The 42,954-nt window shown below is 63.1% G+C and carries 34 protein-coding genes; 22 read left to right on the top strand and 12 right to left on the bottom strand.

The annotated features are described in order from the left end of the window. Nucleotides 1-345: 345 nt before the first annotated feature. Nucleotides 346-2,055, top strand: a complete 1,710-nt coding sequence (gene menD, locus KSW38_RS22565; protein ID WP_216927430.1) for a 2-succinyl-5-enolpyruvyl-6-hydroxy-3-cyclohexene-1-carboxylic-acid synthase — start codon at nucleotides 346-348, stop codon at nucleotides 2,053-2,055. Between the two features lie 293 nt (nucleotides 2,056-2,348). Here the strand turns inward: menD and KSW38_RS22560 are convergent, their stop codons facing one another. The 4 genes from KSW38_RS22560 to KSW38_RS22545 all read right to left on the bottom strand — a co-directional run bounded on the left by KSW38_RS22560 (nucleotide 2,349) and on the right by KSW38_RS22545 (nucleotide 6,372). Continuing rightward, the gene (locus tag KSW38_RS22560; protein WP_216927427.1) at nucleotides 2,349-3,143 is read right to left on the bottom strand and encodes an amino acid ABC transporter ATP-binding protein; all 795 of its coding nucleotides are present in this window, start codon (nucleotides 3,141-3,143) and stop codon (nucleotides 2,349-2,351) included. Between the two features lie 11 nt (nucleotides 3,144-3,154). Beyond that, on the bottom strand, nucleotides 3,155-3,946 hold the full coding sequence (locus KSW38_RS22555; protein WP_216927425.1) for an amino acid ABC transporter permease: 792 nt from the start codon (nucleotides 3,944-3,946) through the stop codon (nucleotides 3,155-3,157). A 102-nt stretch (nucleotides 3,947-4,048) separates the two neighbouring features. Then, the gene (locus tag KSW38_RS22550) at nucleotides 4,049-4,849 is read right to left on the bottom strand and encodes an ABC transporter substrate-binding protein (RefSeq protein ID WP_216927423.1); all 801 of its coding nucleotides are present in this window, start codon (nucleotides 4,847-4,849) and stop codon (nucleotides 4,049-4,051) included. 158 nt (nucleotides 4,850-5,007) lie between these two features. After that, nucleotides 5,008-6,372 (bottom strand): isochorismate synthase, encoded by a 1,365-nt coding sequence (locus KSW38_RS22545; protein ID WP_216927421.1) that lies wholly within the window; start codon nucleotides 6,370-6,372, stop codon nucleotides 5,008-5,010. 91 nt (nucleotides 6,373-6,463) lie between these two features. On the opposite strand from KSW38_RS22545, the gene KSW38_RS22540 reads away from it, so the two are divergent. From KSW38_RS22540 to KSW38_RS22530, 3 genes are read left to right on the top strand one after another with little or no spacing between them, the layout of a single operon-like run. After that, complete coding sequence (locus KSW38_RS22540; protein ID WP_216927419.1) at nucleotides 6,464-7,234, top strand: demethylmenaquinone methyltransferase; 771 nt, start codon at nucleotides 6,464-6,466, stop codon at nucleotides 7,232-7,234. Between the two features lie 22 nt (nucleotides 7,235-7,256). Next, nucleotides 7,257-8,600, top strand: coding sequence for a geranylgeranyl reductase family protein (locus KSW38_RS22535; RefSeq protein ID WP_216927417.1), 1,344 nt, complete (start codon nucleotides 7,257-7,259; stop codon nucleotides 8,598-8,600). 9 nt (nucleotides 8,601-8,609) lie between these two features. After that, the gene (locus KSW38_RS22530; RefSeq protein WP_216927415.1) at nucleotides 8,610-9,713 is read left to right on the top strand and encodes a polyprenyl synthetase family protein; all 1,104 of its coding nucleotides are present in this window, start codon (nucleotides 8,610-8,612) and stop codon (nucleotides 9,711-9,713) included. Between the two features lie 290 nt (nucleotides 9,714-10,003). Here the strand turns inward: KSW38_RS22530 and KSW38_RS22525 are convergent, their stop codons facing one another. The 3 genes from KSW38_RS22525 to KSW38_RS22515 form a co-directional block, all read right to left on the bottom strand. Continuing rightward, nucleotides 10,004-10,858 carry a type IV toxin-antitoxin system AbiEi family antitoxin domain-containing protein gene (locus KSW38_RS22525; RefSeq protein ID WP_216927413.1) on the bottom strand — a complete coding sequence of 285 codons (855 nt, stop codon included), beginning with the start codon at nucleotides 10,856-10,858 and terminating at the stop codon, nucleotides 10,004-10,006. Nucleotides 10,859-11,687: 829 nt separating this feature from the next. Continuing rightward, on the bottom strand, nucleotides 11,688-12,110 hold the full coding sequence (locus KSW38_RS22520) for a hypothetical protein (RefSeq protein WP_216927411.1): 423 nt from the start codon (nucleotides 12,108-12,110) through the stop codon (nucleotides 11,688-11,690). 13 nt (nucleotides 12,111-12,123) lie between these two features. Further along, complete coding sequence (locus KSW38_RS22515; RefSeq protein ID WP_216927402.1) at nucleotides 12,124-12,795, bottom strand: trimeric intracellular cation channel family protein; 672 nt, start codon at nucleotides 12,793-12,795, stop codon at nucleotides 12,124-12,126. On the opposite strand from KSW38_RS22515, the gene KSW38_RS22510 reads away from it, so the two are divergent. The 11 genes from KSW38_RS22510 to KSW38_RS22460 all read left to right on the top strand — a co-directional run bounded on the left by KSW38_RS22510 (nucleotide 12,796) and on the right by KSW38_RS22460 (nucleotide 24,511). Further along, nucleotides 12,796-13,563, top strand: coding sequence for a sirohydrochlorin chelatase (locus KSW38_RS22510; RefSeq protein WP_216927400.1), 768 nt, complete (start codon nucleotides 12,796-12,798; stop codon nucleotides 13,561-13,563). Between the two features lie 152 nt (nucleotides 13,564-13,715). Next, complete coding sequence (locus KSW38_RS22505; protein WP_216927398.1) at nucleotides 13,716-15,458, top strand: nitrite/sulfite reductase; 1,743 nt, start codon at nucleotides 13,716-13,718, stop codon at nucleotides 15,456-15,458. Beyond that, a complete protein-coding gene (locus KSW38_RS22500) occupies nucleotides 15,455-16,168 on the top strand; it encodes a phosphoadenylyl-sulfate reductase (protein WP_216927396.1) in 714 nt (237 codons plus the stop codon). Before KSW38_RS22505 ends, KSW38_RS22500 begins: the two co-directional genes overlap by 4 nt. After that, on the top strand, nucleotides 16,165-17,124 hold the full coding sequence (gene cysD, locus KSW38_RS22495) for a sulfate adenylyltransferase subunit CysD (RefSeq protein WP_216927394.1): 960 nt from the start codon (nucleotides 16,165-16,167) through the stop codon (nucleotides 17,122-17,124). The genes KSW38_RS22500 and cysD overlap by 4 nt, the downstream gene beginning before the upstream one ends. Then, nucleotides 17,125-18,537: a sulfate adenylyltransferase subunit 1 gene (locus KSW38_RS22490; RefSeq protein ID WP_216927392.1), complete on the top strand. Its 1,413-nt coding sequence runs from the start codon at nucleotides 17,125-17,127 to the stop codon at nucleotides 18,535-18,537. 112 nt (nucleotides 18,538-18,649) lie between these two features. Then, nucleotides 18,650-19,603 carry a homocysteine S-methyltransferase gene (mmuM, locus tag KSW38_RS22485; protein WP_216927378.1) on the top strand — a complete coding sequence of 318 codons (954 nt, stop codon included), beginning with the start codon at nucleotides 18,650-18,652 and terminating at the stop codon, nucleotides 19,601-19,603. A gap of 225 nt (nucleotides 19,604-19,828) precedes the next feature. Beyond that, nucleotides 19,829-20,977, top strand: a complete 1,149-nt coding sequence (locus tag KSW38_RS22480) for an ABC transporter substrate-binding protein (RefSeq protein ID WP_216927377.1) — start codon at nucleotides 19,829-19,831, stop codon at nucleotides 20,975-20,977. A gap of 101 nt (nucleotides 20,978-21,078) precedes the next feature. Next, nucleotides 21,079-21,810, top strand: coding sequence for an ABC transporter ATP-binding protein (locus tag KSW38_RS22475; RefSeq protein ID WP_216927376.1), 732 nt, complete (start codon nucleotides 21,079-21,081; stop codon nucleotides 21,808-21,810). Beyond that, nucleotides 21,800-22,744 carry an ABC transporter permease gene (locus KSW38_RS22470; protein ID WP_216927374.1) on the top strand — a complete coding sequence of 315 codons (945 nt, stop codon included), beginning with the start codon at nucleotides 21,800-21,802 and terminating at the stop codon, nucleotides 22,742-22,744. The genes KSW38_RS22475 and KSW38_RS22470 overlap by 11 nt, the downstream gene beginning before the upstream one ends. Before the next feature lie 103 nt (nucleotides 22,745-22,847). Further along, nucleotides 22,848-23,405: a dihydrofolate reductase family protein gene (locus KSW38_RS22465; RefSeq protein WP_216927372.1), complete on the top strand. Its 558-nt coding sequence runs from the start codon at nucleotides 22,848-22,850 to the stop codon at nucleotides 23,403-23,405. Nucleotides 23,406-23,452: 47 nt separating this feature from the next. Beyond that, nucleotides 23,453-24,511 (top strand): LLM class flavin-dependent oxidoreductase, encoded by a 1,059-nt coding sequence (locus tag KSW38_RS22460; RefSeq protein ID WP_216927370.1) that lies wholly within the window; start codon nucleotides 23,453-23,455, stop codon nucleotides 24,509-24,511. Between the two features lie 27 nt (nucleotides 24,512-24,538). Here the strand turns inward: KSW38_RS22460 and KSW38_RS22455 are convergent, their stop codons facing one another. Together KSW38_RS22455 and KSW38_RS22450 are read right to left on the bottom strand one after the other, a co-directional pair. After that, on the bottom strand, nucleotides 24,539-27,346 hold the full coding sequence (locus KSW38_RS22455; protein WP_216927368.1) for an aminotransferase class I/II-fold pyridoxal phosphate-dependent enzyme: 2,808 nt from the start codon (nucleotides 27,344-27,346) through the stop codon (nucleotides 24,539-24,541). A gap of 17 nt (nucleotides 27,347-27,363) precedes the next feature. Then, a complete protein-coding gene (locus KSW38_RS22450) occupies nucleotides 27,364-28,815 on the bottom strand; it encodes an amino acid permease (protein ID WP_254186826.1) in 1,452 nt (483 codons plus the stop codon). Nucleotides 28,816-29,203: 388 nt separating this feature from the next. Here KSW38_RS22450 and KSW38_RS22445 point away from each other — a divergent pair, with 388 nt between their 5' ends. The 5 genes from KSW38_RS22445 (at nucleotide 29,204) to KSW38_RS22425 (ending at nucleotide 36,187) form a co-directional block, all read left to right on the top strand. After that, nucleotides 29,204-30,820 carry a PucR family transcriptional regulator gene (locus tag KSW38_RS22445; protein ID WP_216927366.1) on the top strand — a complete coding sequence of 539 codons (1,617 nt, stop codon included), beginning with the start codon at nucleotides 29,204-29,206 and terminating at the stop codon, nucleotides 30,818-30,820. A 4-nt stretch (nucleotides 30,821-30,824) separates the two neighbouring features. Beyond that, nucleotides 30,825-31,736, top strand: a complete 912-nt coding sequence (locus KSW38_RS22440; RefSeq protein WP_216927365.1) for a glutaminase — start codon at nucleotides 30,825-30,827, stop codon at nucleotides 31,734-31,736. Nucleotides 31,737-31,880: 144 nt separating this feature from the next. Further along, nucleotides 31,881-33,158 (top strand): uroporphyrinogen-III C-methyltransferase, encoded by a 1,278-nt coding sequence (gene cobA / locus KSW38_RS22435; RefSeq protein WP_216927363.1) that lies wholly within the window; start codon nucleotides 31,881-31,883, stop codon nucleotides 33,156-33,158. 103 nt (nucleotides 33,159-33,261) lie between these two features. Then, entirely contained in the window at nucleotides 33,262-34,728 is a 1,467-nt protein-coding gene (locus KSW38_RS22430; RefSeq protein WP_216927361.1) for an FAD-dependent oxidoreductase, read from the top strand. A 79-nt stretch (nucleotides 34,729-34,807) separates the two neighbouring features. Next, the gene (locus tag KSW38_RS22425; protein ID WP_216927356.1) at nucleotides 34,808-36,187 is read left to right on the top strand and encodes an MBL fold metallo-hydrolase; all 1,380 of its coding nucleotides are present in this window, start codon (nucleotides 34,808-34,810) and stop codon (nucleotides 36,185-36,187) included. A 72-nt stretch (nucleotides 36,188-36,259) separates the two neighbouring features. Here KSW38_RS22425 and KSW38_RS22420 read toward each other — a convergent pair whose 3' ends face one another. The 3 genes from KSW38_RS22420 to KSW38_RS22410 all read right to left on the bottom strand — a co-directional run bounded on the left by KSW38_RS22420 (nucleotide 36,260) and on the right by KSW38_RS22410 (nucleotide 39,740). Then, nucleotides 36,260-36,940, bottom strand: a complete 681-nt coding sequence (locus tag KSW38_RS22420; protein ID WP_216927355.1) for a FadR/GntR family transcriptional regulator — start codon at nucleotides 36,938-36,940, stop codon at nucleotides 36,260-36,262. Beyond that, the gene (locus KSW38_RS22415) at nucleotides 36,937-38,220 is read right to left on the bottom strand and encodes an MFS transporter (protein WP_216927353.1); all 1,284 of its coding nucleotides are present in this window, start codon (nucleotides 38,218-38,220) and stop codon (nucleotides 36,937-36,939) included. Before KSW38_RS22415 ends, KSW38_RS22420 begins: the two co-directional genes overlap by 4 nt. Nucleotides 38,221-38,297: 77 nt before the next feature. After that, nucleotides 38,298-39,740 (bottom strand): PucR family transcriptional regulator, encoded by a 1,443-nt coding sequence (locus KSW38_RS22410; protein WP_216927352.1) that lies wholly within the window; start codon nucleotides 39,738-39,740, stop codon nucleotides 38,298-38,300. 146 nt (nucleotides 39,741-39,886) lie between these two features. Between KSW38_RS22410 and KSW38_RS22405 the strand changes: the two genes are divergently transcribed. Together KSW38_RS22405 and gabT are read left to right on the top strand one after the other, a co-directional pair. After that, nucleotides 39,887-41,317 carry a gamma-aminobutyraldehyde dehydrogenase gene (locus tag KSW38_RS22405; protein ID WP_216927350.1) on the top strand — a complete coding sequence of 477 codons (1,431 nt, stop codon included), beginning with the start codon at nucleotides 39,887-39,889 and terminating at the stop codon, nucleotides 41,315-41,317. A gap of 54 nt (nucleotides 41,318-41,371) precedes the next feature. Next, entirely contained in the window at nucleotides 41,372-42,727 is a 1,356-nt protein-coding gene (gene gabT / locus KSW38_RS22400; protein ID WP_216927348.1) for a 4-aminobutyrate--2-oxoglutarate transaminase, read from the top strand. The last annotated feature ends 227 nt before the right edge of the window (nucleotides 42,728-42,954 follow it).

Genomic DNA, 42,954 nt, shown 5'->3' with positions numbered 1-42,954 from the left:
ACATAGTACTGATGCACCATGTCCCGGATCTCATCACGGCTAATACCTCTCGGGCCAACAGTCATGGCTACTCCTGCTCTCGTCACACACCACCTGACTCACAACCAGCCTGACGCAGAGGGAGTTTTGCGTGTTTCTCTCTCACTTCCCGTCGGGTTTTGCGTGTTTCTCTCTCACTTACCGATCGGTGGGAACGGGCAGGATGTGATTGAGCATCGGGTGGGAACGGGCACGATGTGATTGAGCATCGGGTGGGAACGGGTCGGGATGTGATTGAGCATCGGGTGGGAACCTGCACGATGTGAGAGAGCGATTGGGTCCCGCCCGCGCCAATAGACTGGAACCGTGACTTCACAGGACTCTCTGACATCCATCGCTGCCGCCAGAATCGCCGTGACTGCACTGCTCGACGGCGGTGTGCGGCACGTGGTGGTGGCGCCGGGTTCGCGTTCTGCACCCATGGCCTACGCCCTTGCTGAGGCAGAAGCGGCGGGCAAGGTTCTCCTCCATGTCAGGATCGACGAACGTGATGCCGGATTCACAGCGCTTGGCCTCGCCCTTGCAACCGAAGCGCCTGTCGCAGTCCTGACCACCTCGGGCACCGCAGTAGGAAATCTGATGCCGGCCGTCATGGAGGCCAATCATGCGGCCGTACCGCTCATCGTCGTCTCCGCGGACAGGCCGGAGGAGCTTCACGGGACCGGGGCGAACCAGACCACAATCCAACTGGACCTGTTCGGCGATCACGTCCGCTTCGCCGTTGACGTCGCCGCGGGAGCAAGCCCGCAGCGCGCGATTGCCACCGCGCTCTACGCAGCCACGGGTGCGCTGGAGGACACCCCACCGGGACCCGTCCAAGTGAACCTCGCGTTCCGCGACCCACTGGTTCCGGCGGTTGGGGATGCACTTCCCGCCGTCGCCGGACACAGCGTGTTCCATTACGATGCCGGCCCCCAGGCGCTGGATCTTCCGGCGGCTTCCCAGAAACTCCCCGAACGACGCACTGTGGTCCTCGCAGGTCACGACGCCGGTCCCGTAGCTGAGGCTTTCGCCCGCGCGCACGGCCTTCCTTTGCTTGCGGAACCTTCATCCAACGCCCGGTTCGGCCCCAACGCCGTAGGCCCATACCGGGTGTTGCTTGAACACTTCGGCCCGAACTCGGCAACACCGATCGAGCGCGTGGTCCTGTTCGGTCGGGCTACCCTTTCCCGGCCCGTGGCATCGCTGTTGGCCCACCCCACCATCGAAACCGCAATCTACCAGCCGGTTCCTGTGGCCTGGTACGAAGCTGGCCGTCGCCGCGAGACACCCCTGGAAACCATCCCTGAGTTAGCCGCATTTGCTGGCCGGGGCTCTGCCGAGTGGCTGGATTCCTGGCTCCTGGCCGGGGCTGCCGCCCAACATGCTTTGGACGGAATATTGGCTGGGGAGTCGGCTGCCAACGGTCCTTCCGTCGGTGCCACCGTCTGGGAGCACTCGCGCGGGAAATTGGTTCTCGGCTCCTCCAACGGCATCCGTGACGTCGACCTCGCCGGCCAACCGCATCCTGACCCGATCGCCACGGTCTACGCCAACCGCGGCCTGGCGGGCATCGATGGCACCATCGCCACCGCTACCGGAATAGCACTCGGCAGCGGACGCGAAACCACGCTTCTCCTCGGCGACGTCACGTTCCTCCATGATGCCGGTGGACTACTTCTGGGCCATGGGGAACCCGTGCCTGATCTCCGCATCGTGGTCCTTAACGACTCCGGTGGCGCAATCTTTAGCCTCCTCGAGCACGGGGCAGTGGAAGACTCGGGGGCCTACGGCACCGCCGTCGAACGCCTCTTCAGCACCCCACACTCAGTGGACATCGCGGCACTCGCGGCGGCGTACGGCGTCGGACATCAGGCGGTAAGTACGACGGCGGAACTTGCCGAGGCCCTCAAGTCACCGCTGAAGGGACGCACCATTGTGGAAGTCCGCGTGGACCGGGCAGGCCTTCGGAAACTGCACGCCCGCATCAAGGACGCGGTCTCCGGCGCCGTGAGCAAGGTCCTGACCGCAGGCTAGCCAGCCGTGCTGCTATGGCCCTGCTCTTCTTGTGGCCCTGCTGGGGATACGAAAGAACGGTGAGAACGCCATTCGCGCTACGGGCCATGGCGTTGTCCGGTTGGTGTGGAGTGATCTCCGATCGCCCGCTCGGCTGGAAGCCGAGCTCGAGGCAGCAGGGGTTCCCCGTCGTCGTCGTGCTTCTGCGGGCCGCGCAAATTCGTAGAGGACACAGAAACGGGAGGGCGACACCCACATATAGGTGTCGCCCTCCCGTTTGCGTGGCGCCAGCGAATCTGCGCGACGGTGAAGCGTCAGTCCTCCACGACGTCGATGTGCGTCGGGTCCAGGACGCGGCGCAGGAATTCCTTGGTTCGCGGCTGGGACGGGGCGCTAATGACGTGCTCCGCCGGGCCTTCCTCCACAACCACGCCGGCATCCATGAAGACCACGCGGTCAGCCACTTCGCGGGCGAAGCCCATTTCGTGCGTGACCACCAGCATGGTCATGCCCTCCTGGGCGAGCTTGCGCATAACGGCCAGGACATCGCCTACCGTCTCCGGGTCAAGGGCGGACGTTGGCTCGTCGAACAGCATCAGCTGCGGGTCCATGGACAGGGCGCGGGCGATTGCGACGCGCTGCTGCTGGCCACCGGAAAGCTGGTCCGGAAAACGGTCGGACAGGTGGCCGAGGCCGACGCGTTCAAGGTTCCGGCGTGCCACCTCGGCGGCCTCGGACTTGGAACGCTTGAGGACCTTCATCTGCGAGATGGTGCAGTTGTCCAGCACGCTGAGGTGCGGGAACAGGTTGAAGTGCTGGAACACCATCCCCACGCTTTGGCGCATCCGGTTAAGGTCTACGTCGGGGTCGGTGGCCTCGAACTTGCCTACGTTGATGGTGCCCGCGTTCGGGTGTTCAAGCAGGTTCACGCAGCGCAGGAGGGTGGACTTTCCGGAGCCTGACGGCCCGATCAGGCACACAACCTGACCCGGTTCAACGGTCAGCGAGATGCCCTTGAGGACCTCATTGTTGCCGTAGGACTTGCGGAGATCCTTGATGTCCACGCCTGCGGCGCGAACAGCTGCGGTGCTCCCAGTGGAGTTATTCATGACTGTCCTGCCTATCGCTTCGTCCGCGCGGAGCGGCTTTCGAACTTCCGTGCCAGGAGGCTCAAGGGGATGGTGATGACCAGATAGAAGGCACCGGCCACAAGCAGCGGAGTCAGGCCGGCTCCGAGGCTGGAGATGCCATCGCGGCCGAACTTGGTCAGCTCATACTGGGACGCGGTGAGGCCCAGCACGTAGATCAGCGAGGAGTCCTTGGTAAGCAGGATGATCTCGTTGGTCAACGGCGGCAGGACGATTTTGAAAGCCTGCGGAATGACAATGGAAACCATCGCGCGCCAGTGCGGCATGCCCAGTGACCGAGCGGCTTCCATCTGCCCCCTGGGAACGGCCTGGAGACCGGCGCGCAGGGTTTCGGCGATATACGCGGAAGCCACCATACCGAGGGAAACCATGACCACGATGTTGACGTCCCACTGCACACCGAAGGCCAGGGGTACGCCGTAACCGAAGGCGATGAACACCAGCAGGGCGGGGACGCCGCGGAAGAATTCGATGTATCCAGTAGCGATCCAGCGGTACAGCGGGAAAGAGGAGAGCTTCATCAGGGCGAGCAGCAGACCACCGGAGAGGCCCACAACGAAGGCAAGCGCCGTGTAGATGAGGGTGTTCTTGAGGCCGATGAGGAAGATGTCGGGGAACATCGGGCCGATTTTGGCGAAGTTGAAGACGCTGTTTCCAACGGTCTTCCAATCCACGGCGAGGATCACTGCGGCCACGGCCACAACGAAGATCCCGGCCTGGACATACAGACTGACTTTGGCTCGTTGACGTGCAGTCATTGCCATGGTGTTCTCACATTCGTGTTGCGCAGGAGGGGCCCCGAACGGACTGCCTAAACAGATCGTTGCGGGGCCCGCCTGCGTGATTCTTGGGAGCCGGAGCTCGGACTACTTCTTGGTGGCTTCGCCGAACCAGGTTGTCTCGAACTTCTTCAGGGTGCCGTCATCGGTGATGCGCTTCAGGGTGGCGTTGACGGCATCAGCCATGGCTGTGTTGCCCTTCTTGATGGAGATGCCCAGCTTCTCGCCCGTTGCGTAGTCTTCAACGCGCTTGAGTTTGGAATCGTCCATGATGGCGTAACCCAGAACCGACTGGTTGCCGACCGCGGCGTCGATGGTGCCCGCCTTGAGGGCCTGGACCAGGAGACCGGAGTCCTCGAACTGCTGGGCGTCGATTCCCTTGTCCTTGGCGTACTGGGCGCCGGTGGTGGCCTGCTGGACGCCAACCTTCTTGCCCTTGGCGCCGTCCAGGTTGCTGATGCCCGAGGACGAGGTAGCCACGAGAGTCAGGTCGTCGTCCATGTAGGGGTTGGAGAAGTCCATGACGTTCTTGCGGACGTCGGTGATGGAGATTGAGGAGATGGAGACGTCGCAACCAGTCAGTGCCGTGCCGGTCTCGATGGCTTCGAAGGAGCTGTCAACCACGTTGAGTTCGGCCTTGAGGTCCTTGGCAAGTTCGTTGGCGATGTCCATGTCGAAGCCGACGATCTTGCCATCCTTCTGGAACTCGAAGGGCTCGTAGGGGACGTCGGAGCACACCGTGAGTTTGCCGGCATTGATGAGCTGGGGACCTGAGCCACTCGAGGCGGCCGGGGTGGAGGAGCCGCCGCAGGCGGTCAGGGCCAAGGCGCCTGCTGCGAGCACGGCGGCCATCTTGGTGCCGGACAGAACCGAACGGGAGATCTGCATGTTTTTTACCTTTTGTTGCAGGGGATGCTGAACTGAGTCGGTTTTAGTGTAGCGCCGAACCTGAGATGTGCATCACAGGAAACTTAGTTTCACTATCAGATAACTAGTTTAGCGAATATGCAAGCGGCTCCCGCGGGTCCCTGTCTGAGATCCCAGATTCAGCGCTGGATTCCCAAGGCCTCAAGCATTGGCCGGAATTTAGCCCACGTCTCGGCGAGCTCGGCCTCCGGCTGTGAACCTTCCACGATCCCGCAACCCGCGTAAAGCCGGACCGTGTTGGCGTCCTCGATGACCGCGCCGCGCAAGGCGATGCCCCACTCGCCATTGCCGGCAGCATCGAGCCAACCCACCGGTCCGGCGTAGGGACCACGGTCCAGGTGCTCCAGTTTTCGGATCAGCGCACCGGCCACCAGAGTAGGTGTTCCGCACACTGCCGCAGTGGGATGGAGCGCGTTGATCAGGGCCAAACAAGTGGGCACATGACCTTCGATATCGGCAAGCTCAGCCTTGACGTCCGAGGCCAGATGCCAGACGTTGGGCAGTTCAAGAATGAAGGGCTCGCTGTGGGAGTTCATCGCTTCGGAAAACGGCGCCAGCTGGCGGGTCAGCGAATCAATTGCGATCTCATGCTCGTGGCGCTGCTTTTCAGATCCGGCCAATACCCGCTCGGCGTAGGCCATGGGGGAGCCGTCCACACCTTCGGCGTCGCGGCGATCCAGGGTTCCGGCCAGCACGCGAGCCTGAGCCGTGCGACCCTCCACTTGGATCAGCATTTCCGGTGTCGCACCCACAAGGCCGTCAACACCATACGTCCAGCATTCCCGATACCTCGCCGCCAGTTGGCGAAGCACCTCCGCAGCGTTCACGCCGGCAGGAAGGTTGGCCACGACGTCGCGCGCCAGGACGAGTTTCTCCAGCTTGCCGGTGCGGATTTCCGCCACGCCATTGGACACGGCGTGCATCCAATCCGTTTCGCTTAACGACCCCCGGCTGAGGTAACCAGCCGCACCGTTGGGCGAAAAAGCGTCAGGTGACAGCCCGACGTCGGACCCTCCTGCCGCAACAGCCTCACCTTCGTCTTCGCAAGGCTCGGTGCTCGTCAGCCAGCGGTCCAGCGCGGCGAGGACGCCCGCCTCGGTGAGCTCGGCGTCGTCGAACGTTAATTGGGTGGCCCAGGCGCGGCCATCGCGGATGCCAACCACCATCTCCGGAACGATCAGCCGGGAAACGTGCGGGGACATCTTGGAAAAAGCGAACGAGCCAAACGCAACCGGGCCAGTGCCCGGAACCTCCACGTGATCGGTGATCTCGGCCTCAAGTATGAGATGCCGCCACCAGATATCGGCCTCAAGAAAGCGCTCCGGACCGGAGGCATTGAACCGGGTCAGCTCGCCATAGCCAACAAGGCCCGCTTCGCGGCGTGACCAGCAGAGGACGTCGTCACGGACCAGAAACGACGGCAGCCCCCCGGAGGATGATTCGACATCGAGGGGGACTGTCAAGGTACGGAGCGTGCTCGTCATGATGGAACAACAGTACTCCCGCGTGCCGCCAGAACCTGAGCCGAGTTCTACAGCGCAGCAAACTCGGCTGAATGTCTGAGACAATTACAAGGTGAACCGAGCATCCTTGGAAAAGCGTCCGGACGAAGTTGCGACGATGTTTGACGATGTCGCCCCCAAATACGACGTCGTGAATGACGTCCTCTCCATGGGGCAGACGCGTCGGTGGCGCCGGATCGTGGTCGACGCCATGGATGTGAAGGTGGGCCAGAAGGTCCTGGACCTCGCCGCTGGAACGGGCACCTCAAGCGAACCGTATGCCGATGCTGGCATGAATGTTGTGGCCTGCGACTTCTCCCTGGGCATGCTCAAGGTAGGCAAGCGCCGCCGCCCGGACATCGACTTCATCGCCGGAGATGCCACCAACCTGCCGTTCGCGGACAACAGTTTCGACGCTTCCACCATTTCCTTCGGCCTGCGGAACGTTGTGGAACCGCGCAAGGCCCTCGAGGAAATGCTGCGCGTCACCAAGCCCGGCGGCCGGCTGGTCATCGCTGAGTTCTCGCACCCCGTGGTGCCGCTGTGGCGCAACCTTTACACCGAATACCTGATGCGCGCTCTGCCGGCCATTGCCACCAAGGTCTCCTCCAACCCGGATGCCTATGTTTACCTCGCGGAATCCATTCGCGCCTGGCCGGACCAGGACCACCTGGCCCAGTGGCTCAGCGACGCCGGCTGGACGGACATCACCTACCGCAACCTCAGCGGCGGCATCGTGGCAGTTCACCGCGCGCAGAAGCCAGCCGAGCACCGCGAAAGCGTTCCCGTTGCCAAGCTTCGCCGCCAGATCAAGCCGCGCCGGTCCGGCAGCCAGCCCAGCTGACGTGCCACTTATTTAGGACGACGTGAAAGTACTGATTGTTGGCGCGGGACCCGCCGGGTCCACCGCCGCGTATTACCTCGCCCAGGCCGGCATTGATGTCACAGTGCTGGAAAAGACTTCCTTTCCGCGCGAAAAAGTTTGCGGGGATGGCCTCACCCCGCGCGCGGTCCGTGAGATCCAGAAGCTCGGATTGCCGCATGCTGAGTCCGAGGGCTGGCGCCGAAACAAGGGGCTTCGACTCATCGCCGGCGGCCGTACCATTGAGCTGCCTTGGCCCGAGGTTTCAGACTTTCCCACGTACGGACTGATTCGGACACGTCTGGGCTTCGACGAAGAGTTGGCCCGTCACGCGCAGGCCGCGGGCGCCGTCGTGCTTGAACGCCACAGCGTCACCTCGGCATTGCAGTCCGACGACGGCCGCGTCATCGGCGCACGTGCATCCATCCTTGACGAGTCCGGACGCAAGACGGGCGAGACGCGCGACTTCCATGCCGACGTCGTACTCGCCGCGGACGGCAACTCCACGCGAACCGCCGTATCGCTGGGTATGCACAAGCGTGACGATCGCCCGCTGGGCGTTGCAGTGCGCACCTACTTCACATCTCCCAGGCATGAAGACGACTGGATGGAAGGCTGGCTGGAACTTCCCGGCAAGTCCGGCAAGCCTCTGCCCGGTTACGGCTGGGTGTTTGGCGTCGGCGACGGAACGTCCAACGTGGGCCTCGGGATACTGAACTCTTCCAAAGAATTCGGCAAGCTGGACTACAAGCAGGTCCTGCGCGAATGGACCGCCGGAATGCCCGCAGACTGGGGCTTTACACCCGAGAACCAGGTAGGCGAGATCCGCGGCGCTGCGCTGCCCATGGGCTTCAACCGCACGCCGCACTACTCGCCCGGGCTGCTCCTGCTGGGCGACGCCGGTGGCATGGTGTCCCCGTTCAACGGCGAGGGCATCTCCTACGCCATGGAGTCGGCCCGCTTCGCCGCCGAGTTCCTGATCGACTCTGCTTCGCGTTCGACCTCCGCCGGTTGGACCGCCGACGACGCCGACGCCCACCTATCGCGCTACGCGGACTATGTGCGGGACCAGTGGGGATCTCACTTCACTTTGGGTCGAATGTTTGCGTCCTTGATCGGGAAGCCGGCCGTGATGAAGCTTGCCCTACGCACGGGTATGCCGATTCCGATGCTGATGCGATTTGTAGTGCGTATGCTCGCCAACCTCACGGATCCGTCCGCGAAGGGCTTCGAAGACCGCGTGATCCGCGTCCTTGAGATGCTCGTCCCGGCCACGTCCAACACTTCCTCTGTCCGTCCTTTTAAGGCGGCAGACTCCGACACCGCGGTTTCCGCAACAACTAGTTAGGGTTAAGCCGTGACGAACTCTGCCGAACACAGCTGGACGCATGCCGGGCACGGCCTGCCGGACACTGTTGAGCCTGCCCCCAACACCACCGCGATCGCAACGGGTCTCCAGCTGCCCGCCGGTTTTGCCGCTATCGCCGGCGACGCCGAACTCGGCCCGGCTATCACCACCAACCTTGCCCGCGTGGAAAAGAAGCTTCGCGAAGCCATCTCCAACTCGGATCCCCTTGCTGACGCAACGTCGCGCCACCTGGTGGAAGCCGGCGGCAAGCGCATTCGTCCGCTGCTCACTTTGCTGTGCGCGCACCTTGGAGATGCTTCACGTCCCGAGGTGGTCCAGGCTGCGGTTGTGGTTGAACTGACGCACCTCGCCACCCTGTACCACGACGACGTCATGGACTCTGCACCCTTCCGCCGCGGCGCCCCGACCGCCCACGAAGTGTGGGGCAACTCCGTGGCCATCCTCACCGGCGACCTCATCTTTGCCCGCGCCTCCATCCTGGTCTCCGAGCTCGGCTCCCGTGCCCTCGGCATCCAGGCACGCACCTTCGAACGCCTCTGCCTCGGCCAGCTCCACGAGACCGTGGGCCCGCGCGAGGATGAAGACGCTGTAGAGCACTACCTCTCCGTGATCGCCGACAAAACTGGATCCCTGGTTGCAGCCTCCGGCCAGCTTGGGGCGATCTTCGCCGGAGCCGACCCCTCGTTTGAGGACCTCCTGGTTGAGTACGGCGAGAAGGTTGGCGTGGCCTTCCAGCTTGCCGACGACGTCATCGATGTCACCGGCGTCAAGGTCAAATCCGGCAAGTCCCCGGGCACGGACCTCCGCGAAGGTGTTCCCACGCTGCCCGTTCTGCTGCTGCGGCGCGATGCTGCTGCCGGTGATTCGTCAGCGGCTGAGCTCTTGAAGCTTGTTGACGGCGACTTGACGTCTGATTCCGCTCTTGCCGATGCTGTGGCCGGTTTGCGCGAACACCCGGTGACCACTGAATCCTGGAAGATCGCCCGCCAGTGGTCCGCCGAGGCCGTTGCCGCCTTGGCCCCGCTGCCTGAGGGTGTGGTGAAGGCGTCATTGACGAACTTCGCGCATGCAGTGGTGGATCGGAGTAGCTAGCCTTCTCTTTGTGGGTGTGGGTTCCTGACCTTGTTCGGGTTGCGATCTGCCGTTGTGCACGCTTTTTGGGTTGCGTGCTGGCTGAATTGGTTTCAATGAGGTCAGGACGCCACGGGCGTGGTGATAGTTCACGACGCCGGGGGCTACTTGGGCGTCTGGGGTGTGGGTTCCTGACCTTGTTTGGGTTGCGGATGGTCGTTGTGCACCCTTTTTGGGTTGCGTGTTGGCTGATTTGGCTTCAATGATGGTCAGGAGGCTGCGGGCGTGGTGATAGTTCACGACGCCGGGGGCTACTTGGATTGCAAGCGTGACGGTCCGAAGCGGCCGGCTTCCCTGTTGGCCAAGACAGCGAGCACCTCGGACACCATTCGTTCAGGGTTATGAACGACGTCCGCGTAGTAGTAGCGAAGGACCAAGTGGCCGCCTCGGATACTGGCGTTGTTCCGATATTGGTCCTTTTTCACTTGTTTCCCTTCCAAATGTGTACCGCCGTCGAGTTCGATGACCAGACAATCGTCGATCAGACAGTCGACTTCCCCAACCCCGGGCAGCTGCACGTGCATGCGGACGCGGAGTCCCGCCCGCACAAAGTGAGTGTGGGCCAGAACCTCAAGCAAGGAATCCGCCCTTGGCAGGACTAGATCGAGGATTGACCGGGCCTTGCCGTTCCGATTCCCGGTTAGCCTCGAACGGAGGTAGTCGGGAGTGAGCAGGGCCAGGGCGATCGCGCTTTGAACCATGACCAATGATTCCAACTCAGGCAAGCAACGAAGGGCGTGCATCACGACGTCGGCCACTCCGACTACCGGCAGATATGGGTGGCGTGGATGTAGGGCTAATGCGTGATTAACTACTGCTGGATTGGGCAGACCGTTACCGCAGGTCAGGTGCAGGATGTCCGGATCGTGAAGCGTCCAGAACCCGTAGAACCGCGCGGCCGAGATGCACGTCAGACGACCATTCGCACGAAAGGCCGCAACGACGTCGGGGTCTGCTCCCTTGGTGACATACACGCCGCGCTGTACACGTTCGATTGCTCCCGATCGTGTGGCCTCGGACAGGGAGCGTTCTGTAAAACCGGCCCGCTTTAGATCCGTGGTCCTGGCTGCTCCATGCCGGGATTGAAGGAATTCGATGAGGTTCATTCGGTCATGCTTCCGTGCTTTCAATCCTGAATGTGCTGTGTTTTGCAGCTATGTGGATAACTGCACGGATCCGTAAATAAGATCTTGGTTGTGGGAAAATCATTGACGGCAAAAGTTGCATATATGACAGACTTGTCATAAGCTATTCACGGATCCACTAAATGCCTCCGGTGGGTCTGATGCGAACGGAGATTGTGGTCCCGGTTCGGTGCAGCGTATGACTCGTAACGTTGCAGCGGACCGGGGCCATTCCGTTTTAACAGCAAGACCTCAGTGGGACGCTGCTTCAGGACCTTGTTTGGAGGACGGGCTGCTCTAATGCAACCGAAATAGGGTGCACAATGGCCCTGGCCCAGCCAAACAGGGTCAGGAACTCACAGCCCCCGGCGATTTGCGCGGGCTTGGGCCGGGATGAATGCCGCCGTCGTGGTTGTTGGTGGGACATGGAAGCGGAGTGCCGTGGCTTCGGGACCTTCTTTGGAGAACGGGCCGCTCTGATGCAACCCGGATAGGGTGCAAAGCGGCTGTGGGCAAGCCAAACTTGGTCAGGAACCCGCAGCCACCAGCGATTGGCGCGGGCTGGGCCAGGGGTGAGTGTCGCCGTCGTGGTTGTTGATGGGGCCTGGAAGCCGGAGTGCCGTGGCTTCGGGACCTTCTTTGGGGGACCGGCACCACAGATGCAACCGAAATAGGGGGCAAACTGGCCCTGGCCAAGCCAAACATGGTCAGGAAGCAACGGTCCCCACCAAAATCAGCCCACCAGAACCCCCAAACAAAAACAGCCCCCACACCACCCAACAAAGGGAGCGCAGGGGCTGCCAGTCAAAACCTAGTCTTCGTCGTTGAACGCCCACTCGAACATGTCGAAGACGAACTCGGAGAATGTGCCTTCTTCGCTCTTCCACTGCCCGCGGGCGTTGTTGCGGCGCCAGACGATGGGGTCCGGGATGCTGACATCGGCGATGCGGAAGCCCCAGGTGAATTGTTCCTCTTCGTCCTCGAGGAACATGAGGAAACCGTCGTCGTCCACCTCGAGTTCTTCGGGATCCCAGAAGTAGTGGTAGGCCTCCATGAGGTCTTCGCAGCCGCCGAGTGCGAGGTAGAACTCGCGCAACGCCAGCGGGATCGTGAAGGAGTGATCGGCGAGGGCCTCGTCCAGTTCCCCTGGTGTGAGGCCGTCTTCTTCCTGCCATTCATCCTCGAGATACTTTGGGACCAGCGCGCGGAACTTCTCGAGGAACATGTCAGTCATGCTCTTATCCTAGCTAATCGCGGGCACCCGAAATTGCGCCCGCTCCGGTGCCTCCACGCTGCCATCCGCGCACGGCCAATGGCACGTACCAACTGCGCCTCCAGGCTGTGACGCGGAAGGCGAAAACGATGCCGGCCACCAGGCATGCAGTGAGCCCGCTGAACAGGCCAAGGTGCCAGAGCAGGGTGGTCAATCCAGCCCCCACGAACGCGGGTAGCGCGTAGATGTCGCGGGCATCAAAAAGGGTAGGAATCTCGTTGGCCGTGATATCGCGCAGCAGACCCCCGCCCACTGCTGTTGTGACGCCCAAAAGGATCGCAGCCACAGGATTCATGCCGGACGTGAGTGCCTTCAACGTCCCGGTGATGCAGAACAGGGCGAGCCCACCGGCGTCGAACAGGGTTAATAGGGACGTAAAGCGCTGCACGGACGAGAACAGGAAGTACACCAGCAGTGCAGCGAGCAGAGGCGGGATCAGATAGACCGGATTTGTGAAAGCAACAGGGGGTCCGGCGTTGATGACGACGTCGCGGATCGCGCCACCACCGAGCGACACAATGGACGCGAGGAGTACAGAACCCACGATGTCGAATTGTTTGCGGGCTGCCAGCAGCGAACCCGAGACCGCGAAGAAAAACACGCCGACCAGGTCAAGCCACAGAAGGACAATGTCGATGGAAATCAAGTGGACGGGTTCTTTCTGCCTGCGACTCTCAGTAGGTGCTGGCTCAACGTTACGCTAGCTCCCATGAACAGCCCCGTTTTGATCGCCTGTGCCCACGGAACCCGCAACGCCGAAGGCCAGGCCGCCATCCGCCAGGTCATGGCCGAAATCGAAGCCCTGCGCCCCGGCCTACAGGTGCTTGAGGCGTACGTGGACGTGCAGGAGCCTGAGCTGTCCGGCGTGGTGGAGGGCCTTCCTGAGGGGACGGCCGCCGTCGTCGTACCGCTTTTGCTGAGTACCGGCTTCCACATCAAGGTGGACGTGCCCAAGGCGATCAAGAGCCGGCCGGAAGTAGTGGCGGCGAGGCCGCTGGGGCCGGACCCGCGTTTGGCGGAGCTGCTTGCCACCCACTTGCGCGCTGCTGGGCTGAAGGAGAACGACGGCGTGCTGCTGGCTGCCGCGGGATCGTCCCTTCCGGACGGCTCGGTGGACTCCGAGGAGCAGGCGCGGCAGCTGGCCGAGCTTCTGCCGAACAAGGTTCGCGTCGCCTATGGTGCCAGCGCGCAGCCAACAGTGCCCGACGGCGTCGCCTCGTTGCGTGCCGAACTCGCCGAAGACGGTGGAACAGGGAGGGTTTTCGTGTCCTCGTACCTGCTGGCAACTGGCTACTTCCACGATCAGCTGGCCAAGGCTGGAGCGGACGTTGTTACGGCTCCGCTGTTGCCGTCGCCGGCTCTCGCGGAGATAGCGTTGGAGCGTTACGACGCCGTTCTGGCAAGGGCGTCCTAACCTTTATTTGCGCGGTGGGAGCACAAAAGGACCCTGCATATACAGGCCCTTGGGACAAGGCCGCTGGCGTGTTCGTGACGAAATGTTTCCCTAGGTGACTTAGCGTTTCCGGACCTTTGCTGACGAAAACTGGCCAGACCTAAAGTCGACGTATGACAGATACAGCTGTAGCCGGTGCGCCCGCGGACTCCGCAGTCCCCTCGCGCCCAGCACGCACCCGCCCTGCCGCCAAGCCTCACGGCCAGTGGAAAGTTGATGGCACTGAGCCACTCAACGCCAATGAAACCTGGAAGCAGGAAGACAACGGGCTGAACGTCCGTGAGCGGATTGAGTCTGTCTACTCCAAAGAGGGCTTCGACTCGATCGACGGCACCGACCTTCACGGCCGTTTCCGCTGGTGGGGCCTTTACACCCAGCGCAAACCCGGGATTGACGGCGGCAAGACCGCAACACTTGAGCCGCACGAGCTCGAAGACAAGTACTTCATGCTTCGCGTCCGCATTGACGGCGGTGCGCTGACCACCGAGCAGCTGCGGGTTATCGGCCAGATCTCCGTGGACTTCGCCCGCGGATCGGCCGACCTCACGGACCGCCAGAACATCCAGTTGCACTGGATCCGCGTGGAGGACGTGCCGGAGATCTGGCGCCGCCTTGAATCCATCGGCCTGTCCACCACCGAGGCCTGCGGCGATGTTCCCCGCGTCATCCTGGGTTCGCCGGTTGCCGGCATCGCGAAGGACGAGATCATCGATCCCACGCCGCTCATCCACGAGCTCGCCGAGCGTTTCATCGGCGACCCCGAGCTGGCCAACCTGCCTCGCAAGTACAAGACTGCGATCACCGGGCACCCGTCCCAGGACGTTGTCCACGAGATCAACGACTTCGCCCTGGTGGGCGTTGTCCACCCCGAACTCGGTGCCGGTTACGACCTCTGGGTTGGCGGCGGCTTGTCCACCAACCCCCGCCTGGCCGAGCGTCTTGGCGTGTTCGTCTCGGCGGACGTCGCCGCTGAAGTTTGGCTCGGCGTCACCAGCATCTTCCGCGACTACGGCTACCGACGCATGCGTACCAAGGCCCGCCTGAAGTTCCTGATGAACGACTGGGGCCCGGCCAAGTTCCGCCAGATCCTGGAAGATGAATACCTCGGCTTCAAGCTTCCGGACGGCCCCGCCGCTCCCAAGCCCACGGCTCCTGGAGACCACATCGGCGTCCACGAGCAGAAGGACGGCAAGTTCTTCATCGGCGTAACCCCCACCGTGGGACGTACGTCCGGTGAGTCCTTGGTGAAGCTTGCCGACACGCTGGAACAGCACGGCAGTTACCGGCTGCGCACTACTCCCCACCAGAAGCTCGTCATCCTGGACGTAGCCAAGGAACAGGTGGAGCCGCTCATCGCAGAACTGGACACGCTGGGCCTTTCCGCCCGTCCGTCCGTGTTCCGTCGCGGCACCATCGCCTGCACGGGTATCGAGTTCTGCAAGCTGGCCATCGTGGAAACCAAGGTCACCGCGGCAACCGCCATTGCTGAACTGGAACGCCGCCTTGCCGACCTCGTGGAGACCAAGCAGCTCCCGCAGGCACTTTCCCTCCATATCAACGGCTGCCCCAACTCCTGCGCCCGCATCCAGACCGCGGACATCGGCCTCAAGGGCATGATGCTGCCAACGCCCGACGGCGACCCCACCCCGGGTTTCCAAGTCCACCTCGGTGGCGGACTGGCTAACAACGAGCGTGAGGAAGCCGGCTTGGGACGTACTGTCCGCGGCCTCAAGGTCACGGTCGAAGACCTGCCTGACTACGTGGAGCGTGTGGTCCGCAAATTCGTCGCCGTTGGCGCCGAGGGCCAGACCTTCGCAGAGTGGGCACTCTCCGCAGATGAAGGAGACCTCCAGTGACGACAGCCCTCAAACGGTCCAACGAAGAACTCAAGGCACTGGCCGAAGCCGGAGCCGCAGAGCTTGGCTGGAACGCGCCCGCCCGCGATGTCATCGCCTGGGTGGCCCGGAACTTCGAGCTGCCCGCGGTGACGGTCGCCTGCTCCATGGCCGACGCCGTTCTTCCGGCCTTGGTCGCGGACCAGCTTCCCGGCGTCGACGTCTTGTTCCTGGAGACCGGCTACCACTTCAAGGAAACGTACGAGACCCGCGACGAAGTTGCGGCGAACCTGCGCGTCAACGTGGTGGACGTGCTCCCGGAGAACACCGTTGAACAGCAGGACCGCCTGCTGGGCAAGGACCTGTTCGCCCGCGACCCCGCCCAGTGCTGCGCGCTGCGCAAGGTAGAGCCGCTGCGCCGCTCGCTTGCCGGCTACGAAGTATGGTTCACCGGTGTTCGCCGCGACGAAGGACCCACCCGCACCAACACGCCGGTGATCACTTGGGACGAGGGCTTTGGCCTGGTCAAAGTTAACCCGATGGTCGACTGGACCTTCGACCAGTTGGTCGAGTACTCCGAGGACAACATCCTTCCCGTCAACCCCCTCCTGAGCCAGGGCTACCCGTCAATCGGCTGCCAGCCCTGCACCCGCAAAGTGGCCCCGGGTGAAGACCCCCGCGCCGGCCGCTGGGCAGGATCCGACAAGACAGAATGCGGACTACACACATGAGCACGTACACAACAGAGGAGTCCACAGTGGAAGTTGCAGCGGCAGTCGACGCCCCTCCAGCTCAACGCCTGAGCAGCCTGGACACCCTCGAGTCCGAAGCCATCCATATCATCCGTGAAGTGGTTGCCGAGTTCGAGAAGCCCGCACTACTGTTCTCCGGCGGCAAGGACTCCGTGGTCATGCTCCACCTGGCCACCAAGGCTTTCTGGCCGGGCAAGGTTCCTTTTCCGGTCCTGCACGTGGACACGGGTCACAACTTCCCGGAGGTCCTCGAGTTCCGCGACCGCACCGTTGAGCGTCTCGGCCTGAAGCTGGTTGTCGGCTCGGTCCAGGAGTTCATCGACCGCGGCGAACTGGCCGAGCGTGCCGATGGCACCCGCAACCCGTTGCAGACCGTTCCGCTGCTTGATGCCATCCAGCGCAACAAGTTCGACGCCGTCTTCGGCGGCGGCCGTCGTGACGAGGACAAGGCCCGCGCCAAGGAGCGCATCCTGAGCCTCCGTGACGAATTCGGCCAGTGGGACCCGCGCAACCAGCGCCCCGAGCTGTGGAACCTGTACAACGGCCGCCACACGGTGGGCCAACACGTCCGCGCGTTCCCCATCAGCAACTGGACCGAGCTGGACATCTGGCGCTACATCGAGCGCGAGAACATCGAGCTGCCCGGCCTCTACTACGCCCACGAGCGCGAGGTCTTCGCCCGTGACGGCATGTGGCGCGCTGTGGGCGAGGTTTCCCAGCCGCTCCCGCACGAGGACGTCATCACCAAGACTGTCCGCTACCGCACGGTGGGCGACATGTCCTGCACCGGTGCCGTCGAGTCCGACGCCTACACCGTGGCCGACGTCGTAGTTGAAGTCGCTGCCTCCACCCTGACCGAACGTGGCGCCACCCGCGCAGATGACCGCATCTCCGAGGCAGCCATGGAAGACCGCAAGAAGGACGGCTACTTCTAAATGAGCACCGAAACCGCATTCCTGCAGGCCGGACTGGAGTCCGCGCCGCTTCCGTCCACGCTTTTCCGCTTCGCCACTGCCGGATCCGTGGACGACGGCAAGTCCACTTTGGTGGGCCGCCTCCTTCACGATTCGAAGGCGATTCTTGCTGACACGCTCGACGCCGTAGCCCGCACTTCTGCCGACCGCGGCTTTGGTGGGGACAAGGGTGGGATTGACCTCGCCCTCCTGACCGATGGCCTGCGTGCCGAGCGCGAGCAAGGCATCACGATCGACGTCGCGTACCGCTACTTCGCCACGGATCGCCGGAGCTTCATCCTGGCGGACTGCCCGGGCCACGTTCAGTACACCAAAAACACGGTGACCGGCGCGTCCACTGCGGATGCCGTCGTCGTGCTTATTGACGCCCGCAAGGGTGTTCTTGAGCAGACCCGCCGGCACCTGTCCGTGCTGCAGTTGCTGCGCGTTGCCCACGTCATTGTGGCGGTGAACAAGATCGACCTCGTTGACTTCAGCGAGCAGGTGTTCCGCGACATCGAAACTGATGTGCAGAAGGTTGCCCGCGAGCTGGGTCTTGGGTCCGATGGCGTGGCTGACCTGCTGGTTGTTCCCGTCTCGGCACTGGATGGCGACAACGTGGTGGACCGCTCAGAGCGCACTCCTTGGTACACCGGTCCGGCCCTGCTTGAGGTCCTGGAAACGCTCCCGGCTGCAGATGAACTCGAGGCTGAACTGGAGAGCTTCCGCTTCCCGGTGCAGCTGGTGATCCGTCCGCAGGGTGCCTTGGCGCCTGATGCTGTGGCTGGTGGCTTGGACGTCGAGGCCTACCGTGATTACCGTGCCTACGCTGGACAGATCACCGAAGGCTCCGTGAAGGTTGGCGACGAAGTCACTGTTCTGAGCCCTGGCCACGAGCCGCGTATCACCCGGATTACTGGCATCGACTTCGCCGGCAAGGAACTTCAGGAAGCGGCTGCTCCGCAGTCGGTTGCCGTTCGTTTGGCTGACGAGATCGACATTGCCCGTGGCGACACCATCGCTGCCGCAGGCACGGTCCGCGAAAGCACCGCTGACCTGTACGCGTCGCTGTGCTGGCTCTCGCCCAAGCCCCTGCGTGAAGGCCAGAAGGTTCTGGTGAAGCACGGTACGCGCACGGTCCAGGCTTTGGTCCGCAACGTCACTGGCAAGCTGGACCTGGCCACGTTCAACGTGGAGCCCGCCTCAAGCCTTGAGCTCAACGACATCGGACATGCCCAGCTTCGCCTGGCGGCTCCGTTGCCGCTGGAGAACTACCTGCACCACCGCCGTACGGGCGCCTTCCTGGTGATCGACCCCATCGACGGCAACACCCTTGCCGCCGGTCTGGTCAAGGACCACCCTGGCGATCACGAAGACGAGCGCTACGTCATCTAAGGTCGAAGAGTCAGATAGACCGCAGCTTGTTCGAAATTCCCGGCCTTGTACGGCGGGGATTTCGAACAAGCTGCGGTTTTTTCATTGAGCGATTTAGCAGGAAGATCACTACATGCCCCAGAACACAGCACTCAGCACCCTGTTGGACTCCGGTGAGGACCTCGTCCTTGACGGGGCCCTCGCCACGGAATTGGAGGCCCACGGCTGCGATCTTGAGGACGCATTGTGGTCGGCCAAGGTCCTGCTGGAGCAGCCACACCTGATCAAGCAGGTCCACCGGGATTATTTCGACGCCGGTGCCTCCGTGGCCATTACGGCCAGCTACCAGGCCACTCCCCAGGGCTTTGCGCGGCGCGGGCTTTCCGTGGAGGAGTCGCTGGAGTTGGTGGCGCGGAGTGTCCGGCTGGCAGACGAAGCACGACGCGAACACGCCGAGGCGAACCCTTCCAGCGGCCCTCTTCTCGTGGCCGGGTCCGTGGGCCCGTACGGTGCCTACCTTGCTGATGGCTCGGAATACCGCGGCGACTACACGCTGAGCACCGCGGAGTTCATGGATTTCCACCGTCCACGTATTGCCGCCCTTGTGGAAGCCGGGGCTGATTTCCTGGCGTGCGAGACACTGCCGTCGTTCGCCGAAGCGGAGGCCCTGCTGGCGCTCGTGGCGGAGTTCGACGTCGAATCCTGGTTTACGTTCACCCTGCGGGACGCGGAAAACATCAGCGACGGAACCCCGTTGGCTGAGGTGGCTGCGCTGCTCCGTGCGGAGCCGCGGGTGGCCGCCGTCGGGGTTAACTGCGTGCCGCTGGAACTGGTGACGCCCGCTCTTGGGACGCTGAACGGGTTCTCGGACAAACCGTTGGTCGCCTACCCGAACTCGGGGGAGACCTACGACGCCGTCACGAAGACGTGGGGTCCTTCCGAGGGCGGCCTGGGTACAACCACTCTTGCCGGGAATGCCCCCGATTGGCGCGAGCGGGGAGCCCGGCTGATCGGTGGCTGCTGCCGCACGACGCCGCAGGACATCCTGAAGCTCGCCGCCACCATGACGCCACGTGACCCTTCGTGAACGCAAGTGCCGCACAACCCTGCGCAACATTGAAGGCCTGACGCCGAATATGACGTCACGTGACCCTGCGTGAACGTTGGTTTCTGTGGGATTGAAGCCGAAATATGACAGTCCCTACTGTGAAGGCATGACCTTTCCGGAATGGTCCTTCCTTGCCCCGAGCGGGCGATGTCAAGGGGCCTGATCTTCGCCCCTTCGCATCCCACATCTCATTAGGACCTCCCCATGGCAAACACCCCCGAGTCACAGAAGCCCGATTCCGGCACCATCCGCATCGTCGCCGGTGAGACCAACAAGCCCAAGCGCCGCCGCGCCCTTGAGATCGGCCTGGCCGTCGGCCTTGTCCTGCTGATCGGTGCAGGCGCTGCGGTTGCCTCTGCCGTCTCCCGCAGCAACGAGGCCGCTCCGGCTCCCACGACGTCGCCCGCTGCTGAGCTCAAGCTTGGCTACTTCAGCAACGTGACGCACGCCCCGGCCCTGGTAGGCATCAGCAAGGGCATCATCGCCAAGGACCTCGGCGATACCAAGCTCAGCACCCAGATCTTCAACGCAGGCCCTGCCGCGATCGAGGCTTTGAACGCCGGCGCTATCGACGCCACGTACATCGGTCCGAACCCGGCCATCAACTCCTTCGTCAAGAGCAACGGCGAGTCCGTCAGCATCATCGCTGGCGCAGCAGCAGGCGGAGCACAGTTGGTGGTCAAGCCCGGCATCAACTCCGCGGCCGACCTCAAGGGCAAGGTCCTCGCCTCGCCGCAGCTTGGCGGCACCCAGGACGTAGCTCTCCGCTCTTGGTTGGGTCACCAGGGCTACAAGACCAACCCGGACGGCAGCGGCGACGTCACCATCAACCCGACCGAAAACGCCCAGACGCTGAAGCTCTTCCAGGACGGAAAGCTCGACGGCGCGTGGTTGCCTGAGCCGTGGGCCTCCCGGTTGGTCCTGGAAGCCGGCGGGAAAGTCCTGGTTGACGAAAAGGACCTGTGGGACAAGGGCGAATTCACCACCACCATCCTGATCGTGAACAAGAAGTTCGCCGCTGAGCATCCGGAAACTGTGAAGGCACTGCTCAAGGGCCATGTTGAATCCGTGAACTGGCTGAACTCCGCAACTCCAGAGGAGAAGGCGAGCACCATCAACGCTGTCCTCAAGGACACGGCCGGAAAGCCGCTCCCCGCCAACGTGATCGACCGAGCGCTGAAGAACATCACCTTCACCACGGACCCGCTCGCCGGAACATACAAAAAACTCCTGCAGGACGGCGTAGATGCTGGCACCACCAAGGCTGCCGATATCAACGGCATCTTCGATCTCCGGGCCTTGAACGAAGTAGAGGGTAAGAAGACCTCCGCTGCAGGTCTCGGCCAGGACTAAGCACCAAACGGCTGGTCTGCTTCCCCTCCGAAACACGGGTGGGGGAGCGGGCCAGCCTTCAGCCACATCAGCTCCACCACATCAACACGAAGGACGGGACCATGCCAGTCGTACTCGAGAACCTGGGCAAGCGCTTCGGCGACGGCGCCCCGGTGCTGGACGACGTCAATGCCACCATCGCGAAGGGCGAGTTCGTTGCCCTCCTCGGTGCGTCCGGCTGCGGCAAGTCCACGCTACTGAACATCATGGCGGGACTTGAGCATCCGACGTCGGGCGCTCTTGAGGTGCCCAGCGACGGCGCGGCCTTCATGTTCCAGGACTCGGCGCTGTTCCCGTGGTTGACGGCGCGAGGCAACATCGAGCTCGCACTTCAGCTGGCTGACAAGTCCAGCACCAAGGCCAGCCGCCGCGCACGGGCAACTGAACTGCTGGAGCTGGTCCACCTCGGCGGTGCTGGCGACAAGCGTCCGCACGAACTGTCCGGTGGCATGCGGCAGCGCGTTGCCCTTGCTCGCTCCTTGGCTCAGGACCGGCAGCTGCTGTTGATGGACGAGCCTTTCGCGGCACTTGATGCGATTACCCGCGACCTCCTTCACGACGAACTCGAGCGGATCTGGAAGGAAACCGGCCGCACCATCGTGTTTGTGACGCACAACGTTCGTGAGGCTGTCCGCTTGGGCCAGCGGGTGCTGCTGTTGTCCTCGCGTCCGGGCCGTGTTGTGGCCGAATGGGATGTCACCGAGGAACACCGAACGGATGCTGGTCGCGCTGGGGAGCTGACCGGAGTCATTACCCGCCGGCTACGCGAGGAGATCCGCCGCCATGCCAAGTAACCCCACCACCACCCAAGAGCGGACCCTTCCCGTGAGCGAATCCAGCGAGCACATTACGTCGCCGTCCTTGAAGGGCAACCCTTCCGAACTCCGCGACCTCGAAGCGGGCCTGGACAACCTCCAGTCCGACGCCGCACGCAAAGCAGGCATCGATTGGAAGCGCGTGCTGCTACCGATCGCAGCGTTGGTTGTACTCGTCCTCGTCTGGCAGTTCTACGTTTCCCTTGGCCTCAAGCGCCGTGACCAGGTACCCGGGCCCCTTGATGTGCTGAACCAACTCGTGACGCTCTGGGGCGAAGGCAAGGTCCAGGAATCGGTATGGACATCCCTTCAGCGTGGCTTGGTCGGCTTCCTGATTTCGGTTGTGGTTGCTACGCCTGTGGGCTTGTTGTTGGCGCAGGTTGCTCCTCTCCGCCGTGCGTTTGGGCCGCTGATTTCCGGGCTTCAGGTGTTGCCGTCCGTGGCTTGGGTTCCTGCGGCGATCATCTGGTTCGGCCTGACCGACGGCACCGTGTACTTCGTGGTCCTCATGGGTGCCATTCCCTCGATCATCAATGGCCTGATCTCCGGTGTTGACCAGATCCCGCCGCAGTACCGCAGCGTGGGCACCGTCCTGGGTGCGAACCGGCTGCAAATGGCCCTGCAGATCGTCCTTCCTGCAGCACTTCCCGGATACATCGGCGGCCTGAAACAGGGTTGGGCTTTCTCCTGGCGCTCGTTGATGGCCGCGGAAATCATCGCCGTGGGCGGCACTATTGGCTTCGGCCTGGGCTCCCTGCTTGACCAAGGACGTGCGTTGTCAGACATGGCCGTGGTCATGTCTGCGATCCTGTTGATCCTGGCCGTGGGCATCCTGATCGAGCTCCTCGTCTTCGGCCCGATTGAGAAGCGCCTCCTCCAGCGTCGTGGTTTGCTGGCGGGGAGCAGCCGCTAGGGATTAGTTCTTAAAGCAACGCGGGGTCAGATACGGCCGATGTTGAAGCCAAACATGGGCCGTAACTGACCCCGCGTTGCTTTTGGGGGCCTAGAATCGGCGCATGGGCCTTCTAACGTTCGGCATCAACTTCACCTTGGACGGTTGTGTGGACCACCGGGAGGGCATCGCGGACGACGAGACGCACGCCCACTACACACGTCTTTTGGACGAGAGCGGCGCGATGCTCTGGGGACGCACCACCTACGAGATGATGGAGAGCGCTTGGCCAGCGGTGGCCCGCGGCGACGTCGATGCCCCGCCGGCGATGCGCGAGTGGGCGCTCAAGTTGGAGACCAAGCCGAAGTACGTCGTCTCGGCGACGCGGAGCGAGTTCCCGTGGACAAACAGCCACCACGTCGTCGGTGACCTGCGCACGGCGGTGCAGGAGCTCAAAGATCGGACTCCCCGCGGAGTGCTTCTCGGCAGCGGCAAACTCGCCACAGCGTTGGACCGACTGGACCTGATCGACGAGTACAAATTCCTCATCCACCCCATGATCGCGGGGCACGGCCCAACCCTGTACCAAGGCGGACTGCCCAGCACCCGGCGACTTGAGCTGATCACGGCGCAGCCGCTCAGCAACGGCGCGGTCGCCATGCACTACCGACGCGCTGGATAAGTTTCTTCGCGAGGAATTCCTGGGCCGCCTCAAGAGTTGTCCCGGACATGCACAACAAACGGATCGGCTTCCTTTCCTTCGGCCATTGGGCACGCGTCCCTGGTTCAGTGGTGCCATCGGCCGGAGAAGCACTCAAGCAGGGCATCGAACTGGCCGTGGCCGCAGAGGAACTGGGAATCGACGGAGCGTTCTTCCGTGTGCACCACTTTGCCCGGCAGCAAGCCTCCCCGTTCCCGTTGCTCGCGGCGATCGCGGCGCGGACCAGCAGGATCGAGATGGGCACAGGCGTGATCGACATGCGCTACGAGAACCCGCTTTACATGGCGGAGGAAGCTGCCGCAACGGATCTGATCAGCGACGGCAGGCTTCAGCTCGGCGTGAGCCGCGGTTCACCCGAGCCTGCCCTGAATGGTGCCGCCAACTTCGGCTACGTCCCGGATGAAGGCGAGGACACCGGGGACATGGCGCGGCGTCACACGGCGCTCTTCCGCAAGGCCATTGCCGGGCACGGTGTGGCCCAGGCCGATCCCCACTATGCGGGCGGAGCCACCGGACTTCTGCCCATCCAACCGCTCTCCCCAGGCCTTCCACGGAGGATCTGGTGGGGTGCCGGCACCCGCAAGACTGCAGTCTGGGCCGCTGAGCAGGGCATGAACCTGATGAGTTCAACCCTCCTGACCGAAGACACGGGCGTCCCGTTCGACCAACTGCAGGCCGAGCAGATCCAGATGTTCCGCGAAGCCTGGGCAGCCGCGGGTCACGATTTCGAGCCGCGCGTTTCCGTCAGCCGCAGCATCCTGCCGATCGTCGATGAGGTGGACAACCGCTACTTCGGCCTGCGCGCCCAAGCGGACCGGCAGGACCAGGTAGGAATTCTCGACGGCGCGTTGTCCCGTTTCGGGAAGAGCTACATCGGGGAGCCGGACGCCTTGGCGGAAGAACTCGCAGCCGATGCAGCCGTCCAAGCTGCCGATACCGTCCTGCTGACGGTGCCCAACCAACTGGGGGTGGAGTACAACGCGAAGCTCCTGGGGAACGTCGCGAAGTACATCGCACCTGCTTTTGGTTGGGCCCGCCAAACACCTGAGTCCCGACAAAACGCCTGAGTCCCGACAAAACGCCTGAGTTACGCCCTACGAAGCGGCGGGCAACCGACCGATGCCCGCCGCTTCAACGGCAGTCTCCGTAACACCAGCTTCCGAGGAGCCGGACCCCGAAACCGCAGACCCGTCCACGAAGACCCGGTAGCCACGTTCGTGATCGAAGCCATGGATCTCGCGGGTGTCCAAAGCAGCCATGAACTCCAAAGTTTGCCGCGTGATGACCTGGCCTGGGACAAGGATAGGGAAGCCGGGCGGGTACGGCGTGACGAAGCCAGCGGAAATGACTTCCTGCCCAGCCCGAACCGCAAGGGCCAATTCGTCGGCGGACAAGTAGGCCGTGGATTCGGGCTTGTAGCTTTCGAAGTAGGCCGCGCGAATGTCGCCGTCTTCGCAGGCATCGTCCACACGGAACCGCGCCGCGAACGTGCTGAAGTCCGGGAGCGGTGGTGTCTGCGCAACCACCGCTGATCCTCCGGCCTGCGGCGATGCAGGCGAAAGCACGGGCACTGTCCGAGGTCGCGACGAGGGATGCGGGTTCTCGAATCCCTCGGCGAGTTTGACCAGGACCTCGATCAAGTACGCCACGGAACTTCGCGAGGTACCGATGTTGGTCATGAACAACACAGTGTTCCGGGACGTCTTGTTCACTTGGATTCCGTGATCGTCCATGAGGTAGCTGTGGCGGAACGAGTCGCCGTCGATTCCTGTCCTGCTGATGTCCAGCGTGAGGCGGCTGGGATCAATAACGAACTCATCGCGCTGCCAAGCGTCCTCAAGTTCCGCCAATCCCTCCCGCAGCGGCATGGCGGCACGGGTTTCGCGGTATTGGGGCTCAATAAGGTCCCGTGAGGTCAACACCCGGAAGTATTTCTTCAGCAGTGGATGCCGTGCGACTGCTTGTGCCACCGAGACGGCGAGGTCGGACTGCTTCTGGACCAACCCAAAACCCTCCAACTCCACCTGTCGCCGGCCAATGTCCAGGGAAGCCAGGATTTGGTAGTTGGGTGAGGTGGAGGTGTGGGTCATGTACGCCTCGCGGAAGGACTCCTGGTTGGACGCCATGAAGTCTTGGTCGTACACATGGATCATCGAACCTTGGCGCAAGGACGTCAGGGTCTTGTGTGTTGACTGGGTGGCGTAAACCCTGATGCGCGCCTTGGCAGCGTTGGGAATCAGCCGCCTGTTCAGCCATGCCTCGTCATCAAGGGGTTCACCGGTTACGGGGTCATGCAGGGCCGCAGCTTGCTCGGCGTACCGGGCCGCGTAGGCAGGGCTGCTGAAGGAGGCTTCCAGTGCGGCTGCTGAAGCCATTGCCGTTCGACGCCGGTAGATGGGGTGGGAGCGGGCGAAAGCAAACCATGCCTCATCCCAGAGGAAAACGAGGTCCGGTTTGATGGCCAGGCATTCCTCCATGACACGCTCGACGTCGTAAACGATTCCATCAAAAGTGCAGTTGGTCAGCGTCACCATTTTGACTTCGTGCAGCCGTCCGGCCCGCCGGTACTCAAGCAGCCTGCGCTTCAAACTCGCCAAGGGCACAGCGCCATAGAAGGCGTATTTGTCCAAGGGGTAGGCATCCAGATATGAAACGCGGGCCCCGGCGAGCACGAAGGCGTAGTGGTGGGACTTGTGGCAGTTCCGGTCAACCAGCACAACGTCACCAGGTGCCAACAGTGACTGATGAACGATCTTGTTGGCCGTGGACGTGCCATTGGTAACGAAGTATGTTCTCTGCGCTCCGAAGGCCCGGGCAGCGAGGTCCTGCGCCTGCTTGATGGATCCATGCGGGTCCAGCAGGGAATCGAGGCCGCCGGAAGTTGCCGACGTTTCTGCCAACAGTAGGTTGGTCCCGTAAAAATCGGCCATGTCCCGGATCCAAGGGGAGTTCCCTACGGATCCACCACGCGAAATGGGCAGCGCGTGGAAGACGCTTGCAGGCCGGCGGCTGTAATCCTGCAGGGCGGTGAAGAACGGAGCTTCGTATCGTTCTGCAACCCCGGACAAAACTGACAAGTGCAGGTCCAGGTGATCCTGCCTGCGGAAAATCCTGCGAAACTTCCTGGTCAGTGATCCGGCCAGGGACTCGATGGAGACACCCGCCACCAGGTAGACATCCAACTCGGGCCTGAGACCGGATATCTCCTCGGCCAGCCCCAGGATCCGTTTGACGGGCCGCAAGGCCTGGAGGCCTTCGGGAGTGTGCCCAGCCAGGAACCGGCGGAGGTCGCTGCCCAGCTGCTGGGAGCTGCGAACGGAAAAGCCCGGGCGCAGGATCACGGCCTGGATATCTGGATTAAGCAGGACGGCGACCAGCGCGTCTTCGTAGCTCGGAACCACATTGATTTCGTAGGTGAAAGCATCCGATGGGCGCCGCTGGGCTGCCATGTTGTTCTTCAGCGCCTCCGCTTCCTGGGGCGTGATGTTGTCCACCACCAGAACCTCGAAGCGAGGACGCTCAGCCTGCTCGGCTTGTGCAGCGTCGTCCTCCAGCGACTCCTGGACAAGCCCGGAAACTGAACCTTGCTCCGCTCCGGAAGCCAATGGAAGGTGCGCCAAACCGGCCAGAAGCTCGAGCGCTGCGTGGGGGTCGCCGTCGTCGACTAATTGGCGCAACTGTGCCACAGCGGCAACGCCCGGTTCTGCCCAGTAGGGCTCCACGGCGTCCAAGAGGGCAAAAGTCCGGCTGATCTGGGAGTGCAAACCCGAGTCGGACGATCCGGACTGACGGTCCAAGTCCAGCTGCTTGATGGCATATCCCAGGAACTCCCAAGCATCGGCGCGCGACCTCCAGGCGCGGCTGGGCGTGCCAATTTTTGGAAGGGGGGAGAGGGTGCTCATGTGACGTGTTTTCTCTTTCAAACTGAGGGCGGGTTCAAAGCGGACTGCTCATTACGGATTCGGCCACGGTGGGCATACCAGCCGGCCACCAGCAGCGGCGCCAGTACCAGCAGGGAAGCGAGCACCCATCGGCCCGTCTCCGAGAAGCCCATGGTGACCAGGACAAAGGCCAGGAATCCGAGGGTGAGATAGGAAGTAAAGGGGGCGCCGAAGAGTCGGAACGCGGGCCTGGCCACTTTGCCGCTGCGCACCCAAGACTGCAACTTGATGTGACAGAGCATGATGGTGGCCCAACCGCCGATGATGCCCAGCGCGGAGACCTCGAGCACGATTTCAAAGACCTGCGAAGGAACGATGGCATTCAGGCCCACGCCCATCAAGGTGACGACGGCAGTCAGAAGGATGCCGCCGTAAGGGACACCGGAAGCGCTGATGCGGGCGGTAAAGCGGGGAGCTGAGCCCTTGATTGCCATGGAACGCAGGATCCGGCCGGTGGAGTACAAGCCAGCGTTGAGGCTGGAGAGGGCGGCGGTCAGAACCACGAAGTTCATCACGGAGGCCGAGATCGCGCCGGCCTGGGGATCGCCAAGGTGCGAGAAAAAGGTCACGAACGGCGATTCACCGGACTTGTAGGACGTGAAGGGCAGCAGAAGCGAAAGCAACAGGACGGAGCCGACGTAGAAAATGCCGATACGGAGGACCACCGTGTTGACGGCTTTGGGCATGACCTTGTGCGGGTTGGCGGTTTCGCCGGCGGCGGTGCCCACCAGCTCAACAGCTGCGTACGCGAAGACGACGCCGCTGATCGCCAGGAGCGGTGCCACCGCTCCGGTGGGGAAAAGGCCGCCGTTTTCGGCAATGACGTTCAGGCCGGGAACGCCCACATCCGTCCGGCCACCAAGGACAATGAAGCAGATTCCGACGACGAGGAAAGCCACCAGCGCGCCCACCTTGATGAGGGCGAACCAGAACTCCATCTCGCCGAAGATCTTCACGGACAACAGGTTCAATGCCAGCACCACCACAAGTGCGATCAGGGCAATGAGCCACTGGGGGACGTCGTTAATGGGTTGCCAGAATTGGCCCCAAAACTTCACGTACAGGGCCACAGCGGTCACATCCACGATTGACGTCATGGCCCAGTTCAGGAAGTACAACCAACCAGCCGTGTAGGCCATTTTCTCGCCGTAAAACTCACGGGCATAGGAAACGAACGAGCCTGAGGCCGGGCGGTAGAGAACAAGCTCACCCAATGCGCGCAGTATGAGGAAAGCAAAGAATCCGCACACCGCGTAGACCAGGACCAAGGCCGGGCCTGAACCATTGAGGCGGCCGCCGGCTCCCATGAACAGCCCCGTACCGATCGCGCCGCCGATGGCGATCATCTGGATCTGGCGGGGCTTGAGGGTCTTCCGGTAGCCCGATTCTTCCGTTGAGAAATCCTGGCCTGGCTCCTGGGAAACAAGCAGGGGGCCGGCCTCGTCGGACCGGTCGGGCGCAGCAGAATGCGCTGAAACTGACGTGGGTATCACTTGGGGGTCTCCTTTGACTCCGGCGCCGCCGTCGGCAGCTCAACAGTCCCAAATGGCACAGACGTGCTGTGTGCGCTGGCGCGACGCACAGCGTTTGTGGCGTTGGGGACAGTCAATAACTCTAGATCTCAGGCGAATCCCGCAAATTGGCTGGCGAACCAAATTCAGGGCCCGGCTCTTGTGCCAGCTGGACAACACTGGTGTCCTGAAGGCCCGGTAATGTTTCTGGCTGTGCGCGATTGCGCAGGAGCATGGGCAGGACTTCTTCAATGGCGAAGGACGTCCGGTTGACCCGAATTGAATACGAGAGGAAGCGATAGCTTCGTTGAAGGCCCTGGATATTGACGACGACGGCGTCGTCACCTTGCTGAGCGACGTACTTGAAGACCTGGGCGTGGACAACGCACGGTTGTTGCTTGCTCCGGACACGGACAACATGACGGTTCGTGAAACCGTCATTGTGGATGCAGAAGATGAGGATGCCACCCGTCCTGGGTCCTTGGTGATGCTCATCGGCGCCCGTGGACGTGTGGCGCTGCCGGCAATCCGCCGGATTATCAGCAGCCGGCCCACCGCTGTGGCAGTCAAGGGCAACGAACGTGAACTCGAAGCCGTGGCTGAACTGCTGCAATCCACCGGTATCGGATTGGTGGCAGTGGCCCCCGGCCTTCGCTGGGACAAGTTCGAAAGCGTCGCCGTGGACCGTATCCGGGAACGCGGTGTATCCGGGGGGAACCCCACCACGGTGCACAGGGACTTGTTCGCCATCGCCCAAACAACCGCAACCCTGACCAACGGCCACGTGGTCATCGAAGATCCAGGAAACAGGGTCCTCGCCTACTCCCCGGCATCCAACGATGTTGATGAGCTCCGTCGCCTGTCCATCCTTGCGCGGCGCGGACCGGAGCGGTACCAGAAACTCCTCAAGGAATCAGGCGTCTACAAGCACCTTCAGGCAACCGAGGAACCGGTCCATGTGGAGGCCAACCCTGATGCCGGCCTTCGGGAACGCGTGGCGATTGGCATCCACGCGGGAAGCCGGGTGATGGGCTACATCTGGCTGCAGGAAGGTGCCGAGCCGTTGGCGCCGAACACTGACAGGCTGATGATCGGTGCTGCCCGGCATGCCGCGATTGAACTGGTGCGCCACAGGAACCAACAATCCCAATCGATGCGCGAAGACCGCGTGTCCAGCCTGCTCAGCGGTACGGCACAAGTTCACTCGCAGGCCCAGTCGGCGGGCATCGACCCCTCCAAACCTGCTGCCTTGGTGCTGATTTCGGCGGGCGGGCTGGACCAGAGCGCCCCGGGGCAACAGCTCCGCAGGGGTGAGCTCTCCAATCTCGCATCCATCCACGCGGCCGCCTACCGTCCGGGAGCAGTGGTGGGAGCCCTGGGCACGGAAACAGCGATCATCCTGCCCGATCTGGACCCGGTGAAGTCCCTGCCCGCGATCAACCGGCTGGTCAACACGATCGTGCGGGACGCCACCACGCACCTGCACTTCCAGGTCCAAGCCGCCGTGGGCCCGATTGTTCCGCGGTTAGACGCCCTCTACGCCACGCTCGACCACGTCCGCAGCGTCCTCAAAGTGCTGCAGAGCACTCCGTCGATCCGTGTTGCGTCCTACCGGGATGTCGAAACCACGGTCCTCACCAACGAGTTGCTGGATCTGCTGGAAACCCGGAAAGGGCTACGGCACCAAGGCATAGCGAAGCTCTGCGACCGATACCCGGAGTTCGCTTTGACGCTGCTCACGTACCTCGAATTCTTTGGCGACGTGAACCGCTGCGCGGAGGAACTGGCCATCCACCGCAACACCGTCCACTACCGGCTCCGACGCGCCTGCGAAGAGGCTGGCCTGGACCTGCAGTCCGCGGACGAACGATTGCTTGCCCACCTCCAGATAAGACTGTGGACCTACGCAGAGGCCAGGAGCTAGAACCTTGGACATCCAGAATCTCCTCGACGACATCGTCGGGGCAGTACAGCCGCACGTCGGACAAGGCAACGTTGCCGACTACATTCCGCAGCTGGGAGCCGTAGACCCCCACCAGTTCGGCATCTCCATCGCAACCCGGGACGGTGACGTCTACTCCTCAGGGGACGCGCATGTGCCCTTCTCCATCCAAAGCATTTCCAAGGTGTTCGCGCTCGCGTTGGTGTTGGCCTTCGACGGCGATGGCATCTGGAAGCGCGTCTTCCGTGAACCTTCGGGCAACCCATTCAACTCGTTGATCCAGTTGGAGAGCGAGGACGGGATTCCACGGAACCCCTTCATCAACGCCGGCGCGATCGTCGTCAGCGACCGGCTCCTCAGCGTCACGGGAAGCGCAGCCCTGGCTGTCCGCGACCTGATGCGCCGCGAAACCGGCAACTCCACTGTGGCCGCGGACCACTACGTGGCGGCGTCAGAACTCCGCAACAGCCACCGCAATGCCTCCCTTGCCCACTTCCTGGCCAGCTGCGGCAACCTGGAGAACCCCGTGGAAGCCGTCCTCGAGTCCTATGTGGAGCAGTGCGCCCTGGCCATGACGTGTGAAGACCTGGCGCTTGCAACCCGGTTCCTGGCCGCGAACGGCGTAGGAGCGGACGGCACGCGGTTGCTGTCCCCAGCCCAGACCAAGCGGATCAATGCCGTCATGCTCACATGCGGGACTTACGACGCCGCCGGTGAATTCGCATATCGCGTGGGCTTGCCTGGAAAGAGCGGTGTTGGGGGCGGGATCGTCGCAGTGGTTCCCAACAAATGCGCCATCAGTGTCTGGAGCCCGGGACTTGGGCGGTCCGGCAATTCGGTGGCAGGTGTGGCTGCCTTGGACGAATTCACGACGCGCACGGGCTGGTCTGTTTTCTAGAGGCATGGGTTTTTAACGGCACGCGTTTCCTGACGTTTGCCCAAGGAAACAAGGGATGAAGCGTATGTGACGCTGGATTACCCAGCGTTACCGGGTGTTTCCGAGCCTTTGAAGCATGTTACGGCGCCGCCCTACAGTTTTTTCATGGCAATACAGGACATTTACCCCACGGCGCTGCGGCTGCTTGGCCGCCCGGTGCTGGTTGTGGGCGGCGGACCGGTCGCGGAGCGCCGTGCCAAGGGACTGCTCGACGCCGGTGCGAAAGTTACCGTGGTCGCTCCCGTTGCCTCCGAAAACCTCCGCGGACTCGCCGATGCCGGACTCCTCACCTGGGAGCCGCGCGAGTACCGCACGTCAGACCTCGACGGCGTCTGGTTCGTTCAGACCGCCACGGGCACTGCCGCTGTGGACACCCAGGTAGCAGCCGACGCCGAAGCGCAGCGCATCTGGTGCGTCAACGCCTCGGACCACGAATCATCAGCTGCCTGGACGCCCGCAGTGGCCGTGGTGGATGACGTCAAGATTGCCATCAATGCAGGGGGAGACCCACGCCGCGCCATGGCGCTCCGCGATGCTGTTGCCACTGCCTTGGAAACCGGAGACCTGCCGCTGCGTCGTCACCGCAAGCCGGACGCTGCTGGCAAAGCGCCTGCCGGTTCTGTTGCGCTCGTAGGCGGCGGCCCTGGCGACTCGGGACTCATCACAGTCCGGGGTCGACGCTTGCTGGGCCAGGCCGACGTCGTGGTTGCTGACCGTCTTGGCCCGCGTGGGCTGCTCAAGGAACTGGCTCCGGACGTCCGCGTGATCGAGGTCGGCAAGACGCCGGGCCACCATCCCGTACCGCAGCTTGAGATCAACCGGATCCTCGTTGACGAAGCCCTCAAGGGCAACCGCGTGGTCCGCCTCAAAGGCGGCGACCCCTATGTCCTTGGCCGCGGTGGCGAGGAAGCAGAGTTCTGCCGACAGAACGGCGTCGAGGTTGAAGTGGTGTCCGGTGTGACGTCAGCCATTTCGGTTCCTGCCGCTGCAGGTATTCCCGTTACGCATCGCGGACTGGCCAAGGGTTTCAGCGTCGTGACCGGTCACGAAGAGCTTTCCGAAGTGCCGGCCCGGCCGGATCACACTGTGGTGTTGCTCATGGGAGTGGCGCAATTGCGCGATTCCGCGGCTGCCCTTGCTGGCTCGGGTCTGCCTTTGGACACTCCAGTGGGTATCGTTGAGAACGGGTATTTGCCGGACCAGCGCGTCACCATCGGCACGTTGGGAACCATCGCGGACCAGGCTGAGGCCGTCGGCGTGGCCAATCCCGCGGTCATAGTGATCGGCGATGTTGTCCGTGTCAGCCCCTTCGCCCCACAGCATTTCAAGACCGCTGATTACAGCACGATTTCCCCCAACCGTCCCCGCGTCCGCACCAACTAAGCCCCCTTACCCAACTAGGTCGCACTTAAGCGCGTTTTGAGCCCTCAAAACGCGCACAGCTGCTACTTAGTTGGGAGGACTGAGAAGAAGAAGGAACACAGCCGTGTCAATTAGCACCCCCGTAGGTTCTGCGGACCGTCCGCTTCGCGTCGCCGTCATCGGCTCCGGCCCTGCCGGCGTGTACGCAGCAGACATCCTGACCAAGAGCGAAGCCGTCAAGAGCGGCGAACTCAACGTCAGCATCGACCTCTTTGACCGCTACCCGGCACCGTACGGCCTCATCCGCTACGGCGTCGCCCCGGACCACCCACGCATCAAGGGCATCGTCAACGCCCTGCACAAGGTCCTGGACCGCGGCGACATCCGCTTCTTCGGCAACGTTGACTACGGCACGGACATCTCCATCGAGGACCTGCGCAAGCACTACGACGCCGTCATCTTCGCAACCGGCGCTATCAAGGATGCGGACCTGAACATCCCGGGCATCGAGCTTGAGGGTTCCTTCGGCGGCGCCGACTTCGTCTCCTGGTACGACGGACACCCGGACGTTTCACGCGAATGGCCGCTGGACGCCAAGGAAATCGCCGTCCTCGGCAACGGCAACGTTGCCCTTGACGTCGCCCGCGTCCTCTCCAAGCACGCTGATGACCTCCTGGTCACCGAAATCCCGGACAACGTTTACGCCGGCCTGAAGAACTCCCCGGTCACCGACGTTCACGTCTTTGGCCGCCGTGGCCCGGCGCAGGTGAAGTTCACCCCGCTCGAACTCCGCGAACTCTCGCACTCCAAGAACGTAGACATCATCCTCTACGCCGAGGACTTCGAATTCGACGAAGAGTCCGACCGCCAGGTCCAGACGAACAACCAGACCAAGACCATGGTTGGCACGCTCACCAACTGGATCGCCGAGCAGCCCGAGGACCTCTCCGAGCTCAAGGCCTCCCGTCGCCTGCACCTGCACTTCTTGCACAGCCCGGTTGAGATCGTTGACTCCCCGGAAACTCCGGGCAAGGTTGCCGGCATCAAGTTCGAGCGCACCGAGCTGGATGGCACGGGCAATGCCCGCGGCACCGGCGAGTTCGTCGACTACCCGGTCCAGGCCGTTTACCGCGCTATCGGCTACTTCGGTTCGGCCCTGCCGGATGTCGAGTTCGACCACAAGAAGGGCGTCGTGACCAACGACGGCGGCCGCGTCCTGGACGCCGACGGCCAGCACGTGCCGGGCCTTTACGCTACGGGTTGGATCAAGCGTGGTCCCGTGGGCCTCATCGGCCACACCAAGGGCGACGCCCTCGAGACCGTTACGTACCTCTTGGAGGACCGCGAAAACCTGCCGTTCGCCGAGATTCCTGCGGCAGACGCCGTCGTGGATCTGCTCGACTCCCGCGGCGTGCAGTTCACCAGCTGGGAAGGCTGGCTGGCTCTGGACGCCCACGAGCTCGCGCTCGGTGCAGCAGCCACCGAGGCCGGCGGCTCCCACGGTGTTGAGGTCACGCGTGAGCGCATCAAGGTTGTGCCGCGCGAGGACATGGTCAACATCTCCCGCGACGGGGTCTCCGCCCAGGTCTGAACCAACGCGGGGTCACTTACAGCCCATTCCGGGTCTTCGGATGGGCTGTAAGTGACCCCGCGTTGCTTTAACCTGAGGTATGGACGTCGTCGTCATTGAAACGCCCCAGTTGGGGGACCGGAGCTACCTGGTGCATGACGGCAGCGTTGCCTTGGTGATCGACCCCCAGCGGGACACCGATCGGATAGAGGCGGCAGCGAGGGAAGCCGACGTCCGGATCACCCACGTGGCTGAAACCCATCTTCACAACGACTACGTCACCGGCGGTCTGCTGCTCGCAGAGGCGCACGGTGCTGCATACCTGGTCAATGCCGATGACCATGTTGAATTCAACCGCGTGCCCGTCTCTGACGGACAGGTGCTTCACGTCGGCCGGCTCACCGTGAACGTGGTTGCCACGCCTGGCCACACGCACACTCACCTCTCGTACGTGGTGCGGGAGGACGCGCACGACGGCGGCACTGAGGCTGTGTTTTCCGGCGGCAGCTTGCTCTACGGTTCAGTCGGGAGGACGGACCTGGTGTCTCCTGATGACACTGCAAAGTTGGCCCACGATCAGTACTCTTCCGTCCGGCGCCTTGTTTCCTCGGCATCGCCGGACGCAGCGCTTTATCCAACACACGGATTCGGTTCCTTTTGCTCCGTGGGGCCCTCCAGCAAGGTGAACGCCTCAACCATTGGCCAGCAAGCCGCCGCCAACCATGCCCTGACTGATCCCAACGAGGACCATTTTGTGGCCGAGCTGTTGGAGAACATCACAGCCTATCCGGCCTATTACGCGCACATGAGCCCCCTCAACGCCGCTGGCCCCGGTGTAGCGAACTTGCAGGTGCCTGATTCCGTGGACGCCGCAGAGCTGAGCCGTCGCTTGGGAGCGGGGGAGTGGGTGGTGGATCTGCGGCACAGAGTGGCTTTCGCGGACAGCCATCTCCAAGGCAGCGTGAGCTTCGAGTACGGGCGGGGCGATAACTTCACCAGCTACCTCGGCTGGGTGATCCCGTGGAACCAACCCCTTACCTTGCTGGGCCCGTTGGATGAGGTGGAGAAGGCGATCCGCGACTTGGCGAGGATTGGCATCGATGGTCCGGATGCCGCCGTCGGGCCTGATGCCACGGTTCTGAACCTTGGTGCGCTGGCACCTGACCATCCCCGGGCGAGCTACGAGCACGGGGACTGGGCTGCACTCTTCAAAGACCGGGAGCCTGAGGACGTGGTGCTGGATGTTCGCCGCCCCGAGGAATACAAGGCGTCGCACGTCAAGGGAGCGCTCAACGTTCCGGTCTATGAGTTGCTTGGCAGGATCACTGAGCTGCCTGACGCCAGGATCTGGGTGCACTGTGCCACGGGATACCGGGCGAGTGTCGCGGCGAGTCTCCTGGACCGGGCCGGGCGCGAGGTGGTGCTGATCAACGCGAAGTTCAGGGACGCTGCCGGGGTGGGAATCGAGACTGTGTCATAGCGGGCCCGGTGATCCGTTGCAGGCCCGCTATCTCGTGGTTGGGCAACAACGGATTAGCGGGCTGGCAACGGACTAACGAGGGGTCTTGTCTGCGCAGAAATCCAGGTTCTCGTAGACGGTCTGGACAGCGGCGTCGGGATCGTGTGCTTCCAACGCGTCCACGAGGTCGTCATGGCCTTCCCGGGGGATGCCGTTGAAGCCTTCCTTGCGTTGCTGCCGCAGGAGATCGTTGTGGAAGACCCCGCCAAAGGAGACATAGAGCTGATGCAGCAGCGGATTCCCTGATGCCAAGGCAACACGTTCATGGAATTCCCAATCTGCGCGGGCCCACGTGGGGTAGTCCTCCGACAGCCAAGCGTCATGGCGCAGAGCCAGGAGGCGGCGCATCTCGGCCAAGTCTTCGGCTGTGGCGTGCTTGGTGGCGAGGCGGGCCGCCTGGGTGTCCAGGCCGAGCCGCACTTCCACGATGTGTTCCTGAGTGTGCTCCAAGTACATACGTTGGGCCGCGCCGGACATTTCACTGTTGGCCCGCACGTATGTGCCGTCACCGCGGCGGACTTCGAGCATGCCCGAGTGCGCCAATGCCTTGATGGCCTCGCGGAGGGTTCCCCGGGAAACGCCCAGGGTTGCCATGAGTTCAGGCTCTGCCGGGATGCGCTCCTGGAGCGGCCATTCGCCTGATTTGATCATGTCCCGCAGCTTTGCGGTGATCTCCTCGGCGAGGGCCGGGCGATGCGAAGGGGTCAGGGTCATGCTGTCCTCGGTCCGGTCTTGGTAGCAGTGCGCTTGCTCGTGAGCATGTGGCAGGTAACCATGAGCGCCACAGCCACGATGGAGAGCAGGCTCATTGGCAGCGCCCAGCCGCCCGTTGCGCTGTGGAGCAGCCCCATGCCAAAGGGGCCAATTGCCGCAATCAAGTATCCCAGCGATTGGGCGATCGTGGAGAGCGCGGTGGTTTCCGCCGTCGACCGTCCGCTGCGGCTAATGATTACCAGGACCAACGGGAAGATGCCCAACCCGAAGCCGAACAGCACAGCAGGCACAACTGCCAGCGACGTCGGCAGCCAGACCATGGCGGCAATAGCAACCAGCGTGGAGCTGCTTGCGAGGTAGAGTGCAGGCCGCAGCATTCCGGGCCTGGAGCCGAAGGCGAGCAGGATCATGCCTGCGGCCACGGAGACCAGCTGCATGACGCCAAACTGCAGACCGCTTTCGGAGGCGCTAAGGCCCTGAGACGTGAGGATGTAGGCGAACCAGCTCATCACGGCGTAGGCGAGGAAGGCCTGGAAGGTGAAGATGGCCGTGATCAGGATGCCCAGGCGAGTGCGGAGGAGGGGCCACATGGATACGCGCGGACGATCCGTCCTGGTGGAGTTCCGGTGCGAGTGCAGGACCACTGGCAGGAAGCCCAGCAGTGCTGCGACGCCCAGGATTCCCCAAGCGGCAAGACCCATCGACGGCGAACCAAGCTGCTGCGCCAAGGGAACGCTGACGGCCGCTGCGAAGGTGGCGCCACCGGACATCGTGAATGTGTAGAGGCCGGTCATCATGGAGGTCCGGTCGGCGTAGTGCTCCCGGATGAACGACGGCATGGCCACGTTGCACACGGCAAGTCCGGACATCGCCAGGACTGTTCCGCCAAGGAGCGCTCCGGTGGCCGGTATGCCACGAACCAGTAGACCCCCGGCCAGCAAGGCCAAGGCAATCGCAATGGCCTTCTCCACGCCCACCCGGCGGGTTAGCCACGAGGTCCCCATCCCCGCAACCGCGAAGCACAGCAGCGGAATCGAGGGCAGGATCGATGCCACCAGCGCGCCGTAGCCCAGCACCTGCTGCAGCTCATGGAACAGGGCCGCGGCGCTGGTGATGCCGGCGCGCAGGTTCAGCCCAATCAGTACCACGGCGATGATTCCGACGACGGCGACGACGCGCGTCTTAGGTGCCTGCGCAGCGGGAAGGGCGCTCGCCGCAGGGGCAGGAGAGATCGTAGGGATGTTTCCTGTGGTGGGGGTAAGAGGGGTCGTCGCAGCCATATCTAAAGGTTAGACGTTTGACGTCTAATGTCTACACTTTTGTGGTGAACCTCTCCACGGGCTTCACAGCAGCGTACTTACCGCGGGTTTCGCGAACCCAGGCGCTGCACCGCCAAGGCGAGCCAAAGCTGCACGCGATCCTGCGTTTGGGACGGGTCATAGCCAGTCAGCTCGGTGATCTGGGCCAGCCGGTACCGCACGGTATTGCGGTGCAGGGTCAGGGCTTCGGCGACGGCGGCGACGGACCCGTTGTGGTTCAAGTAGCTTTCCAGCGTGGCTACCAGTTCAGCACCGTGGGCGGCATCGAACTTCCTCAATGGTGTGAGCGACTCGCTGGCCATGTCGGCCAAGGGGACATCCTCGCTCGCCAGCAGGAGGGATGTGAGGCTCAGCCGTTCGGGCTCGTTGACCGGTAAGCCGTGCGCCACGGCGTCGCGCGCTTCAAAGTAGCTCCAGCGCAGGCCGTTCGGCTTGGTGTAGGCGCCGCCGATTCCGATCACGGCGTGGATCCCGGCCTCCTGCAGGTGGTCGCTCAGGCTCTTGGCCAAGGCCGTCGCGGAGCTTCCGTCGTCGGTGATGACGGTGACCAGATCCTTCCCGACGACGGCGCTGACGCCGGCTTCCAGCGCTTGGGGCAGCGAGATGTTCACCAGTTGTTTATGGTGTGCCGTGGACTCCGCCACGAGCACCACGTTCTTCCGGGTGCTGTTGATTCCAACGCCTGCCAAACGGCGGGCAGCTTCTATGGTTTCCAGGGTCCCGTGGATGACGTCGTCCAGAACCTGTCCAGCCATGGCGCGCTGGGCCTGCCGCTGCTTGACCATGTTGTTCAGCTCCACGCTGATGAGGTTCTGCGCGTAGCTGACGATCCCCGAGTCCACGAACGGCTGGCGCAACCACAGTGTGCAGGCATCCCTGCGGCCGGTGGGGATCGGGTACGAAGCCCAGCCATCCGCCGTCGGGGCCGGTTTTCCGGGAACGCTGTTGTAGAGCTGCGCGCTGAACTGCGTGAGCACAACATCAGTGCGCAGCATGCTGCCCAACTGTTTCAGGAGCTCGCCCAAGCCGCCGCCAGTGAGGAGTGACCGGGCCAGGATCTGGTGTCCGGCCAGAAGCCGTTCCAGGTTTGAGTAGTGGTCAGCTGAATGTGACTCGGCGACGAGCTTTCCGATCGCGATAAAAGGAATCTCGTAAGGCACTTCAACCAGGGGCAAACCCCAACGGTTGGCTTCGGCGATGAGCGCCTCCGGAACGGACTCGTGGGTGAGGCCGATGCCGAAGCCGATGCCCACCGCACCTGCCCGCTGGACCTGCCGGACGAATCGGCGCTGGTCGGCGGCACTCTTCAGGCGCAGGCCCGTGGTGAGGACCAATTCCCCGCCGCTAAGGAAGCGCTGTGGATCCTCCAGCTCGGTTACGGCCACCCAACTGATGTCCTGGGTCCAGGTTGCTTCTGCGCTGCCTGTTTTACGGAGCTTCAATGACGGGACAGCGACGAGCGAAGAGAGGGACATTGCCATGGTTACAAGCGTAACCCGGCGCTGGTCAAGCGCACTAAGGAGGGTATGCCGGTGTGTGCAGCTGACTATTCCTTGGACCACTCCGCTGGCATAGGCTCTGATCAGCTAAAACCCATGCCCCAGACACCGAAAGAGGGTTGCACACCGTGGTTCAAACCTTGCAGAACTTCATCAACGGCGAATTCGTTACGCCGGCAGGTACGGGTCTCCTGGACATCGTGAACCCCACCAACGGGGAGATCGTTGCCAAGTCGCCGATTTCGGTGCAGGCCGATGTTGACGCCGCCATGACTGCAGCCAGCGAGGCCTTCAAGACGTGGAAGCACGTTACGCCGGGCCAGCGCCAGCTCATGCTGCTCAAGCTCGCCGACGCCGTGGAGGCCAACAGCGAAGAACTCGTTGACGCCCAGCACCGCAACACCGGTCAGGTCCGTTCCCTGATCGCTTCCGAGGAAGTTGCCGCCGGCGCAGACCAGCTCCGCTTCTTCGCCGGTGCGGCACGCATCATGGAAGGCAAGTCCGCCGGGGAATACTTTGAGGGCCACACCTCCTTCGTTCGTCGCGAACCCATCGGCGTCGTTGCCCAGGTTGCCCCTTGGAACTACCCGTTCCTGATGGCCATCTGGAAGATCGGCCCCGCCCTCGCAGCCGGCAACACCGTTGTCCTCAAGCCCTCGGACACCACCCCGGAATCCACTCTGGTGCTGGCACGCCTCGCCGGTGAAATCTTCCCCGCCGGCGTGCTCAACGTTGTCCTCGGCACCGGCGAAACCGGCGCGATGATGGTCGACCACAAGGTGCCCGGCCTCGTGTCCATCACCGGTTCCGTTCGCGCCGGCATCGCGGTGGCCAGCGGCGCAGCCAAGGGCCTCAAGCGTGCACACCTGGAACTTGGCGGCAAGGCTCCGGCCATTGTCTTCAAGGATGCCGACATCAAGAAGAGCGCGGCGGCCATCGCCGAGTTCGCCTTCTTCAACGCGGGCCAGGACTGCACTGCCATCACCCGTGTGCTGGTGGAAGACTCTGTCCACGATGATGTTGTGGCAGCAATGGTGGAGCACACCAAGACCCTGCACACTGGTTCGCAGAACGACGAAGAGAACTACTTCGGCCCGCTGAACAACGTGAACCACTTCAACGCCGTCACTTCGGTGGTGGAGCACCTGCCGGCCAACTGCAAGATCGAAACCGGTGGCCACCGCGCAGGCGAGAAGGGCTTCTTCTTCGAGCCCACCATCATCACCGGCGCCAAGCAGACCGATGACATCGTGCAGAAGGAAACCTTCGGTCCGGTCATCACCGTCCAGAAGTTCAGCACGGAAGCCGAAGCGCTCGAGCTGGCCAACGACGTCGAATACGCCCTGGCGTCCAGCGTCTGGACCACCGACCACGGCACGGCCATGCGCATGAGCCGTGACCTGGACTTCGGTGCCGTCTGGATCAACACCCACATCCTCCTGACGGCAGAGATGCCCCACGGCGGCTTCAAGCAGTCCGGCTACGGCAAGGACCTCTCCATGTACGGCGTTGAGGACTACACGCGCATCAAGCACGTGATGAGTGCATTAGATGCATAACGCATTCGCGTAACCCGTACCCCCACCACAGCTTCCCAGAAAGGCCAATTCCCCATGACCACTACCGCGAATGAACTCTCGTACCGCATCGAGCAGAAGCGCAACATCAACGGCGCCTTCCCCGGCCCCAAGTCGCAGGCACTGGCCGAGCGTCGCGCCGCCGTCGTTGCTGCCGGTGTCGCCTCCGGCGTCCCCGTTTATGTTGAAGACGCCGACGGCGGCATCATCCGCGACGTCGACGGCAACTCCTTCATCGACCTCGGCTCGGGCATCGCCGTGACCAGCGTCGGCGCGTCCGATCCCGCCGTCGTCGCCGCTGTCCAGGAAGCTGCTGCGCACTTCACGCACACCTGCTTCATGGTGACCCCGTACGAGGGTTACGTAGCTGTGGCCGAGCAGCTCAACCGCCTCACCCCGGGCGACCACGCCAAGCGCACCGTGCTGTTCAACTCCGGCGCTGAAGCCGTGGAGAACGCCGTCAAGGTTGCACGCCTGGCTACCGGCCGCGACGCAGTGGTTGCCTTCGACCACGCCTACCACGGCCGCACCAACCTGACCATGGCGCTGACTGCCAAGGCCATGCCGTACAAGACCAACTTCGGCCCGTTTGCGCCCGAGGTCTACCGCATGCCCATGAGCTACCCGTTCCGTGAAGAGAACCCGGAGATCACCGGTGCCGAGGCTGCCAAGCGCGCGATCACCATGATCGAGAAGCAGATCGGTGGCGACCAGGTTGCCGCGATCATCATCGAGCCCATCCAGGGCGAAGGCGGCTTCATCGTCCCGGCCGAAGGTTTCCTCCCGGCACTGTCCGCATGGGCCAAGGAAAAGGGCATCGTCTTCATCGCCGACGAGGTTCAGTCCGGCTTCTGCCGCACGGGTGAATGGTTCGCCGTTGACCACGAAGGTGTTGTCCCGGACATCATCACCATGGCCAAGGGCATCGCCGGCGGCCTCCCGCTGTCCGCGATCACCGGCCGCGCCGACCTGCTCGACGCCGTTCACCCGGGCGGCCTCGGCGGCACCTACGGTGGCAACCCGGTTGCTTGTGCAGCCGCCCTCGCTGCCATCGACACCATGGAACAGCACGACCTCAACGGCCGCGCCCGCCACATCGAAGAGCTCGCCCTCGGCAAGCTCCGCGAACTGGCGGCTGAAGTTTCCGTAGTTGGCGACGTCCGTGGCCGTGGCGCAATGCTGGCCATCGAGCTCGTCCAGCCGGGCTCGAAGGAACCGAACGCCGAGCTCACCAAGGCCGTTGCGGCTGCCTGCCTCCAACAGGGTGTCATCATCCTGACCTGCGGCACTTACGGCAACGTGATCCGCCTGCTCCCGCCGCTCGTGATCAGCGATGAGCTGCTCATCGACGGCCTCGAGGTCCTCGCTGCAGCCATCAAGGCTCACGCGTAAGATTTTCACGCTGTATACAAGGAGGGCCGGGATTCCCGGCCCTCCTTGTGCGTTAACGGGCCGAGCGGCGAGTTCGCCGGAACGCGTCCAGACCGCTGGAGCTACCCTGTGTGTCAGGCTGCTGTGTGACAGTTTGTGTGTCGCTCGTGGCCTGACGTGCGGGGCGGGGAAAGGTCCGTTATGGATTTTGTTGTCCCGTTGCGTGCTTCGAAGCGGAGTCACTTCAC

The organism is Paenarthrobacter aromaticivorans (assembly GCF_019038615.1).
Lineage (GTDB): Bacteria > Actinomycetota > Actinomycetes > Actinomycetales > Micrococcaceae > Arthrobacter > Arthrobacter aromaticivorans.
The sequence above is the reverse complement of the archived record's forward strand: the minus strand, read 5'-3'. Positions and strand labels throughout refer to the sequence as shown.

Bases quoted from the DNA above. Each gene is read 5' to 3' on its own strand.
- KSW38_RS22505 (WP_216927398.1), top strand. From the start codon at position 13,716: ATGACAGATACAGCTGTAGCCGGTGCGCCCGCGGACTCCGCAGTCCCC.
- KSW38_RS22550 (WP_216927423.1), bottom strand. From the start codon at position 4,849: ATGCAGATCTCCCGTTCGGTTCTGTCCGGCACCAAGATGGCCGCCGTG.
- KSW38_RS22480 (WP_216927377.1), top strand. From the start codon at position 19,829: ATGGCAAACACCCCCGAGTCACAGAAGCCCGATTCCGGCACCATCCGC.
- KSW38_RS22465 (WP_216927372.1), top strand. From the start codon at position 22,848: ATGGGCCTTCTAACGTTCGGCATCAACTTCACCTTGGACGGTTGTGTG.
- cysD (WP_216927394.1), top strand. From the start codon at position 16,165: ATGAGCACGTACACAACAGAGGAGTCCACAGTGGAAGTTGCAGCGGCA.
- KSW38_RS22520 (WP_216927411.1), bottom strand. From the start codon at position 12,110: ATGACTGACATGTTCCTCGAGAAGTTCCGCGCGCTGGTCCCAAAGTAT.
- mmuM (WP_216927378.1), top strand. From the start codon at position 18,650: ATGCCCCAGAACACAGCACTCAGCACCCTGTTGGACTCCGGTGAGGAC.
- KSW38_RS22555 (WP_216927425.1), bottom strand. From the start codon at position 3,946: ATGGCAATGACTGCACGTCAACGAGCCAAAGTCAGTCTGTATGTCCAG.
- KSW38_RS22460 (WP_216927370.1), top strand. From the start codon at position 23,453: ATGCACAACAAACGGATCGGCTTCCTTTCCTTCGGCCATTGGGCACGC.
- KSW38_RS22410 (WP_216927352.1), bottom strand. From the start codon at position 39,740: ATGGCAATGTCCCTCTCTTCGCTCGTCGCTGTCCCGTCATTGAAGCTC.
- KSW38_RS22470 (WP_216927374.1), top strand. From the start codon at position 21,800: ATGCCAAGTAACCCCACCACCACCCAAGAGCGGACCCTTCCCGTGAGC.
- KSW38_RS22420 (WP_216927355.1), bottom strand. From the start codon at position 36,940: ATGACCCTGACCCCTTCGCATCGCCCGGCCCTCGCCGAGGAGATCACC.
- gabT (WP_216927348.1), top strand. From the start codon at position 41,372: ATGACCACTACCGCGAATGAACTCTCGTACCGCATCGAGCAGAAGCGC.
- KSW38_RS22475 (WP_216927376.1), top strand. From the start codon at position 21,079: ATGCCAGTCGTACTCGAGAACCTGGGCAAGCGCTTCGGCGACGGCGCC.
- cobA (WP_216927363.1), top strand. From the start codon at position 31,881: ATGGCAATACAGGACATTTACCCCACGGCGCTGCGGCTGCTTGGCCGC.
- KSW38_RS22545 (WP_216927421.1), bottom strand. From the start codon at position 6,372: ATGACGAGCACGCTCCGTACCTTGACAGTCCCCCTCGATGTCGAATCA.
- KSW38_RS22425 (WP_216927356.1), top strand. From the start codon at position 34,808: ATGGACGTCGTCGTCATTGAAACGCCCCAGTTGGGGGACCGGAGCTAC.
- KSW38_RS22455 (WP_216927368.1), bottom strand. From the start codon at position 27,346: ATGAGCACCCTCTCCCCCCTTCCAAAAATTGGCACGCCCAGCCGCGCC.
- KSW38_RS22490 (WP_216927392.1), top strand. From the start codon at position 17,125: ATGAGCACCGAAACCGCATTCCTGCAGGCCGGACTGGAGTCCGCGCCG.
- KSW38_RS22415 (WP_216927353.1), bottom strand. From the start codon at position 38,220: ATGGCTGCGACGACCCCTCTTACCCCCACCACAGGAAACATCCCTACG.
- KSW38_RS22525 (WP_216927413.1), bottom strand. From the start codon at position 10,858: ATGAACCTCATCGAATTCCTTCAATCCCGGCATGGAGCAGCCAGGACC.
- KSW38_RS22560 (WP_216927427.1), bottom strand. From the start codon at position 3,143: ATGAATAACTCCACTGGGAGCACCGCAGCTGTTCGCGCCGCAGGCGTG.